Source organism: Faecalibacterium sp. OM04-11BH (assembly GCF_003482185.1).
Taxonomy (GTDB): Bacteria; Bacillota; Clostridia; order Oscillospirales; family Ruminococcaceae; genus Faecalibacterium; species Faecalibacterium tardum.
The window spans coordinates 1-57671 of record NZ_QULS01000011.1 but is presented as its reverse complement, the minus strand read 5'-3'; the positions used below and the strand labels follow the sequence as shown (position 1 = coordinate 57671).

Annotated in this window: 50 protein-coding genes and 2 tRNA genes (1 of these 52 running past the window's edge); 21 read left to right on the top strand and 31 right to left on the bottom strand. The window is 58.7% G+C overall.

The window, feature by feature from the left end:
• Nucleotides 1-764, bottom strand: partial view of an undecaprenyl-diphosphate phosphatase gene (locus DXB44_RS10285; RefSeq protein ID WP_044960419.1) — the 5' portion only. The gene continues 70 nt to the left of window position 1, outside the view; 764 of the gene's 834 nt are visible here — the first part of the coding sequence; the start codon lies at nt 762-764; its stop codon lies off the left edge, out of view.
• Nucleotides 765-979: 215 nt separating this feature from the next.
• Here DXB44_RS10285 and DXB44_RS10280 point away from each other — a divergent pair, with 215 nt between their 5' ends.
• The 5 genes from DXB44_RS10280 to DXB44_RS10260 all read left to right on the top strand — a co-directional run bounded on the left by DXB44_RS10280 (nt 980) and on the right by DXB44_RS10260 (nt 4625).
• Nucleotides 980-1393, top strand: a complete 414-nt coding sequence (locus DXB44_RS10280; RefSeq protein ID WP_005924324.1) for a TrkA family potassium uptake protein — start codon at nt 980-982, stop codon at nt 1391-1393.
• A gap of 44 nt (nt 1394-1437) precedes the next feature.
• A complete protein-coding gene (locus tag DXB44_RS10275) occupies nt 1438-2106 on the top strand; it encodes a TrkA family potassium uptake protein (protein ID WP_118658660.1) in 669 nt (222 codons plus the stop codon).
• The gene (locus DXB44_RS10270; protein WP_055186400.1) at nt 2103-2534 is read left to right on the top strand and encodes a hypothetical protein; all 432 of its coding nucleotides are present in this window, start codon (nt 2103-2105) and stop codon (nt 2532-2534) included. Before DXB44_RS10275 ends, DXB44_RS10270 begins: the two co-directional genes overlap by 4 nt.
• Nucleotides 2531-3886: a PH domain-containing protein gene (locus DXB44_RS10265; RefSeq protein WP_118658659.1), complete on the top strand. Its 1356-nt coding sequence runs from the start codon at nt 2531-2533 to the stop codon at nt 3884-3886. The genes DXB44_RS10270 and DXB44_RS10265 overlap by 4 nt, the downstream gene beginning before the upstream one ends.
• A gap of 76 nt (nt 3887-3962) precedes the next feature.
• Nucleotides 3963-4625: an HAD family hydrolase gene (locus DXB44_RS10260; RefSeq protein ID WP_097778932.1), complete on the top strand. Its 663-nt coding sequence runs from the start codon at nt 3963-3965 to the stop codon at nt 4623-4625.
• 55 nt (nt 4626-4680) lie between these two features.
• On the opposite strand, the gene DXB44_RS10255 is transcribed toward DXB44_RS10260, so the two are convergent.
• The 11 genes from DXB44_RS10255 to mnmE all read right to left on the bottom strand — a co-directional run bounded on the left by DXB44_RS10255 (nt 4681) and on the right by mnmE (nt 15308).
• Nucleotides 4681-4980, bottom strand: coding sequence for a DUF2442 domain-containing protein (locus DXB44_RS10255; RefSeq protein ID WP_118658658.1), 300 nt, complete (start codon nt 4978-4980; stop codon nt 4681-4683).
• A 16-nt stretch (nt 4981-4996) separates the two neighbouring features.
• A complete protein-coding gene (locus DXB44_RS10250) occupies nt 4997-5257 on the bottom strand; it encodes a DUF4160 domain-containing protein (protein WP_055186396.1) in 261 nt (86 codons plus the stop codon).
• 129 nt (nt 5258-5386) lie between these two features.
• A tRNA-Glu gene (locus DXB44_RS10245) sits at nt 5387-5458 on the bottom strand.
• A 91-nt stretch (nt 5459-5549) separates the two neighbouring features.
• Nucleotides 5550-5626: transfer RNA gene (locus DXB44_RS10240), tRNA-Met, on the bottom strand.
• Between the two features lie 435 nt (nt 5627-6061).
• Nucleotides 6062-7393 (bottom strand): serine--tRNA ligase, encoded by a 1332-nt coding sequence (gene serS, locus DXB44_RS10235; RefSeq protein WP_118658657.1) that lies wholly within the window; start codon nt 7391-7393, stop codon nt 6062-6064.
• Between the two features lie 95 nt (nt 7394-7488).
• Nucleotides 7489-8364, bottom strand: coding sequence for a ParB/RepB/Spo0J family partition protein (locus DXB44_RS10230; RefSeq protein ID WP_118658656.1), 876 nt, complete (start codon nt 8362-8364; stop codon nt 7489-7491).
• 22 nt (nt 8365-8386) lie between these two features.
• Nucleotides 8387-9220: an AAA family ATPase gene (locus DXB44_RS10225; protein ID WP_170126605.1), complete on the bottom strand. Its 834-nt coding sequence runs from the start codon at nt 9218-9220 to the stop codon at nt 8387-8389.
• A 623-nt stretch (nt 9221-9843) separates the two neighbouring features.
• Entirely contained in the window at nt 9844-10638 is a 795-nt protein-coding gene (locus DXB44_RS10220; protein WP_118658655.1) for a ParB/RepB/Spo0J family partition protein, read from the bottom strand.
• Nucleotides 10639-10792: 154 nt separating this feature from the next.
• Nucleotides 10793-11500 (bottom strand): 16S rRNA (guanine(527)-N(7))-methyltransferase RsmG, encoded by a 708-nt coding sequence (gene rsmG / locus DXB44_RS10215; protein WP_005924286.1) that lies wholly within the window; start codon nt 11498-11500, stop codon nt 10793-10795.
• A 63-nt stretch (nt 11501-11563) separates the two neighbouring features.
• Nucleotides 11564-13438, bottom strand: a complete 1875-nt coding sequence (gene mnmG, locus DXB44_RS10210; protein ID WP_118658654.1) for a tRNA uridine-5-carboxymethylaminomethyl(34) synthesis enzyme MnmG — start codon at nt 13436-13438, stop codon at nt 11564-11566.
• A gap of 499 nt (nt 13439-13937) precedes the next feature.
• Nucleotides 13938-15308, bottom strand: coding sequence for a tRNA uridine-5-carboxymethylaminomethyl(34) synthesis GTPase MnmE (gene mnmE, locus DXB44_RS10200; protein ID WP_118658653.1), 1371 nt, complete (start codon nt 15306-15308; stop codon nt 13938-13940).
• Between the two features lie 738 nt (nt 15309-16046).
• On the opposite strand from mnmE, the gene DXB44_RS10195 reads away from it, so the two are divergent.
• Nucleotides 16047-16997, top strand: a complete 951-nt coding sequence (locus DXB44_RS10195; RefSeq protein WP_097778938.1) for a hypothetical protein — start codon at nt 16047-16049, stop codon at nt 16995-16997.
• A 345-nt stretch (nt 16998-17342) separates the two neighbouring features.
• Here DXB44_RS10195 and jag read toward each other — a convergent pair whose 3' ends face one another.
• From jag to rpmH, 5 genes are all read right to left on the bottom strand, one after another.
• Entirely contained in the window at nt 17343-18479 is a 1137-nt protein-coding gene (gene jag, locus DXB44_RS10190) for an RNA-binding cell elongation regulator Jag/EloR (RefSeq protein ID WP_118658652.1), read from the bottom strand.
• Nucleotides 18480-18497: 18 nt separating this feature from the next.
• A complete protein-coding gene (locus tag DXB44_RS10185) occupies nt 18498-19559 on the bottom strand; it encodes a YidC/Oxa1 family membrane protein insertase (RefSeq protein ID WP_242852991.1) in 1062 nt (353 codons plus the stop codon).
• Nucleotides 19560-19659: 100 nt separating this feature from the next.
• Nucleotides 19660-19962, bottom strand: coding sequence for a membrane protein insertion efficiency factor YidD (yidD, locus tag DXB44_RS10180; protein ID WP_242651874.1), 303 nt, complete (start codon nt 19960-19962; stop codon nt 19660-19662).
• On the bottom strand, nt 19959-20366 hold the full coding sequence (gene rnpA / locus DXB44_RS10175; protein WP_118658651.1) for a ribonuclease P protein component: 408 nt from the start codon (nt 20364-20366) through the stop codon (nt 19959-19961). Before rnpA ends, yidD begins: the two co-directional genes overlap by 4 nt.
• Nucleotides 20367-20569: 203 nt before the next feature.
• Nucleotides 20570-20704, bottom strand: a complete 135-nt coding sequence (gene rpmH, locus DXB44_RS10170; protein ID WP_005924258.1) for a 50S ribosomal protein L34 — start codon at nt 20702-20704, stop codon at nt 20570-20572.
• 375 nt (nt 20705-21079) lie between these two features.
• Here rpmH and dnaA point away from each other — a divergent pair, with 375 nt between their 5' ends.
• From dnaA to DXB44_RS10120, 9 genes are all read left to right on the top strand, one after another.
• The gene (dnaA, locus tag DXB44_RS10165) at nt 21080-22402 is read left to right on the top strand and encodes a chromosomal replication initiator protein DnaA (protein ID WP_005924255.1); all 1323 of its coding nucleotides are present in this window, start codon (nt 21080-21082) and stop codon (nt 22400-22402) included.
• Between the two features lie 397 nt (nt 22403-22799).
• Nucleotides 22800-23906, top strand: coding sequence for a DNA polymerase III subunit beta (dnaN, locus tag DXB44_RS10160; protein WP_055186810.1), 1107 nt, complete (start codon nt 22800-22802; stop codon nt 23904-23906).
• A gap of 12 nt (nt 23907-23918) precedes the next feature.
• On the top strand, nt 23919-24134 hold the full coding sequence (locus DXB44_RS10155; RefSeq protein WP_005924246.1) for an RNA-binding S4 domain-containing protein: 216 nt from the start codon (nt 23919-23921) through the stop codon (nt 24132-24134).
• Complete coding sequence (locus tag DXB44_RS10150; protein ID WP_118658650.1) at nt 24135-25256, top strand: DNA replication/repair protein RecF; 1122 nt, start codon at nt 24135-24137, stop codon at nt 25254-25256.
• An 89-nt stretch (nt 25257-25345) separates the two neighbouring features.
• On the top strand, nt 25346-25603 hold the full coding sequence (locus DXB44_RS10145) for a DUF370 domain-containing protein (RefSeq protein WP_118658649.1): 258 nt from the start codon (nt 25346-25348) through the stop codon (nt 25601-25603).
• 219 nt (nt 25604-25822) lie between these two features.
• Nucleotides 25823-27817 (top strand): DNA topoisomerase (ATP-hydrolyzing) subunit B, encoded by a 1995-nt coding sequence (gene gyrB, locus DXB44_RS10140; protein ID WP_055186813.1) that lies wholly within the window; start codon nt 25823-25825, stop codon nt 27815-27817.
• Nucleotides 27818-27832: 15 nt separating this feature from the next.
• A complete protein-coding gene (gene gyrA / locus DXB44_RS10135) occupies nt 27833-30415 on the top strand; it encodes a DNA gyrase subunit A (protein WP_118658648.1) in 2583 nt (860 codons plus the stop codon).
• A gap of 700 nt (nt 30416-31115) precedes the next feature.
• A complete protein-coding gene (locus DXB44_RS10130; RefSeq protein ID WP_118658647.1) occupies nt 31116-31697 on the top strand; it encodes a manganese efflux pump MntP family protein in 582 nt (193 codons plus the stop codon).
• Between the two features lie 217 nt (nt 31698-31914).
• Nucleotides 31915-32775 carry a hypothetical protein gene (locus tag DXB44_RS10120; protein WP_199680597.1) on the top strand — a complete coding sequence of 287 codons (861 nt, stop codon included), beginning with the start codon at nt 31915-31917 and terminating at the stop codon, nt 32773-32775.
• Between the two features lie 94 nt (nt 32776-32869).
• Here the strand turns inward: DXB44_RS10120 and DXB44_RS10115 are convergent, their stop codons facing one another.
• The 3 genes from DXB44_RS10115 to DXB44_RS10105 all read right to left on the bottom strand — a co-directional run bounded on the left by DXB44_RS10115 (nt 32870) and on the right by DXB44_RS10105 (nt 35093).
• Nucleotides 32870-33556, bottom strand: a complete 687-nt coding sequence (locus tag DXB44_RS10115; RefSeq protein WP_118658645.1) for a GntR family transcriptional regulator — start codon at nt 33554-33556, stop codon at nt 32870-32872.
• Nucleotides 33557-33855: 299 nt separating this feature from the next.
• Nucleotides 33856-34542 (bottom strand): RluA family pseudouridine synthase, encoded by a 687-nt coding sequence (locus DXB44_RS10110; protein WP_118658644.1) that lies wholly within the window; start codon nt 34540-34542, stop codon nt 33856-33858.
• Nucleotides 34539-35093, bottom strand: coding sequence for an NUDIX hydrolase (locus tag DXB44_RS10105; protein ID WP_118658643.1), 555 nt, complete (start codon nt 35091-35093; stop codon nt 34539-34541). The genes DXB44_RS10110 and DXB44_RS10105 overlap by 4 nt, the downstream gene beginning before the upstream one ends.
• An 860-nt stretch (nt 35094-35953) precedes the next feature.
• Here DXB44_RS10105 and nifJ point away from each other — a divergent pair.
• Nucleotides 35954-39499, top strand: coding sequence for a pyruvate:ferredoxin (flavodoxin) oxidoreductase (gene nifJ, locus DXB44_RS10090; protein WP_118658641.1), 3546 nt, complete (start codon nt 35954-35956; stop codon nt 39497-39499).
• A 478-nt stretch (nt 39500-39977) separates the two neighbouring features.
• Here nifJ and DXB44_RS10085 read toward each other — a convergent pair whose 3' ends face one another.
• Complete coding sequence (locus tag DXB44_RS10085; protein ID WP_055186819.1) at nt 39978-40259, bottom strand: helix-turn-helix transcriptional regulator; 282 nt, start codon at nt 40257-40259, stop codon at nt 39978-39980.
• Nucleotides 40256-40615, bottom strand: coding sequence for a type II toxin-antitoxin system RelE/ParE family toxin (locus DXB44_RS10080; protein ID WP_199680596.1), 360 nt, complete (start codon nt 40613-40615; stop codon nt 40256-40258). Before DXB44_RS10080 ends, DXB44_RS10085 begins: the two co-directional genes overlap by 4 nt.
• Before the next feature lie 688 nt (nt 40616-41303).
• On the opposite strand from DXB44_RS10080, the gene mgtE reads away from it, so the two are divergent.
• Nucleotides 41304-42878: a magnesium transporter gene (mgtE, locus tag DXB44_RS10070; RefSeq protein ID WP_097778949.1), complete on the top strand. Its 1575-nt coding sequence runs from the start codon at nt 41304-41306 to the stop codon at nt 42876-42878.
• A gap of 144 nt (nt 42879-43022) precedes the next feature.
• On the opposite strand, the gene DXB44_RS10065 is transcribed toward mgtE, so the two are convergent.
• On the bottom strand, nt 43023-43610 hold the full coding sequence (locus DXB44_RS10065) for a hypothetical protein (protein WP_147366441.1): 588 nt from the start codon (nt 43608-43610) through the stop codon (nt 43023-43025).
• Nucleotides 43611-43845: 235 nt separating this feature from the next.
• On the opposite strand from DXB44_RS10065, the gene DXB44_RS10060 reads away from it, so the two are divergent.
• Nucleotides 43846-44490 carry a rhomboid family intramembrane serine protease gene (locus DXB44_RS10060; protein ID WP_243111117.1) on the top strand — a complete coding sequence of 215 codons (645 nt, stop codon included), beginning with the start codon at nt 43846-43848 and terminating at the stop codon, nt 44488-44490.
• A gap of 99 nt (nt 44491-44589) precedes the next feature.
• Complete coding sequence (locus DXB44_RS10055; RefSeq protein WP_097778951.1) at nt 44590-45555, top strand: hypothetical protein; 966 nt, start codon at nt 44590-44592, stop codon at nt 45553-45555.
• Between the two features lie 247 nt (nt 45556-45802).
• On the opposite strand, the gene DXB44_RS10050 is transcribed toward DXB44_RS10055, so the two are convergent.
• Nucleotides 45803-46321 (bottom strand): gamma carbonic anhydrase family protein, encoded by a 519-nt coding sequence (locus DXB44_RS10050; protein ID WP_015537101.1) that lies wholly within the window; start codon nt 46319-46321, stop codon nt 45803-45805.
• 107 nt (nt 46322-46428) lie between these two features.
• Between DXB44_RS10050 and DXB44_RS10045 the strand changes: the two genes are divergently transcribed.
• Entirely contained in the window at nt 46429-47721 is a 1293-nt protein-coding gene (locus DXB44_RS10045; protein ID WP_118658636.1) for a D-alanyl-D-alanine carboxypeptidase family protein, read from the top strand.
• Nucleotides 47722-48058: 337 nt separating this feature from the next.
• Here DXB44_RS10045 and DXB44_RS10040 read toward each other — a convergent pair whose 3' ends face one another.
• The 7 genes from DXB44_RS10040 to DXB44_RS14550 all read right to left on the bottom strand — a co-directional run bounded on the left by DXB44_RS10040 (nt 48059) and on the right by DXB44_RS14550 (nt 53241).
• Nucleotides 48059-48826: a biotin--[acetyl-CoA-carboxylase] ligase gene (locus tag DXB44_RS10040; protein ID WP_097782775.1), complete on the bottom strand. Its 768-nt coding sequence runs from the start codon at nt 48824-48826 to the stop codon at nt 48059-48061.
• The gene (locus tag DXB44_RS10035) at nt 48823-49314 is read right to left on the bottom strand and encodes a YfcE family phosphodiesterase (RefSeq protein ID WP_118658635.1); all 492 of its coding nucleotides are present in this window, start codon (nt 49312-49314) and stop codon (nt 48823-48825) included. Before DXB44_RS10035 ends, DXB44_RS10040 begins: the two co-directional genes overlap by 4 nt.
• Before the next feature lie 22 nt (nt 49315-49336).
• The gene (rsmI, locus tag DXB44_RS10030) at nt 49337-50185 is read right to left on the bottom strand and encodes a 16S rRNA (cytidine(1402)-2'-O)-methyltransferase (protein WP_118658634.1); all 849 of its coding nucleotides are present in this window, start codon (nt 50183-50185) and stop codon (nt 49337-49339) included.
• Nucleotides 50186-50200: 15 nt separating this feature from the next.
• Entirely contained in the window at nt 50201-50875 is a 675-nt protein-coding gene (locus DXB44_RS10025; protein WP_242958510.1) for a methyltransferase, read from the bottom strand.
• 309 nt (nt 50876-51184) lie between these two features.
• The gene (locus DXB44_RS10020) at nt 51185-51355 is read right to left on the bottom strand and encodes a 4Fe-4S binding protein (RefSeq protein ID WP_006735241.1); all 171 of its coding nucleotides are present in this window, start codon (nt 51353-51355) and stop codon (nt 51185-51187) included.
• A 271-nt stretch (nt 51356-51626) separates the two neighbouring features.
• Nucleotides 51627-52568: a stage 0 sporulation family protein gene (locus DXB44_RS10015; protein ID WP_118658633.1), complete on the bottom strand. Its 942-nt coding sequence runs from the start codon at nt 52566-52568 to the stop codon at nt 51627-51629.
• Between the two features lie 484 nt (nt 52569-53052).
• Complete coding sequence (locus tag DXB44_RS14550) at nt 53053-53241, bottom strand: hypothetical protein (RefSeq protein ID WP_158581890.1); 189 nt, start codon at nt 53239-53241, stop codon at nt 53053-53055.
• Between the two features lie 367 nt (nt 53242-53608).
• Between DXB44_RS14550 and DXB44_RS10010 the strand changes: the two genes are divergently transcribed.
• Entirely contained in the window at nt 53609-57553 is a 3945-nt protein-coding gene (locus DXB44_RS10010) for an efflux RND transporter permease subunit (RefSeq protein ID WP_118658632.1), read from the top strand.
• Nucleotides 57554-57671 lie beyond the last annotated feature (118 nt).

The window sequence follows — 57671 nt, the reverse complement described above, 5'->3', positions numbered from 1 at the left end:
AACTTGAAGTCGTGGCGCTTGACATAGTCCATCAGGAAGCGGATAGCTGCAAGGCTGACCACAAAGGCCACAACACAGCCCACCAGCAGCACGGCGATCTCGGTGCCGGTGATGGATACGCCGGAAACCGCAAACTTGACCACCTTGAGCAGGGATGCACCCGCCATGACCGGGATGGCCAGATAGAAGGTGAACTCTGCCACGCAGGCGCGGGAGAGACCCAGCAGCAGACCGCCCACGATGGTAGCACCGGAACGGGAGGTACCGGGGATGATGGCAAGGCACTGCCACACGCCGATGAGCAAAGCGTCCCGGTAGCTGATCTGTTCCAGCTTTGTGACCCGGGGCGTGGTGCGGCGGTTTTCCACCACAAGGAAGAGCACGCCGTACAGGATCAGCATGGCGGCTACGGTGATGTAGTTATAGAAGTGCTCCTCCATCCAGTCGTCCAGCGGGCTGATGACCAGCACCGGCAGGGTGGCGGCTACCACCTTGAACCACAGGTTCCACACACTGGGCTTGGAGATGACCTTGCCCTGCCGCAGCCCGAAGGGCCACAGCTTATTCCAGAACAGCACCACCACGGCCAGAATGGCACCCAGCTGGATGACCACCCGGAACATGGACATGAACTCTTCACTGGCATTGAACTTGACGACCTGCTCCACCAAAATCATGTGCCCGGTGGAGGAGATGGGCAGCCACTCGGTAATGCCCTCCACAATACCCATCAGGATCGCTTTGATGATCTCGAAAAACGTAATAAATCCCTCCTGCAGCACCCCGCTGGGTGCGTTGTTTTTTCAAAAGCAGTTCCAGTATACCATACTATGAGCCGCTGTGCATACAGATTATAGAAATTTTCCCCCGGGCGCTGTATTTATCTGCCCCGGGAAATGTGCTATACTATAAAAATAAGAAGTCTGTCCGCTTTCTGCGCCGGGCGCAGAAAGCCTTGAGAACAACGAGGTGAACCTTCATGAACATTCTGGTGATCGGCTGCGATCAGGTAGGTGCGGCGCTGATCCGCGATCTGGAGCGCATCGGCCATGATATCTCGGTGGTGGAAAAGGACCCTGAGCAGCTCAAGCGTCTGGATGCCTTTGACGATTATACCTTTCACGGCACTGCCCTTGTGGGCGACCCTACCGACCCGGACACCCTGCGCCGGGGCGGCGTGGAGAACTGCGACGCCGTGGCGGCGGTGACCGAGGAGGACTCGGTGAACCTGATGGCGGCGCAGCTGGCAAAGAACATCTTCCGCCGGGATAAGGTCATCTGCCGGGTGTCCGACCCGCATCTGCAAATTCTGTACCACAAGGCCTACGAGCTGGAGACCATCTGCCCCACCGTGCTGACCGAGCAGGCGGTGTTCCGGGCACTTTCCAAGTAAAACAGCCTGTTTTCGATTTACAGGCCGTAGAATGAGGTAACGATATGAAAGTTTGTATTGCCGGCGGCGGTCGGGTGGGAATGTATCTTGCCCAAAGCCTGCTGTCCCACCGCCATAAGGTGACCATCATCGAGCCGCAGGAGGCGCTGTGCCGTACCCTTGCGGATACGCTGGATATCCCGGTCATCTGCGGCGACTCCTTGAGCTTTGACACCCTGCGCACCGCCGATGTGGCCAGCTGCGACGCCTTTGTGGCGGTGACCAACACCGACGAGACCAATCTGGTGGCGTGCCAGATCGCCAAGCGGGAGTTCGGTGTGAACCGTACCGTGGCACGCGCCTCCAACCCCAAAAACCGGGACATCCTGCACACGCTGGGTGTAGACACCGTGGTGTGCGGCACCGACAACCTGAGCCATATTCTGGAGCGGGAGATCGAGACCGACACCATCCGGCAGCTGCTTTCGCTGGGCGGCGGCACTGCCAGCCTGAACGAGATCCTGCTGCCGGAGGACTTTCAGTTTGCGGGCAAGGAGATCAAGGAGATCCCCATTCCCGGCGATGCCATTCTGGTCAGCATCACCCGGGATACCGAGTTCATCATCCCTCACGGCAACACGGTGCTGCTGCCGTGGGACCGGCTGCTCTGCCTGACACAGGACGACACCCTGCATCTGCTGATGGATGCGTGGGGTCTTTCCTCCCACAAATGAGCGAGCAGGAGCTGCTGCGCACCGCGCTGGTGCTGCCGCCCCGCGCCCGCCGGGTGCTCTGCGTCTGGGCAGCTGTGCCCGGGCTGGTCTGCGCGCCCTTTGCCTTCTGGCAGAGCGTGTGGGCGGGCGCAGTCTTTTGCGCTGTATGGGCGGCGCTGGTGGCGCTTGTCCGGGCGCGCTGCTGCAGCTTTGTCGCCGCCCTGACGGCAGACAGCGTCACGGTGCAGGCCGGGGTGGCTGTCCCTGTGCTGCACCGCATCCCGCGCCGGGCGGTCACCGGGGTGCAGCTGCTGCGCACCCCGCTGCTGTGGGCAGCAGGGTGCACCGTGCTCCTTGTGCGCAGCCCGGGGCTGCAATTGGTGCTGCCCGGCATCCCCGCCGCACAGGCCACCGCGCTGGCGGCGGTACTGATGGAGGGCAACGTATGAACCGGGAAAAGCACTTCCACCCGCTGGCGGCGCTGCATCTGCTGCGCAAAACCCTGCTGGTGTACCTTCTGCCGCTGGTACAGGTGCTTTTTGACCGCAACTGGGACGCCCTGCGTGCGGCGCTGCGGCAGGAACTTGTGCTGCTGGTCTTTATCAGCGCCGTGTGCTGGGCGGTGTACTATGCAAGCCGCTGGCAGGCGGATGCCGAGGGCACGGTGCACGTCAGCTGGCGGCTGGGGGTACGGCTGGACCGCGCCCTGCGCGCCGAGGGTCTGGCGGCGCTGGTGCTGGAGCAGCCCCTGCTCTACCGCCTGACCGGTGCCTGCCGGGTGGTGCTATACCCTGTGGGGCAGACCAAGACCATCACTTTGTATCTTACCCGGCAGCAGGCCGAGGAGCTTGCCGATGTGCTGCTGCCGGTGACAGACCCGCTGTGGCACGCGCCCAAGGGCGGCGAAAAGCTGGCCTTTACGGTGCTGGGTGCCAACGGCCTGTCCACTTTGATTTTATGGTGGCTGGCCATCCACCAGACCCAGAGCTACGCCCCGGACGCCCAGACCGCTGCCCTTGCGCAGCTGGGACAGCTGGCGGCGCTTGCCGCCCGCTGGCTGCCGCTGGGCGCGGCGTGGCTGCTGGTACTGGCGGGTACGCTGTTCTGCATCAGTCTGGTGCGCAGCGCTTTGCAGGCGGTACATTATACCGTCTGGCGCACCGATACCCAGCTGGGCAGCCGGGGCGGGCTTGTACGCCGGTACGAGATGCGGCTGCGGCTCTGCCAGCTGAACTACGCCGACCTGCGCCGCTCCCCCGCCACATGGGCGCTGCATTACTGCCCGGTATTCGTTTCGGCAGGGGCGTGCCGCCCGGAGCTGCCTTTGTTCGTCTGGCGGGAGGGCACTCCGCTGTTGCGGGAGCTGCTGCCGGAGATGACGCAGCTGCCCCCGGACACCCGCGCCGACACCACTGACCGCAGCTTGGTATTTTTTCTGCCGGCAGGCATCCCGCTGGCGCTCTGCCTGCTGCTGACGGCGGTATCCCGCACTACCCTGCCCGCGCTCACCCTGCCGCTGCTCATCCCCACCGGGGTGTTTGCCGCCCTGCTGGGCGCTGCCGCCGTGGGCTGGCACCGGGAGGGCGTATGGCAGCAGCAGGGACAGCTGCTGCTCTGCCGACAGCACCGGTTCCATCTGCACCAGCTGTGCGTGTTCCACCCGGACACCTGCTTTACCGCGTTGCAGTCTCCTTGGGCGGTGACGGTGCAGCGCGCTAACCTGACCCTTGTATTTCCCGGCAAAGAAAAGGTCACGGTGCGCAGCGTGCCGCTGGCGGCTCTTGATTTTCTGGAGATATAGAAGTATACTTGCGATGCCCCGCTGAACCTACGGTCGGCGGGGCATTTTTGTAACACAGAGCAACGGAGACTATTTTATGATAAAGACTGTATTATTTGATCTGGACGGCACCCTGCTGAACACCATCGACGACCTTGCCGATGCCGGCAACTGGGTGTGTGCCCAAAATGGTTGGCCCACCTTTACGGTGGCGCAGTTCAAGATGATGGTTGGCAACGGCATCCCCAAGCTGGTGGAACGGTTCTCCCCCGCTGACGCCCGCACCCCGGCGCAGCTGGCGGCGACGCTGGCGCAGTTCACCGCCCGGTACGATGCCCACAAGGAGGACAAGACCGCACCCTACCCCGGCATTCCGGCACTGCTGGACGCACTGAAGGCCGAGGGCATCCAGTGCGCGGTGTTCTCCAACAAGGCTGATGCCCTGTGCGGCGGCATCATTGCCCACTACTTTGGCACCGGCCGCTTTGACGCCGTGCGGGGCAACCGCCCGGGCGTACCCACCAAGCCCGACCCCACCGGGCTGTACGCCCTGATGGCTGAGCTGGGCGCAGACCCCGCCGCCACCCTTTTTGTGGGCGACAGCGACGTGGATATCCTCACCGGACACAACGCGCAGCTGCCCGCCATGGGCGCGCTGTGGGGCTTCCGCGGTCGTGCTGAGCTGACCGCCGCCGGTGCCGATGCGCTGGCAGAGGTGCCGGAGGATATCCTGCGGTATGTGCAGGAGCAGAATAAATAAATAAAAACACGGGAAGGTCTGCGGATCTTCCCGTGTTTTTGCGTATTTTTGCGGTTCAGGATGCCGATTCCAGCGGGTCTACCACCACAGGACAGGTCTCGTACAGCTCGATGGGGTCCAAGTCCACACAGCTGCCCGGGTCCCGGTCACCGTTCACATCCCATGCTGCGGTGTCGTTCAGGACAGTCAGGCGGTTTTTGAAAAAAGCTTCATCCTGCAAGGGCGCAAAGACCCCGCCCAGTTTAAGCAGCGGCTTTGCGTCATACAGACGCACAGAGCCATCGTTGAAATAGAGGTACACCGTAAAGTCCTCGCCCGCAACAGCCTGCAAGACCTTGGGGAACAACGTATCCATAGAGATACCTCCTTTTTTAGATCAGCGGTGCAATGTGATTAAGCGGCGCAGCAGTTCTGGCCAGTTCCCAGTTCTGCATCAGCTCATCCTTATGCAGCTCGCACCATGCAAGGATCAGCTTCAGCTGCCGCCCCGGCAATGCACCACGGATCACACAGGAATTTTGAATATCGATCAATGCCTTGAATCCGCCGTATTCGGCGTGAAAATGCGGCGGATTATGGTCACTGTAAAACATTGTGACCCGTATCCCGCAAAATAAACTGATCTCCGGCATAACACATCCCACCTTTTCAACGTAAGTATATCTTATTTTTTGAAAAAAGTCTATCCTGTATTATATAGCTAAGATTCCCGTACGGGACAAAGCAAAAACGCCCTTGCGCATTGCGCAAAGGCGTTTTTATGACCCGTACGGGAATCGAACCCATGTTACAGCCGTGAAAGGGCCGTGTCTTAACCGCTTGACCAACGGGCCTTACAAATACAGAGCTTCGCTAAAACCTCCGACTTTCATCGTCCACTACTGCGGACGACCGTCCCCCTTATCTTAGCGAAACTCTGTAACGTGGTAGCGGTAACTGGATTTGAACCGGTGACACTTCGGGTATGAACCGAATGCTCTAGCCAACTGAGCTATACCGCCACATATTTAACTTGCACTCGAACGGTGCTTTATTATTATATCCATAGATGCCCCTTTTGTCAACACATATTTTCAAAAAAATTTGCAGTTTTTTGAGATTCTCGATTTATTTACATAGGTGCGTTATAATATTGCATTTCTTGTCATTTTTGTAAGGGTTTTGCTGCAAAAAGAGACGAACCCTCTCAGTCATCGCTGCGCGATGCCAGCTCCCCCGAAGGGGGAGCTTATAGCGCTACCGCAAGCTTTGCGTTTGAGCCGGAAACTTTACCACTATGCAAAAGGCTCCCTCCCAGAGGGAGCTGGCAAAGCCGTAAGGCTTTGACTGAGGGAGTTAAGCACCCGCTTCCCACACAAAAAGCACCGCTTCCCTGTGCGGAAAGCGGTGCTTTTTTCAACCTTTTTCTGGCCGGTTGTGGAAAACCCGGTGCAGTTTTAGTTCTTCTTATTGGTGGGGACCATGACCTTCAGCCCGCCCATGTACGGCTGCAGCACTTCGGGGATGGTCACGCTGCCATCGGCCTGCAGATGGTTCTCCAGGAAGGCGATCAGCATACGCGGGGGTGCCACGCAGGTGTTGTTCAGGGTGTGTGCCAGATAGGTCTTGCCGTCCTTGCCCTTGATGCGGATGTGCAGGCGGCGTGCCTGTGCGTCACCCAGATTGGAGCAGGAGCAGACCTCGAAGTACTTCTGCTGGCGGGGACTCCAAGCCTCGATATCGCAGCTCTTGACCTTCAGGTCAGCCAGATCGCCGGAGCAGCAGTTCAGCTGGCGCACGGGGATCTCCATGCTGCGGAACAGCTCCACGGACATCTTCCACAGCTTCTCGTACCAGTCGGCGCTCTCCTCGGGGCGGCAGACCACGATCATCTCCTGCTTCTCGAACTGGTGGATGCGGTAGATGCCGCGCTCCTCGATGCCGTGTGCGCCCTTCTCCTTGCGGAAGCAGGGGCTGTAAGAGGTCAGGGTCAGGGGCATCTTGCTCTCGTCCAGCGTCTGGTCGATGAAGCGGCCGATCATGGTGTGCTCGCTGGTGCCGATCAGGTACAGGTCCTCACCCTCGATCTTGTACATCATGGCGTCCATCTCGGGGAAGGACATGACGCCCTGCACCACGTTGCCGTGCATCATGAAGGGCGGGATGACGTAGGTGAAGCCCTTGTTGATCATAAAGTCGCGGGCATAGGCCAGCACAGCCTCGTGCAGGCGTGCAATGTTGCCCAGCAGATAGTAGAAGCCGTTACCAGCCACGCGGCCTGCGGCGTCCATATCAATGCCGTCAAAGCTCTCCATGATCTCGGTGTGATACGGGATGGGGAAATCCGGCACGACAGGCTCGCCGAAGCGCTGAGCCTCCACGTTATAGGTATCGTCCGGGCCGATGGGCACGCTGGGGTCGATCATCTGGGGAATGGAGTACATGATCTCCTGAATGCGGGCGGACAGTTCCTCCTCTTCCTTCTCCAGCTCTGCCATCTTGTCGGCGTCCGCCTTGACGGCGGCGTTGTTGGCGTCGATCTGTGCCTGCAGCTCAGCCTTCTGTGCCTCGTCGGTGCACTTCTTCAGCTGACCGAACAGCGGGCCGTTGGCCTTGCTCAGCTTGTTGCGGGCGGCCTTCAGGGCCTCCACTTCCTTCAGGGCTGCACGGTACTTGGCATCCTTTTCGATGACCTCGTCCACCAGCGGCAGCTTTGCATCCTGAAACTTCTTTTTGATGTTTTCCTTAACGGCGTCCGGGTTCTCGCGGACAAATTTGATATCCAGCATGATTGACTCTCCTTAACTCTATTGGGCTTGCAGCGGTGCACTTGCGGCTTTCCGCTGCCGTTCAAAGGCGGCAGTTCCCGCCTTGGATCGCATGATTATTCGGTTTCCATCTGGTACTGTCCCAGCAGGTTTGCAAAGGCGCGCAGCTGCTCGTCGGAGTAAAAATGCACCGTCAGCTTGCCCTTGCCGCCGTGGTAGGCCACGTTCACCTCGCTGCCCAGCACCTGTTTCAGGCTCTCTTCCACCTCCACCGGCAAAGTGCCGCGGGGTGCGGGTTCGCGGGGCTCCTTGGCGGGCTTTGCCATCTTTTTGCAAAGCGCCTCGGCCTGCCGGACGTTCAGCTGGTTGTCCGCGATGATCTGCGCGGCTTCGGCCTGCAATTCCGGTGTGGGCAGGCCCAGCACCACCTTGGCGTGACCGGTATTGATAAAACCACTCTTCAGCAGTTCCAGCACTGTTTCCGGTAAGTTGAGCAGACGCAGGCTGTTTGCCAGCGCGCTGCGGCTCTTGCCCAGCTTGCGGGCGGCCTGCTCCTGTGTCAGGTCGCAGCGGGTCATCAGCTCCCGGATGCCGGCAGCTTCTTCCACCGGGTCCAGATCCTCGCGCTGTAAATTTTCCACCAGCGCCAGCTCCATGGCCTGCTCGTCGGACACATCCTTGATGACCACCGGCACCTCGGTAAGACCCGCCATGCGGGAGGCACGCCAGCGGCGCTCGCCTGCCACGATGCTGTAGCCACCCATGGGTCTCGGACGCACCGCGATGGGCTGCAACAAGCCGTGCTCGGCGATGCTGGCAGCCAGTTCGCTGAGGGTCTCCTGTTCAAAGGTCTTGCGGGGCTGGTCGGGGTCCGGCTCGATCTCGCGCAGCGGCAGCGTTTCCACCGCTGCGTGCTCTGACCCAAAGACCGGTGCTGCGTCCTCAAACAGACTGTCCAGCCCGCGTCCGAGCCCTCCTTTTCCTCTTGCCATTGTTTACCTTGTTCCCCCTGTTTTAATCTTCCAGAGCATTTTTCGCCGGCTCTGCGGCGGGTGCAGCCTTTGCGCGGGACTTCTTAGGTTCCTGCGGGCGGTTGTGCTTGACAAATTCGATGGCCAAGTCCATGTAGGCCTCGCTGCCCTTGCCCTTCGGCTCGTAGAAATTGATGGGTTGGCCGTAGCTGGGCGCTTCCGAAATGCGGATGGAGCGCGGGATGGTGGTCTTGTACACCTTGGAGCCGAAGTACTTCTGCACCTGTTCCACCACCTGCACGGTCAGGTTGTACCGCAGCGAGAACATGGTGAACACCACGCCCTCGATATCCAGATACGGGTTATACTTTTTGCGGATGGTCTTGAGGGTGCTGATGAGCTCCGACAGGCCTTCCAGCGCATAGTACTCGCACTGCACCGGGATGAGCACACTGTCGCAGGCGCTCAGGCCGTTGAGGGTGAGCAGATCCAGACTGGGCGGGCAGTCGATAAAGATGAAGTCGTAGTCCTTCTGCACCTCAGCCAGCGCCTTGCGCAGACGCCCCTCACGGCCGGGCAGGTCGATCATTTCCAGACTGGCACCGGCCAGACGGGTGTTGGAGCCGATGACGTCGGTGCGGTACTCGGTGTGCCGGATGGCCTGCGCCGCTGTTGCCCTGCCGATAAGCACCTCATAAGTGCCCGCTTCTACGCTGCGCTTTGGGATGCCATAGCCGGTAGTGGTGTTGCCCTGCGGGTCAAGATCTACGATAAGCACCTTTTTGCCCAGCGCCGCTACGCAGGACGAAAGATTGACAGCGGTGGTGGTTTTGCCCACTCCGCCCTTCTGGTTTGCGATCGCTACAATTTTTGCCACGCGCTTTTCTTCCTCCCGGGGAAAGATTTGTTCCACGTGGAACACGCAGTCGTGCCCGCCGGTTTCCCCGTCCGACAGACACCTTGGCTTCTAGTATAACACATCCAAATTGTTTTTTGAACCATCTGGAGCGTTTTTCGGCTGGATTTTTAACTTTTGGGGGTGGGAAAGTGGAAATCTGCATAGGTCTAGGCTATAAATAAACGATTTGGAATGGCTTCCGCTTCGCTCTAGCCATGTTCAGCGGAAAAATTATTTTTAATTTCGCGTTTGTCGCGCTCTGCGGAGCGCTCCAAACGCTATTTTCACGGGAGGGGTCGTAACGGGAAACGGCAGCTGCTGCGCTTGCTCCCCCGGGGGGAGCTGTCGCGCAGCGACTGAGGGGTTTCAAATCGGCGGAGCCGGAAAAAACGGTTAAAAGATCTTCACGCCGAACAGGCGTGAATCTTCAGTTTTTTCCGGTGTAGCCCACCCCTTTGGGGTTACAAGGGGCGAGCAGCCCCTTTTTCGTGGCTCCAGCGCGTCGAAATCGCTGGGGGTTTTCTGGTTCTCTTTTGCCACCAAAAGAGAACATCCCTCGGCTACCACCTCCTACCCCGCAGCGCTGTTCCACATGGAACAATTCACTTCTCCACAGCGGCGGTGGGGATGCGCACGGTGTACTCGATGTAGCCGTCCTTCTCTTCCCGGTGGGCAGTGGCGGGCACGCCGTTGTCGGTCATCAGCCGGATGGCGTGGTCGATGGTGTTGACAAAGATGCGCACGTCCCGCACCATGGAGATGCGGTGCCCAGCCTTGGGCGGGCTGTTCAGCAGCTGCTCGATGTAGCTGTCAGTCTGGCGGGCGTTCAGGCGGCGCTTGGCGATGGTGATGAGCGCCTCGCTGCGGCGGTTCTCCGGCAGACGCAGCACCGCGCGGGCGTGGCGTTCGGTGAGGTTGTTGTCCAGCACAAACTGCCGCTGGTCTGCGGTCAGCTGCAAAAGCCGCAGCTTGTTGGCAAAGGTGGGCTGCGCCATGCCTAAACGCTTGGCGGCTTCGGCTTGGGTGCAGTCCCACAGCACCATCACATCCCGCAGCCCCTGCGCCTGTTCAAAGGGGTTCAGGTCGGCACGCTGGATGTTTTCCAGCAAACCCAGTGCGGCGGTGCGGTCGTCGGCGTAGCTGCACAGGATGGCGGGGATGGTGGTCATCTTTGCCAGCTGACAGGCGCGCAGCCGCCGCTCCCCTGCCACCAGCTCGTAGCCCTCTGCCGCCTTGCGCACCGTGACCGGCTGGAGCAGACCGTTCTCCCGGATGCTCTGCGCCAGCGCCGTCAGCTCCTGCTCGTCAAAGCTTTTGCGCGCCTGAAAGGGCGACGGGTGGATCTGGTCGATGGGCAGAGAGAGTAATTTCCCGGACGGTTTCTTGCGTTCAAACATGATGCTGCCCCTTTCCTGTGAAATAAACCTTCGGTTTTTCCACATTTCTCCGGGAAATCGTGGAAAACCTGTTCAGCTTCAGTGTAGCACACAAAGAAAGACCCCGCCAGAAATTTCGTTCGGCAGGGTCTTACAGGTTGCGTCAAATCATGCGTTATTTCAGCGGGCTTTTTGCAATTTTACCGCCGTTTCTGGGGTATGCTGTCGGAGTTTGCGAAATCTTTTTGCACAAAATCAGCGTGCGGGTGTCGCCGCCGGGCAGGTGCAGGGTGCGGGTCTCGCGGTACTCGCCGCCCAGCTTTTTGATGGCACCCCGGGCGGCGGTCAGCTCCTCTTCCCCGGATGCACCCTTCATGGCAAGGAAGTTGCCGCCCACCTTCACCAGCGGCAGGCAGTATTCTGCCAGCATGGGCAGGGCTGCCACGGCGCGGGCAGAGGCAAGGTCGAACTGCTCCCGCCACACCTTGCGGGCAGCTTCCTCGGCGCGCTCCTTGGCAAACTCCACCCCGGTCAGACCCAGCTGGGCACAGGCGTACTTCAAAAACTCCACCCGCTTGCCGGTGGGCTCCATGAGGGTCAGTTCCAATTCCGGCTTGAAGATCTTGGTCACAATGCCCGGAAAGCCTGCCCCGGCACCTACGTCCACCATGCGCCCGGCAACCTCCGGCTGGCTGGCAAACAGCAGGCTGTCGAGGAAATGCTTATCCTCGATGCCCTCCGGGTCGGTGATGGCGGTCAGGTTGACCTTCTGGTTGTAGTCTACAAGGATCTGGGCAAAGGCATCCAACTGATCCAGCTGGGTGCCGGTGAGGGCAATGTTCCATGTGGAACACTTTTCCTCCAACCGCTGTTTGTCGATCATAGTGTTTTCCTTTCTGTCGGGTGGTTGGGGTAGCACAATCGTTTATTCTATCGCAACTTCGTATTATTTTTGTTGTTTCCCTGCCAGTGCGATGCTCAGCTGCGCCACATCGGAGGGCGAAACGCCGGGGATGCGCCCTGCCTGCCCCAGATTGCGGGGACGGATGCGAGCAAGCTTTTCCCGGGCTTCCAGCGTCAGGCCGGTCAGGGCGGCATACTCGAAATTCTCCGGGATGAGGGTCTTTTCGTGGCGTGCCACCTCCCGGATCATCCGGTCCTGTCGGGCGATGTAGCCGGCGTACTTGATCTCCGTTTCCAGCCGCTCCGCCAGCATGGGGGTGATCTCCTCGCCCCAGCCGATGATGCCCGCCACCAGCGGGTAGCTGATCTCGGGACGGCGCAGCAGCTCCTCGGCAATGCCGCCCTCGGCGGCGGGGGCAAGACCGGCGGCTTCCATGGCGGCGCGCAGGTCTGCGGTGCGCAGATGCGTCTCGTGCAGGCGGCGGCGCTCGGCTTCCAAAATGTTCTGGGTGTGCTGGTACTTTGCCCAGCGGTCATCCTGCACAAGGCCGTATTCCCTGCCGATGGGGGTCAGGCGCTGGTCGGCGTTGTCCTGCCGCAGGGTCAGCCGGTACTCGCTGCGGCTGGTCATCATGCGGTAAGGATCCATGACGCCCTTGGTCACAAGGTCGTCCACCAGCGTACCCAGATAGCTGGTGTGCCGGGGCAGCACCAGCTGCTCCTTGCCCAGCGCGTTGCGGGCGGCGTTCAGACCCGCCAGCAGACCCTGCGCGGCGGCTTCCTCGTAGCCGGAGGTGCCGTTGAACTGCCCTGCTCCGTACAGACCCCGCACCACCTTGCTTTCCAGCGTGGCTTCCAGACTGGTGGGGTCTACGCAGTCGTACTCGATGGCGTAGGCGGGGCGCATGATCTCCAGATGCTCAAAGCCTTTGATGCTGTGGTAAAAGGCGTTCTGCACGTCCTCCGGCAGGCTGCTGGACGCGCCCTGCAAATACATCTCCTCGGTGTTCTCACCGCAGGGCTCCACGAAGAGCGGGTGACGATCCTTGCCGGAGAAGCGCACCACCTTATCCTCAATGGAGGGGCAGTAGCGCGGGCCGACACCCTCGATCATGCCGCCGTACAGCGGGCTGCGCTGGATATTGTCCAGAATGATCTTGTGGGTCTCCGGGTTCGTGTAGGCGATCCAGCATTCCACCTTGTTGTGCATGGGTGCATCGGTCAGGAAGCTGAAGGGCTGCAATTCGCTGTCCGGGTCGCCGGGCTGGCATTCCAGCTTGGAAAAATCAATGCTGCGGCGGTGCACCCGGGCAGGGGTGCCGGTCTTGAACCGGCGCAGCGGCAGACCGGCAGCTTTCAGGCTGTCGGTCAGGGCGTTGGCGGCGTGCATCCCGTCCGGGCCGGAAGCATACCACGCATCGCCCACGAAAATTTTGCCGCCGAGGTTCGTGCCGGTGGCAAGCACCACGCACTTGGCGGTGTATTCGCCGTGCAGCTGGGTGACAACGCCCTTCACATGACCGTTTTCCACTTCCAGCGCCACCACCTCAGCCTGATGGATGGCAAGCCCCGGGGTCTGTTCCAGCGCGTGCTTCATGTATTCGTTGTAGCGGCGGCGGTCGGTCTGCACCCGCAGTGCGTGCACGGCGGGGCCTTTGCCCTTGTTCAGCATCCGGCTTTGCAGGTAGGTGGCGTCTGCCGCCAGACCCATCACGCCGCCCAGCGCGTCCACCTCCCGCACCAGCGTGCCCTTGGCAGTGCCGCCAATGCTGGGGTTGCAGGGCATATTGCCGATGGCGTCCAGACTCATGGTAAAGACGGCCGTTTTTGCGCCCAGCACAGCAGCTGCGTGGGCGGCTTCGATGCCCGCATGGCCTGCGCCAATGACGATGACATCATAATCTCCTAAGTGGTTCATATACTTTCGGGTTTCCTCTAATCAATGATTTGAAATGCAAATTTTACCTTGGGCTGAACTCCCTCAGTCAAAACCTGACGGTTTTGCCAGCTCCCTCGGGGAGGGAGCCTTTGGCATGGCGGGAAAGTTTGCGACTAAACCGCAAAGCTTGCGGGCGGGCGTGCCTGCTCCCCCGGGGGGAGCTGTCGCGCAGCGACTGAGGGGCTACAAATCGGCGGAGCCGGAAAAAACGGTTAAAAGATCTTCACGCCGAACAGGCGTGAATCTTCAGTTTTTTCCGGTGTAGCCCACTTCTTTGGGATCGTCAAGGGCGTGCAGCCCTTGACCCGTTGCGGGGTGGGTGGAGTCCAGAGGTAGGGAGGGGGGAGTCGGAACACCCCTCCCTGCCTCTGGCCCAGCGGAGCGTCCCTGCACGCTTGCGGCAAGCAGAAACTTTCCCCGCAGCGCGCAATACGCTTTTCCGGTTCTCTTTTGGTGTCAAAAGAGAACATTTCCGTCCTTATTTCCCCACACAAAACCGCTCGAACACCTGTTCGATGACGGCTTCCGAGGCGTTTTCGCCGGTCAGGTCGCAGAGAGCATCCAGTGCGTCGTCCACGCAGACCGAAACGGCGTCCAGTCCAAAGCCGCCGGCGGCGGCATCCAGTGCACCGGCTACGGCGTCCCGGGCGCGGAGGGCAGCGGAAAGCTGCCGCTGCCCGGACAGGCTGGCGGCGTGGGGGTCGATGCTGCCGGTACCCAGCAGCCGCGCCACCGCAGCGGCGATGACCTTGCGGCTCCCCTCTTCCCGGCAGCAGACCGGCAGCACCATGGCAAAATAGGGGGCGATGAGCTCTGCATCAAACTGGGTGGGCTTGTCCTCCTTGTTCACAAGGGCGATGGCGGGGCGGCCGGCGCAGCGCTGCGCCAGCGCCAAGTCCTCCCGGCTGGGCGGCTCGGAGCCGTCAAAGACAGCCAAAATCAACCCGGCTTCTTCCAACTTTTTCCAGCTGCGGCGGATACCCTCGGCCTCGATGGCGTCCTCGGTCTCCCGCAGACCGGCAGTGTCGAAGAGGTTCAGCCGGATATCCCCCAGCTGCACCGCCTGCTCCACCACATCGCGGGTGGTGCCCGCCACCGGGGTGACGATGGCACGGTCGAACCCAGCCAGCAGATTGAGCAAGGTAGACTTGCCCGCGTTGGGGCGTCCCACGATGGCGCAGTCCACGCCCTCGCGCAGCACCGCACCGGCATCGTAGCTGCGGATAAGGCCGTCCAGTTCCTCCCGCACCGCGCCCAGCACGGTGCGCAGGTGGGCGGGGTCCAGCTCCGGCACATCCTCCTCCGGGAAGTCCACCCAAGCGGCAAGATGCGCCTGCAGAGCGGTCAGCTGGGCTTTCTGGGCGTTGATCTTTTTCGCCAGCGCACCGCCCAGCGCGGCGTTTGCCAGCGCTGCCCCCTGCCGCCCGTCTGCCGAGATCAGGTCCATGACCGCTTCCGCCTGCGTCAGACCCAGCTTGCCGTTCAAAAAGGCACGGCGGGTGTACTCGCCGGGGGCGGCAGGCTGTGCACCCGCCGCAAGGCAGGCTTCCACCAGCCGCCGCGCCACCGCATTTCCGCCATGACAGGAAAGCTCCACCACGTCCTCGCCGGTATAGCTGTGGGGCGCACGGAAAAACAGGGCGACGCCCTCATCAAAGGCTTCTTCCCTATCCACAAAATGCCCGAACAGTGCGGTGTAGCCCTTGGCCTGTTCAACTTTTTTTGCGGCGTTGGCCGGGCGGAACACCCGGGCCGCCACCTGATAGCTCTCCGCACCGGAGAGCCGCACCACGGCAATGCCGCCTGCCCCGGGGGGCGTTGCGATAGCGGCAATGGTCGTTCCCTGCATACTGCATCCTTTCCGCGCACACGTCTTGCGGGTGCGCTTCTCGTGCGCCCGGTACGGCAGACCCGCCGCAGCGCACACTTTCTGATTTTACAGCTTATTTTACCACGTTTTTGCGCAAAAAGATACACCCGCCGCGCGGTTTTTCCACATCTTCCAAAATGTTTGTGGAAAAAGAGATCGAAAATGGCGGGTACTTTCTCTTTGTACTTAATACTTTAGTGCTAAACTTTACGGCTTGAACCCTCTCCGTCATCGCCTACGGCGATGCCACCTCCCCCGAAAGGGGGAGGTTTTGCTCTACTTACCGCCAGATGGCGAAAAGCTCCCCCTTCGGGGGAGCTGCTAAGCGCAGCGAAGCGGAGAGGGTTTACCCCGCGAGAAACTCCCCCAGTCATCTCGCTTTGCTCGATGCCAGATTCCCCTTTTTGTCGCTGCGCGACATCTTCCCCCGCTCCGGGGGAAGTCATCTTCGGAGATGGGGCCTTTGGCATGGCGGCGAAGTTTTTGGCTAAAGTGCAAAACGTCCGGGCGCGCCAGAGGCTCCCTCCCAGAGGGAGCTGGCAAAACCGTCAGGTTTTGACTGAGGGAGTCAAGGGGCTGTTGCAAAAAGCAGCGTCCATATTTTTAACGGTAACATGCGATAATCTTTAAGAAATTTCACAAAAAACAAATTGAAAATTAGTTTAAACAGCGGTATACTGATGACAAGAAAGGCTTTCCATAGAAGGAGGAATCGACATGAAAAGAAAACTTTCTGCTGCACTGCTTACAATAGTACTGCTGTGTATGTGCTTCTGTGGCAGTGCATTTGCGGCTAAAAAACCGAGTATTGAAATTATAACAATGCAGGTCAACTGGGAAGATAATTATGTATGCGACCCGACAATTTATAGCCGCAATAATACGAACAAAACAATGAAATATGTTGATTTCTATGCAACTGCATACAATCGCGTCGGAGACCCTATTCCGGGCGTGGCGACAAAAAAATTAACAGTAGTTGGGCCAATAGAACCTTTTCGAGTGGCGAGAAATAATGGGGCACAGTTGTATATGGATCAGAATTTCTCAGATGATAGTCCGTTTAAATACTATACAGAGTCGGACTATGCCGTATCAATTGGAGAAGATGACGTTTTGACGAGGGTTTATTGTGATTCGTATGGGAATTTCTTTGTTATGCCAGATACAAACAACATTGACAGTTGTACATATCTGTCCGAAGATGAGGTTCAAAATGCAACATGTGACGGCGGATGCAGATTTGATAACGTAATGTGGACAAGCAATATTATCGACCACATTAATGTGGATTATGCGGTAGTTACTTATATGGATGGAAGTAGAGAAACTGTAAGAAATGCCGATAATGGCGCTCATCGGGGAATACGGTTGCAGAACCCGCCGTTTGTACAGCAGTTGGCACAGTACCAAGCAGTTTACAATTACAAGGATTATCTGAAACTGAACCCTGACCTTGCAGAGGTATTTGGGACAAATCAGAAAGCACTTTTTGAGCATTTTGTTACAAATGGCATGAAAGAGGGGCGGCAGGGAAATTATCAGTTCAACCTGGCTGCCTATAAGACAAATAACCCGGATCTTGTAGCAGCGTTTGGCAATAGTAATGTGAAATACTACGAACATTATATTTCTAACGGAAAGGCAGAAGGCAGAATTGCAAGCTAAGGCAATACCGCACAATGGCAATATAACCACAGAAGTGATATAATACAGATATGAACAAATAAATGAGTCTGTCGGCGCTGAGCGATGAGTTGTCGCAGGTGCTGACAAAGAAACGCGAATTTCTAGCAGAGATAGACCGCATCGTACCGTGCTGAGCGCAGCGAAGCTGAGAGGGTTCAGCCCGCTGAAAACCTGTGCAGACTTTTCCCGCAGCGCTGCGCTTTCGCAGAAAGCGGCGCTGCAAATGCCGTTTTACTCCACGACCCCCTCCTGTGAAACCAAAAAAGCGCCCCGCATTTCCACCGGAAATGCGGGGCGCTTCATGGTTCTGTTTCGGGTTACAGCTTACAGCTCGATCTTGCCGAAGCTGAAATCTGCAAAGTCGTCCACGCGCTCGGTGCGCTTGGGTGCTACGGGTGCTGCGCTCTCGGCGTCGCGGGGGGCGTAGGTGCGCTCCGGTACGCTGGACGGACGCGGACCGCGGGGTGCACCGCTGCGGCTGCCGCGGTAGCCGCCATTGCTGCGGCGCTCGCCGCGATAACCGCCGTTGCGATTGCCGCCGGGACGACGGCCATTCCGGCTGCCGCCACGGCCACGGCGCTCGCCGTAGGTGTTCTCGGTCTGGGCATCGGGTGCGGTGGAGTAGATGACCACGCGGCGGTCACGGCCCTCGCCCTTGCTCTCGCTGCGCACACCCTCCATCTTGCTGATGGCAGAGTGGATGATGCGGCGCTCGTAGGGATTCATGGGCTCCATGGCAAAGCTGCGGCCGGTCTTGCGCACCTTGGCACCAATGCGCTGTGCCAGTGCGGTCAAATCGCTCTCGCGCTTGTCGCGGTAGCCGGCAACGTCCAGACCCAGCTTGATGTAATCGCCCTCCAGACGGTTTGCCACAAGGCTTGCCAGATAGGACAGGCTCTCCATGGTCTCGCCACGGCGGCCGATGAGGGCACCCAGCTTTTCACCGTCCAGACGGATGATGGTGGCTTCGCCCTTCTGCACGGCGCTGAAGGTCACGTTCTCCACGCCCATCAGGGTGATGACCTCCCGCAGATAGTCCACAGCGGCCTTCACCTTGGCGTTCTCCTCGATGACGATGGGCACTTCCACCTCTTCTGCCTCCTCGGCAGCTTCGGCGGGCTGCTGGGCAGCGGGGGTCTGCTCTGCGGCGGGAGCGGCAGGCTCCTCCGCAACAGCGGGAACTTTCTCTGCCACAGGAGCAGTCTCCTGCACGGGGGCGGCAGTCTCAACAGGCTGCTCTGCCACCGGCTTTGCGGGTGCAGCGGCGGGGGCATCCGGCAGTTCCACGCGCACGCGCACCTTGGCGGGGGTGGTCTTTAAGCCCAGAAAACCGGTCTTTTGGGGCATTTCCAGCACTTCATAGCTGACATTCAGATCGTCGGCCTGCACGCCCAGCAGGGCGCAGGCTTTGGCGCGGGCTTCGTCCACCGTCTTGCCGGCGGATTCCTGTGTACGGATCATAACCGTTTACCTCCCTTGTTACTGTTTATCCTGCTTGTCAAGCTCGCTCAGCGGCACGGTGCGCTCGTCCTTGTAGCGCTCGGCGTCCAGCTGACGGGCATACTCCAGCCGGCGCTTGTTCATCTCGCTGGCGGAAAGGTTCTTTTCCACGCTCTTGCCGGTCTTGGGGTCGGTCACCGTGATGGTGGTGTTCTTCACACCGCGCTTTTCCTGCTTGCGCTTGGCGGCGATCTCCGCTTCCACTTCCTTGCGCATCTTCTCGGGGTCGTAGAACTTGCGCATGACCTGGGTCTGTGCGGTCATGACGATGTTGGAAATGACGTAGTACAGAGAGAATGCCAGCGGGTAGGTAAAGCAGAAGAACAGGTACATCAGCGGCATCATATACATGGTCAGCTTCATGCTGCCCTGCATCTGCTGGCCGGAGGCCTTCATACTGATGTGGGTGGACAGGAACATGGTGATGACCGACAGCAGCGGCAGCACGAGATCCAGAGAAAGCCCCAGCTTCGGGATGCGGGTCAGGTCGATGCCAAAGAAGTTCATGTGCTGGCTGAACTCGGTGATGGTAGCGATCTGCTGTGCGGTAAAGCAGCCCAGCACGCCGCTGTTGCCGGCAACCACCTCGGCGATGATGTTGGTATCGCGGGTGATGGCGGTAAAGGAGATACCGGCGGCGGTCATCGCCTCGCCTGCGCTGGCAAGTGCAGCGGCGCTGATGTGGAAAATGCGCTCCAGCGGGTTATACACCACGCCGATAACGCCGAACATGACAAGGAAATTCAGCAGCATGGGCATGCAGCCGGCCGTGGGCTTATAGCCAAAGTCCTGCTGCAGCTTCATCAGCTCTTCCTGCTGCTTTTCAGGCTTATTCTTGTACTTGGTCTGGATCTCTGCGATCATGGGCTGGAAAGCAGACATTTTCGCCATGCTCTTCTGCTGGCTGGTCTGCAGGGGGATCTTGACGATGTTGATGAGCAGGGTGAAGAGGATGATGTCCCAGCCGTAGTTCGGCAGCAGCTTGTAGATCCACTCCATGACATAGCCGAGAGGACCGCTCAGGATGTAAAAGAAGTTCATACCTTTGTCCATTCTGCCCCGGCTGTGGCCCGGGACGCATTATTTTTTTTATCGTAGGACACGCCGCCCACAGTGCAACGCGTCACAAGAAGCAAAAACTTTATCCCCTATGCCGCTTTTCAAACAGCTTTGCTGGCTGTAAATTGCGGGCAGGGCTTTGCCAGCGGCCGGGCGGCGGCACGGGGTCGTAGCCCCACTTGCCCAGCGGATTGCACCGGGCAATGCGCCATGCGCCCAGCAGGATGCCTTTTATACAGCCGTGGGTCAGGATGGCCTGCATGGTGTAGTTGCTGCAGCTGGGCGAAAACCGGCAGCTGCGGCCGATCCATGGGCTGAGGGTGTACTGGTAGATGCGGATGGGCACGCACAGCGCCCTGCGGCAGAGCATTTGCAGCCGGTTCACGCGCGGGACTCCGGCTTTTGTTTGCGGGCAGGGGGTACGGTGGCGGGCGGCTTTGCGTCCGGGCGCTTTGCCTTATCCGGCAGACCGGCCTGTGCAAACAGCTTTGCCACAATGCTGCTCAGCTGCCAGCTTTTCAGTTTGGGGGTCATGCCCCGGGCCACGAAGATCAGATCGTAGCCGCCGATATTGTGATCCAGATGCTCGTCAATCGCAGCTTTCATCACGCGGCGGGCGCGGTTGCGCTGCACGGCGTGACCGATCTTTTTAGTGGCGGTCAGGCCCACCCGGGTGTTGCGGCCCCGGGTCTTGAGCACATACAGCACCAGTGCCGGGTTCACATAGGACTTGCCGCGGGCGTACACACGGCCAAACTCGCTGTTGCGGCGGATCGGACGATAACGCATAACATCGGCACCTCCTTTCGTCCGGGTGCACATAGGTGCACTCTTTAGCCAGTATATCAAAAATTTTTGCAGTTTAAAAGCCCATCCGGGCATTTTTACGAAAAAACTTTTGACGGGTAAAAAAATAAGACCGCCAATGGGATATCAGCGGTCTTTTGTGCGCATATTCATTTCTGCGCCGGATCTCACCTGCAAGGCAGAGATCAGACAGTCAGGCTCTTGCGGCCCTTTGCACGGCGAGCATTGATGACCTTACGGCCGTTCTTGGTGCTCATGCGGGTCAGAAAGCCATGAACTTCCTTGCGCTGACGCTTCTTGGGCTGAAAAGTTCTCTTCATGGTTGTATCCTCCGTAAAAACTTATCCCCGGTATGGGGTCTTGATCGGTCCCAGATTGGGGACAGGCTTGCAATTCAACAGTATATCGCATAGTATGACGTTCTGTCAAGCATTTTTTGCAGTTTTCTGCAAACTTTTTTCTGATTTTTCTGTTAAAAGCTTTTCAACTTTTTCACCATTTTGCTGTGGAAAACTTTTTTCTACCAGATATTGTGGTCTTTTTGGCGTGTTTCCACAAGGGCGCTGCGGGGGCTTATCTTATGTATTATAAATTACATTATAGTAATATAGACGCAGGGAGATTTTTGTGGTATACTAACATGGTATCAGCAGCATTGTTGAAAACTTCGACCGATTCAATGGAGTGGATGTTTTATGGATTCTTTCAAGGACGTTTTAGAAGCGGCCCAGATGTACTGCAAGGCGCAGATGGCCGAGCCAACGTACAATCTCTATATCGACGGGTTGGAGCCCATCAGCTTTGAGGACTCCAGCCATATCACCCTGTCGGTGCGCAACGATTTTATCTGCAAGATCGTCACCGACCGGTACCTTGGCCTGCTCAAGGAGGCCTTCAAGTCCGTTTTGGGCTTTGATGTGGACATCACCCTTGTGGTGCCCAGCACCCCGCCCCACGAAGTAGTGCTGGCCCAGCAGTACGAGGCAAACCCCGCCTCCCCGCAGGGCAACTACGAGTTCACCTTTGAAAACTTCATCAAGGGGCCGTCCAACCAGTTTGCGTTTGCTGCTGCGCAGGCTGTGGCGGCAAACCCCTCCGGGGCGTATAACCCCCTGTTCATCTACGGCGGCTCCGGTCTGGGCAAGACCCATCTGCTGACCGCCATTCAGACCGAGATCAAGCGCACCCACCCCGATTTCGTCATCATGTATGTCACCTGCGAGCAGTTCACCAACGAGCTGATCGCCGCCATCCGCGCCGGCAGCACCGAGGACTTCCGCATGAAGTACCGCGTGGCAGACCTTTTGCTGGTGGACGATATCCAGTTCATCGCGGGCAAGGAGTCCACGCAGGAAGAGTTCTTCCACACCTTCAACTCCCTGCATGATGCCCACAAGCAGATCGTCATCGCTTCCGATCGCCCCGCCAAGGAGATCAAGAGCCTGGAAGAGCGTCTGCGCACCCGCTTTGAGTGGGGTCTGACCGCCGATGTGCAGCCGCCGGATTTTGAGACCCGCGTTGCCATCGTGAAGCGCAAGGCAGAGCTGCTGCATCTGGACCTGCCCGAGGACGTGGCAGAGTTCATTGCCAACCACCTGAAAAACAACATCCGCCAGCTGGAGGGCGCGGTGAAAAAGCTGAACGCCTATTATATGCTGGAGGGCATCCAGCCGGTGATCAGCGTGGCGCAGAACGCCATCAAGGATATCCTCAACGAGACCCAGCCGGTGCCGGTGACCATCGAAAAGATCATCGGCGAGGTGTCCCGCACCTTCAACGTGTCCCCTGCCGACATCCGGGGCACCAAGCGCAACGCCAATGTGGCTTCTGCCCGGCGCGTTGCCATCTATATCCTGCGGGAGGTCACCGGCATGAGCATGGAGGAGATCGGGCGGGAATTCTCCGGCCGCGACCACTCTACCATCGTCTACTCCCTCAAGACCATGGAGCGGGACATGAAGAACGACCAGCACCTGCGGGAGACCGTGAGCGATATCATCAAGAACGTGAAGGCCTAAACCGGGGAAAACCGGGCAAAAGTCATACTCATTTCAGGGTGTGACCCCAAAATATGGGGAGAAAACGGAACAAAATGGGGAAAATACGCCTATATCTTGTGGCAAAAAGGCGAAGCTTTCCACACTTTCCACTTAGTTTTCAACATTTAACATCAGTTCTTCACATCGGCTGTGGAAAGAACCACCGTTCCCCACCTTTCAACATTTCCTTCACGAGTCTTCCACAACCCGGTGGAAATCCAAAGCCCCGCTTCCCGGCAAGACATTTCCGGGTTTTCAACATCTTCCCCACCCCCTACTACGGTTACTACAACAAGTTCAATATATTACTGCCTTCCGGCAGCAGCCCAAAGGGCAGGGATCAAGCCGGAAGTGTGAAAAAAGGAGAGATACTGTTTTGAACATCGTCTGCGATAAAACACTGCTCAGTGCAGCCATCGACGGCGTTTCCAAAGCTGTCACCATGCGCTCGTCCATCCCGGTGCTGGAGGGCATTCTGCTGAAGGCCGAAGGTTTTCAGCTCACCCTGACTGGCTACGATCTGGAAATGGGCATCGTGACCACCATCGAAGCCAACATCAAGGAACCCGGCGAGATCGTGCTGAATGCAAAACTGCTCAGCAGCATGATCAGCCGGATGCCGGCAGGTCAGATCAGCATCGTGGCTGCGGATAACGGCAAGACCACCATCCAGAGCGGCGTGGCACAGTTCGAGATCCAGTCCATGCCGGCTACCGATTTCCCGGATCTGCCCAACACCGGCGCGGAGCAGACCCTGATCATCAAGACCGGCGTGCTGCGGGACATGATCGACCGCACCCTGTACGCCGTCAGTCAGGACGAGAAAAAACCCGCCCACACCGGCGAACTGTTCGAGATCGAGCTGGACAAGCTGACCATCGTAGCGCTGGACGGCTACCGCCTTGCCATCGTGGAGCGCCCCATCACTGCCGTGAAGGATATCCGCATCATCGTGCCCAGCAAGACCATGACCGAGGTGTCCCACCTGCTGGCCAACGATGACGAAGAGGATGTGCACATCAGTGCAAACCGCCGCTATGTGGTGTTCACCACCGCCGGTTACACCATCATGAGCCGCCTGATCGAGGGCGAATTCCTGAATTACCGCAACGTCATCCCCGCCGGAAGCCGCACCCGGGTGACCATCGATACCAAGGACTTCATCTCCACCATCGAGCGCGCCTCTCTGATTATTACAGAGCGTTTAAAAAATCCCCTCCGCATCTCCTTTACAGAGGGTAAAGTCGTGGTGCGCTGCCAGACAAACCTCGGCCGCGTGGTGGACGAGTTCAGCGCCGCCTGCGAGGGCGACGAGGTAGAGATCGGCTTCAACAACCGCTATCTGCTGGATGCTTTGCGCAACGCCCGCACCGAGCAGGTGCGCATGGAGATCAGCGGCCCCTTGAGCCCGGTGAAGGTGCTGCCGGTAGAGGGCAACGATTTCTTGTATCTGGTACTGCCGGTACGGTTTAAAAACGACTAAGGAGCGCGTTTTATGCAGAAGATTTTGATTCATACCGAGTTTATCAAGCTGGATGCCCTGCTCAAATTTGCCGGCCTGTGCGAGACCGGCGGCGAAGCCAAGGAGCTGGTGCAGGGCGGTGCTGTGAAGGTGAACGGCGAGGTGTGCACCATGCGGGGCAAAAAGTGCCGCGCCGGGGACGTCATCGAGCTGGACGGGCAGAGCGTAGAGATCGGGCAGGGTCAGTAAATGCGTCTGCTTTCGCTGGAAGTACAGAACTATCGCAATATTTGTGCGGCACGGCTGGAACCCGGCCGGGAGCTTACCGTCATCTGCGGCAACAACGGCCAAGGCAAGACGAACCTTTTAGAGGCCATCTGGCTGCTGACCGGCGGCAAAAGCTTCCGGGGCGGCAAAGACGCCGAGCTTGTGCGCCGGGGAGAAGCATTCGCGGTGCTGGAAGCCGACACCCAGCGGGACCGGCCGGAAGGCTGCGAGCCCGCCGAGCCTGCCCATATCCGCATGACCGTGGGCACCCCGGAAGCCGCAAAGCCCGGCCGCTATGCGGCAGTAAACGGCGCAGCGCCCAAGCGGGCGGCGGCGCTGGCGGGCAGCTTTCCGGCGGTGGTGTTCGACCCCGGGCACCTGAGCCTTGTCAAGGGGGCTCCGGAAGGGCGGCGCAAATTTCTGGACGCTGCGCTGTGCCAGCTGTACCCCGGGTATCTGGCAAGCTACCGCCGCTATGTGCGGGTTTTGCAGCAAAAAAATGCGCTGCTGCGCCACTCTGCAACCGGGCAGGAGCGCCCCTATGCGGAAAAGCGCACCCTGCTGGAGGTGCTCAACACCGAGCTTGCCGCGCAGGGCGAGGCCTTGCAGCAGCGGCGGCGGGAGTATCTGACACTGCTGGCTCCCCGCGCCTGTGCCAACTACGCCGAGCTTTCCCACGGGGCAGAGCGGATGAGCATCCGCTACGCCGCCCAGTTTGCGCCGGGCGGGCTTGCCGACCTGCTGCGTCAGCGGCAGGAGGAGGAGTTGCGCGCCGGGCAGAGCCTGTGCGGCATCCACCGCGAGGACTTGGAGCTGCTGCTGGACGACCAGCCCGCCCGGGTGTATGCCAGTCAGGGACAGCAGCGCAGCGTGGTGCTGAGCCTGAAAATGGCGGAAGCCGCCGCGGCGGCGCAGATCACCGGGGAGCACCCGGTACTGCTGCTGGATGATGTGCTGAGCGAGCTGGACGAAGGGCGCAAGCAGTATCTGCTCACCTGCATGAAGGAAAAGCAGACCTTTGTGACCAGCTGCGATGACACGGATTTTTTAAAGACCGACGGCGAGGTGTACCGCATGGACGGCGGGGTGCTGAACCGGGTTTGACGGCATGGAGAAATGTTGCAAGTGGCGTTGCATAAAAGCTGAATTTTCGTGGGTTTTATGCAAACAAAAGACACGGGAGAAAATACAATATGTATATTCATCTGGGGCGGGACTATGTCCTGAACGACCGTGATATCATCGGCATCTTTGATCTGGAGACCACCACCACCTCCCCCCGGGGGCGGGAGTTTTTGAACTACGCCCAGAAGAACGGGGCGGTGGTCAGCCTTTCGGACGAGCTGCCCCAGTGCTATGTGCTGGCAGACGGAGGGCTGGTGGATACGGTGTATCTTTCGGAGCTGTCCAGCGCCGCCATGCGCCGCAGAGCGCAAAAGATGGTGGAGTGAAATTTGCGGAAAACGGGCGGAAGATCCACAGAAAAAAGAGGGATGGAAAAGCCCCGGAACTGCCCGGAAAGCCGCACCGTGCCAGCCGGAACGCCCGCTGCGGGCAGCGCGTAAAAACACAACAAAACGGCGAGAAAAAAGTACACCATGGTGTACCGGTTCCCGCTTTGCTATAATTTGAAAAAACAAACGCAAAAATGAACAAAAGGGAGAAAGGATATGGCAGAAGAAATCATTACCAGTACAAATGCCGATACCGCGACCGACCACGAGTATAACGCCAGCGAGATCCAGGTGTTGAAAGGTCTGGAAGCGGTGCGCAAGCGCCCGGGTATGTATATCGGCTCCACCGGTGAGCGCGGTCTGCATCATCTGGTGTACGAGATCGTGGACAACGCCATTGACGAGGCGCTGGCCGGTTACTGCAACCACATCGAGGTCAAGATCCTGAAGGACAATATCATTCAGGTCACCGATAACGGCCGCGGCATCCCCGTGGACATTCAGGCCGATACCGGTCTGCCCGCCGTCACCGTGGTGTACACCATCCTGCACGCCGGCGGCAAGTTCGGCGGCGAGAACTCCGGCTACAAGGTGGCCGGCGGTCTGCACGGCGTGGGCGCTTCGGTGGTCAACGCCTGCTCCGAGTGGCTCACCGTCAATGTGCGCCGCGACGGCAAGGAGTACGAGCAGACCTTCCGGCGGGGCGACCCGGACGGCGCACTGAAGTGCATCGGCACGGTAGCCGAGGGCGTCACCGGCACCCGGGTCACCTTTAAACCCGACCCGGAGATGTTCAAGGACACCACCGTCTACGACTTCGACACGCTGGAAAAGCGCCTGCGGGAGGAAAGCTTCCTGAACGCCGGTGTCAAGATCACCCTGACCGATGAGCGCCAGCTGTACACCCCCGTGCTGGAGGATGGGCAGGAGGGCGAGCCCTGCTACCGCTCCGAGGTCATGTGCTACGAGGGCGGCATCAAGAGCTTTGTCACCTATCTGGGCGAAAAGCGCAAGCTGGAAGTGCTGCACCCCAACGTCATCTACCTCAAGGGACAGACCGACCGCGGCGTGGCAGAGATCGCTTTGCAGTACAATTCCAGCTACAACGAGCTGCTTCTGAGCTTTGCCAACAACGTCAACACCCCGGACGGCGGCACCCATGAAGAGGGCTTTAAAGCCAGCCTGACCCGCGTGTTCAACGACTACGGCCGCAGCCACGGCCTGCTGAAGGACAAGGACGAGAACCTGTCCGGCGCAGACGTGCGCGAGGGTCTGATCTGCGTCATCTCGGTCAAGCTGCAGGAGGCCGAATTTGAAGGCCAGACCAAGGCAAAGCTGGGCAATACCGAGATCCGCACCCTCGTTTCCAATATGGTATACTCCAAGCTGATGGAGTTCTTTGAGGAGAACCCCGGCGTGGCAAAGGCCATTTTTGAAAAAGCCACACAGGCCGCCCGCGCCCGCGCCGCCGCCAAAAAGGCCCGCGAACTGGTGCGCCGCAAGAGCGCGCTGGAGACCAGCCGGATGCCCGGCAAGCTGGCAGACTGCCGCGAAAAAGACCCCAGCCGCACCGAAATCTTCATCGTCGAGGGCGACTCTGCAGGCGGCTCTGCCAAGATGGGACGCGACTCTGCCATTCAGGCCATTCTGCCGCTGTGGGGCAAGATGCTGAACGTGGAAAAGGCCCGCGCCGATAAAATTTACGGCAACGACAAGCTGATGCCGGTGGTGCTGGCTTTGGGCTGCGGCATCGGTGACGAGTTCGATATCTCCAAGCTGCGGTACGACAAGGTGTTCATCATGGCCGATGCGGATGTGGACGGCTCCCACATCTGCACCCTGATGCTGACCTTCTTCTTCCGCTATATGCGCCCGCTGATCGAGCAGGGGCATGTGTATGTGGCACAGCCGCCCCTGTTCAAGGTGCAGAAGGGCAACACCATCAAGTACGCCTACAACGACGCGGAAATGGCCATCCTTTCGCAGGAGATGCCCGGCGCAAAGGTGAACCGCTATAAGGGCCTTGGTGAGATGAACCCCGAGCAGCTGTGGGAGACCACCATGAACCCGGACAACCGGGTCATCGTGCAGATCACCATCGAGGATGCCGAAAAGGCCGACGAAGCTTTTACCATCCTGATGGGCGATCAGGTGGAGCCCCGCCGCCGCTTTATCGAGACCAACGCCCAGTACGCAAAGCTGGACGTGTAAGACACGGAGGAACAAATGGAAGAAGATTATGTGATGATACCGGGCAGCGGAACCAAAAAGATCATCCGCGACGTCAAAAAGGAGATCGAAACGGCCTTCCTGGATTATTCCATGTCGGTCATCGTGTCCCGTGCCCTGCCCGATGTGCGGGACGGCTTGAAGCCCGTCCACCGCCGCATTCTGTACACCATGCACGAGCGCGGCAACGACCCCAGCCATGCATACCGCAAGTCTGCCGATACCGTTGGTGCAGTGCTGGGCTCTTACCACCCCCACGGCGACGCATCGGTCTACGACGCCATGGTACGTCTGGCACAGGACTTCTCGCTGCGCTATCCGCTGGTGGATGGTCAGGGTAACTTTGGTTCTGTGGACGGCGACCCCCCGGCTGCTTACCGTTACACCGAGGCCCGCATGAGCCGCATGGCGGTGGAGATGCTGACCGATATCGAGAAGGACACCATCGACTGGGACCCCAACTTTGACGAGACCAAAAAGGAGCCCAGCGTGCTGCCCTGCCGCTTCCCGAACCTGCTGGTCAACGGCAGTCAGGGCATTGCGGTCGGTATGGCCACCAACATCCCGCCCCACAACCTGAGCGAGGTCATTGACGGCTGCATTGCCTATATCGACGACCCGGACATCGACCTGCCCGGCCTGATGGAGCACATCAAGGGCCCGGACTTCCCCACCGCCGGCATCATCATGGGACGCAGCGGCATCCGCGCCGCCTACGCTACCGGACGCGGCAAGATCACCCTGCGCGGCCGCGCCACCATTGAGGAGACCAAGAACGGCCGCACCCAGATCGTCATTACGGAAATTCCCTATATGGTCAACAAGGCGCGCCTCATCGAGCACATGGCAGACCTTGTCAAGGAAAAGCGCATCGAGGGCATCACCGGCCTGAATGATGAGACCAACCGCAAGGGTATGCGCATCGTGGTGGATATCCGCAAGGACGCCAACGCACAGGTCATCCTGAACCAGCTGTACCAGTACACTCAGCTGCAGGATACCGTGGGCGTCATTATGCTGGCCATCGACCATAAGGTGCCCAAGGTGCTCACCCTGAAGCAGATGCTGCAGAAGTATGTGGAGTTTCAGGACGAGGTGGTGCGCCGCCGCACCCAGTACGACCTGAAAAAGGCCAAGGAGCGCGCCCACATTCTGGAAGGTCTGAAGAAGGCCACCGACATCGTGGACGAGCTGATCGCCACCATCCGCGCCTGCAAGGGCGGCATGGCAGAAGCCAAAGCTGCCATCATGGAGCAGTTCGGCTTTGACGACCCGCAGGCAGACGCCATCGTCAAGCTGCAGCTGGGTCGTCTGGCTGGTCTGGAAATTTTGAAGATCGAGGAAGAGCTGGCCAGCCTGCAGGCCAAGATCGAGGACTGGGAAGCCATTCTGGCCGATGACGCCCGGGTGCTTGCCATCGTCAAGGACGAGCTGCTGGACATGAAGAAGCGCTTCGGCGACGAGCGCCGCACCGAGATCCAGTCCGTGACCGGTGAGGTGGATATCGAGGATCTGATCGCCGAGGAGCAGTGTGTCTACACCCTGACCGAGGCCGGTTATATCAAGCGTCAGCTCAAGGCCACTTATCAGGCACAGCGCCGCGGCGGACGCGGCATCTCCGGCATGACCCGCAAGGAAGAGGATATCGTGCAGGAGATGTTCGTAGGCTCCACCCACGACTATGTGCTCTTTGTCACCGACCGGGGCCGTCTGTTCCGCATCAAGGGCTACACCATCGCCGAGGGCAGCCGCACCAGCAAGGGCATGAACATCGTCAACCTGCTGCAGCTGGCGGAGGGCGAAAAGGTCACCAACATGATCTGCCAGAGCAAGGATGCTGAGCAGTCGGGCGGCTATGTGACCATGGTCACCAAGCAGGGTCTGATCAAGCGCACCCCGCTGGAACAGTACGCCAACATCCGCAAGAGCGGCCTGATCGGCATTGCCCTGAACGAGGGCGACGCGCTGGCATGGACCCGCCTGACCTCCGGCCACGATATGCTCATCGTTGCTACCCGCAACGGTCAGGCCATCCGCTTCAACGAGGAAAACGCCCGCCCGATGGGTCGTAACGGCCACGGCGTGCGCGCCATCCGTCTGGCAGAGGGCGATGAAGTTGTCGGCGTGTGCATCTGCCGCGAGGGCGGCACGGTGCTGACCGTGACCGAGAACGGCAAGGGACGCCGCTCGGATATCGACACCTACCGCATCACCGCCCGCGGCGGCAAGGGCATCCGCAACTACGATGTGAGCCGCGACAAGGTTGCCGCCGTGAAAATCGTGGACGATGTGGATGACGTGCTGCTGAGCAGTCAGGAGGGCATCATCATTCGCCTGCACGCCAACGAGATCCCGCTGCAGAGCCGCTACGGCTCCGGCGTGCGGGTGATGCGTCTGGGCGAAAACGACAAGGTGATGGTGCTGGCACGCACCGACCACGACGACGAAGCACAGACCGAGAAGATCGACGCTTCTGAGGCCGAGGCCGAGCCCACCGCCGAGCAGCTGGCCGAGATGGAAGCCGCCGATGCTGCCGCCGCCACCGAAGCCCCGGAGGCAGACCCCGAGGAGAAGGAATAAGGCGCTGAGGGAAAACCCCTTCAGTCTTTGCTACGCAAAGCTAGCTCCCCCAAGGGGGCGCAAACCCTCTCAGGCGCTCCCGCGCCAGCTCTCCCGAAGGGAGAGCCAAGCCGTAAAGTTCATCGCTAAAGGATTAGGTGTAATGAGAAAGTTTCTGGCAGTGCTCTTGGCTCTCCCTTTGGGAGAGCTGGCAAAACCGTTAGGTTTTGACTGAGAGGGCGCAGACCAGCAGCACTTTCCCGCAGCGCCGCGCTTTCGTAGAAAGCGGCGCTGCAAATGCCGCTTGCCGTTACGACCCCTTCGGTGAAAATGCGTTTGGAGCGCTCCGCAGAGCGCGACAAACGTGAAATTATAAATAATTCTTCCGCTATTGATGTGCAGAGCGCAGCGGAGCACATTAAAAATCGTTTCACCGTCAGGTTTGTCTGGACTTCCCCTTGAATCTGTGCTAGAATAAACGAAATCACAATACCCGTGGGGGAGTAGCAGGCGCTTTGCAGAGCGCAGCAAGTCAACATAATGACCGCTTTCCGGTCTGGCTTGCTTTCATTTGCGAGACTCATGTGTTTTGGTGCGTGTTTGCCGCGCCCGTGCACATGGAGTGGATCTCAAAAAATCACCCGGTTCCGGACGTACAATGCGCCCGGGGCCGGGTTTTGTTTTGGTTTGGATTACGGTCAACAAACAGGAGGCAGACAGAATGGAATGGAGTTTTGTGTTTTTTCTCAACAGCGTTTTGCTGGGCGTGGGGCTGGCGATGGATGCGTTTTCGGTGTCCATGGCAAACGGTCTGCACGACCCGAAGATGACGAAAAGCGTCATGGTGAAGATCGCGGGCACCTTCGGCATTTTTCAGGCGACAATGCCCATGATCGGCTGGGTGTGCGTGCATACCATCGTGGAGCTGTTTGCGTCCTTTGAGCGTTTTATCCCGTGGATCGCGCTGGCACTGCTGGGCTACATCGGCGGCAAGATGCTGCTGGACGGCATCCGCGGCGAGGAAGCCGAAGAAGCGGCGCAGCTCAGCGCCGGGGCACTGTTCATGCAGGGCGTGGCTACCAGCATCGACGCCCTCTCGGTGGGCTTCACCATCTCGGAATACGGCTGGTTGATGGCGCTTACCGCCGCTATCATCATTGCGGTGGTCACCTTCTTCATCTGCATGGCGGGTCTGTGCATCGGCAAAAAGTTCGGCACACAGCTTTCCGGCAAGGCCAATATTCTGGGCGGTGTCATCCTCATTGGCATCGGGCTGGAGATCTTCATCACCGGGGTGTTCTGAAAAACAACGAATTTGCATAGAATTACTTTTCCTGCAAGCAAAGCAAAATACAGGATCAGAATGCTGAAATTTCAAGCTGATTTTTAAACAAAATTACAAAAAATAGAAAGGTGCTTGACAAGTCCGTTTGCGGGAACTAAGCTAGGGGCACAAATAGAAACATTCAGGGGTTCGTTTCTGCTTGGATCTTCAAACCAAAAACAGGAGGAACATCAAGATGAGATTGTCCAAGAAAATTGCGGCTGTCGCATTGGCAGCAGTCATGGCTGTTTCCATGCTGACGGCCTGCGGCAGCACCGATGCACCCAGTTCCAGCAATCCTGGCAGCAGCTCCAGCTCCAGTTCCAGCAGCAACTCCAGCTCCAGCAGTTCCAGCTCCAGCAGCTCCAGCTCCAGCAGCTCCGGAACTGGCAGCGAAGACAAAAATGAGACCATTGCCTATGAAAAGAGCCGGACGGCAAAATTCTACCAGAAGCTTGGAACCGGCAACTATACGATGAACGAAACACTGAAGTTCGAGCAAGTCAGCGAGAGTATGACTGGCGATATGCTGGTCTCGACCGATGGAAGCCGCGTTTATGTAGATCTCACGGTGCGGGCGCAGGGCACGAAAGCGAGCCAGATCGTTTTGCTCGATCTGAAAACGCAGAAGGGATGGTATATTACTCCGTATAAAAAGCCGAGCGCAGATGGTAAGCTTGGTGAATATACGGTTAGGAGCATAAAGGGCAAGCTACAGGATCAAATCAGCCCGGTCAATCCGATTGTGGGACTGGCGTTCAAACAGGAAACGAAGGGCGATTCTTATATTGAGACCCAGACCACAGAGATGGAGGCCATCTCCTTTGTCTACAAAGGCAACAGCAGTGTGCCGGAGTATGCAGAAATCAAACAGTATAATGAGGACGGCGTGGAAACAGCAACGGTGCGCGTAGAGTACAGCAACTTTAAATCTCAGGTAGATGCAAAGTATCTGGACTTTGAGACGATCCTGAAGCTGTATATCGATGTCACTGATAAGAAGCCGAGCACGGTTCAGGCTCAGGAGCCCAGCATTGCAAGCCTGATCATCGGCTAAAGCGCGTTTTTCTGAACAAAATACAACAATAACGAGAGCCTCCCGGCGCGCCGGGAGGCTCTCGTTTCTTTGTTCCCCGTGGAACAATTTTGCATTATTTCACGGTCTCCGGCTCAAAAAAGTCGGCGTATTCCTCGGTCAGCTTGCTGCCAAGGCGGCGGATGCCGCCGTACAGATGCCGCTCCACCAGCGGCTCAAAGGCGGCAAGGTCGCATCGCTCAATGGCGTTCAGCAGGTTGCGGTGGTCGGCGATCACCTCGTCCAGCCCGCCGGTGGTCATGGTGTCCAGCATACGGAACCGGCTGTAATCGGCGTGGGCGTTCTGTAAGGTGCTCCACAGGTACATCTTGTCCATGGCGGCAAACCATGTTTCGTGCAGGCGGCAGTCCATCTCGTACAGCTTGTTGAAGTCCGGGTTCTCGGCGCGCGCCAGCGCTTCGTAGGCGTCCACCCGTGCGCGGATCTGCGCACGCTGCGCCGGGGTGGCGATGGGGGCAAAGTCCCGCAGAATGCGCCCCTCCACGGCGGTGCGCTCGTAAATCAGCTCGTCCACGATGCGCCGGTTCAGCCGGGTGACGGTGGTGCCCTTGTAGGGCACGATGCGCACCAGCCCGTTTTCCTGCAATTTTTGCAGCACCACCCGGATCAGGGAGCGCGGCGCACCGAACCGGGCGCACAGCGGGTTCTCGCTCAGCGAAGAGCCGGGACGGATGGTCAGGTCGATGATCTCCCGCTCCAGCACGGCGTAAATTTCGGCATCAGTCTTGTATTGCTGTTCCATATCACTCACCTAATTGAAATGATGATTCCTTTAGCGGGCTCGCCCTCTCCACCTGTTACCGGCTCCGTTGCAATCATGGAAAGGCTTCTCGTTACACTTGACGCTTTGATGCAAAGGTCAACGGCGTGCGCCCTCTCAGTCATCGCTGCGCGATGCCAGCTCCCCCAAAGGGGGAGCCAAGAGCACTGCCGGAAACTTTCTCTTTACACCTGATACTTTAGCAACGAACTTTAGACCTTGGCTCTCCCCTTGGGAGAGCTGGCGCGGGAGCGCCTGAGAGGGCGAAATGAGCAACAGCCTTATTCCAAAAACTCCTTCCACGGTGCGGCGGCGGGCAGGGGCAGAGAAAAGGCCATGGGCTTGCCGGTGTCCGGGTGCACAAAGCGCAGCCCGCAGCTTTGCAGGGCAATGCTGCCCTTTTGGCGGCTGCCGTATTTGCCGTCGCCGTACAGCGGGTGCTTGCGGCTGGCAAACTGCACCCGGATCTGATGGGTGCGCCCGGTGTGCAGGGTGATCTCGGCAAGGCTGTTCTCCCCTGCCGTGGCAAGGATGCGGTATTCCAGCACAGCTTCCCGCACCCCCTTGCGGGGACGGCTGACCGGGAACACCCTGCCCTTGCGGCTGTCCTTGAACAGGTAGTCCCGCAGCACCCCGGCGGCGGGCAGCTGCGCGTCCGGCACACCGGCGAGAACTGCGCGGTACTGCTTGACAAACTGCGGCGCGGCGGCTTTGCCCTCGGCGCGGCCATCCTGCACGGCGTAGGCGTCCTGACTTTGGGTCACCTGACGGCTCAGGGCGGCGGCAGCTGCCGGGGTGCGGGCATAGACCATCAACCCGGACACACCGGTGTCCAACCGGTGCACCACCCCCACAAAGGCGTCGGGCGCGTTCCAGTGTGCCCGCAGCGCAGCGGGCACGCCCTCCTCGCTGGAAAGCCCGGCGGGCTTGTCCAGCACCACAAGGGCGGCGTCCTCGTATAAGATCACAGCTTGCCCTCGTCCAGCAGAGCCTTCAGCTTCAGGATGCCCGCAATGGTCTTACCGTCTTTGATTTCGCCGCTCATGACCATCTGATAGGCCTTTTCCAGTGGCACACGGTCGGGGGTCAGGAACTCGTCTGCATCAAGGTGCATCTTGGTCTCGTGCAGACCGGTGGCTACCCAAGTATAGATGACCTCGGTATCGTAGCCCACAGTGGGGTAGAATTCGCCCAGCGAGATGTAGTTGTCGGCGGTCAGGCCGCACTCCTCTTCCAGCTCCCGCTTGGCAGCTTCAAAGGGGTCCTCGCCCTTTTCCAGCTTACCGGCGGGCAGCTCCCACAGCTGCTGCTGCATGGCATAGCGGAACTGCCGCACCATGCAGATGGTGCCGTCTGCAAAATAAGGCAGGATGCAGGCACCGCCGTGGTGATGCACCACCTCGCGGGTAGCGGTCTTGCCGTTTTCCAGCAGCGCGGTGTCCTTGGTTAGGGTGATGACCCGCCCCTCGAACAGGGTCTCGCTGGAGAGAGTTTTTTCAAAGTGTACGGTATCGTTCATTTGTTTTACGCCCCTTTTCCGGCGCAGTGCCGGTTTTATGCTCTCAGTTTACGGCAAAGTACGGTTTGTTGTCAATAAAGATATGATAAATACAAGAGGGGGGACGATTTGGAATGGCCTCCGCTTGCGCTCTGGCCATGTTCAGCGGAAAGAATATTTATAATTTCGCAATTCTGGAAAATCTGCGGATTTTCCAGAATTGCCTTTTCACGGGAGGGGTCGTGGAGGAAAACGGCATTTGCAGCGCCGCTTTCTGCGAAAGCGCGGCGCTGCGGGTTAGCGTCCTCGCCCTCTCAGTCAAACCCTAACGGTTTTGCCAGCTCTCCCAAAGGGAGAGCCAAGAGCACGCCCGGAAACTTTGCGCTTGAACCGGAAACTGTATCGCTACCGCTGAAGCCTTCACCCACCGGGGGAAGGTGGCGCGTAGCGCCGGATGAGGGGCAGGGCGCAGTTGAAGGAAAATTACCCCTCATCCGTCACCTGCGGTGACACCTTCCCCCCAAGGGGTGAAGGCTTATGCACTGCCGGAAGCTTCCTCGTTGTACCTAATACTTTAGTATCGAGGCTAACGGCTTGGCTCCCCCTTCGGGGGAGCTGGCGCGGGAGCGCCTGAGAGGGCTTACCCACCCCAAAATCAAAAATCTGCATCACTGCTTGCTTTAGCGCACTAAAGAAAGTACAAAACCGCTAAAAAATTTCTTAATTTTTGGTGCGTTTGTCGGGCGGTTTGCGTTTACTTTATTGCCGGAATCTGCTATTATAGTATACAAGCAATAGTGCCTTTTATGGGGTTCTCCGGTCCCAGCGGGCATATTGCCCCGCGCAAAAGGTACCAAATTCTGAATAATGGAGGAAGAAAAATGCCTAGAGCAAAGCAAACTATGGATGGCAATACCGCTGCCGCCCATGTAGCGTATGCCTACACGGACGTGGCTGCCATCTACCCCATTACCCCGTCTTCTCCGATGGCTGACTCTGTGGACCAGTGGTCTGCAGCCGGCCAGAAGAACATCTTCGGCAATCAGGTCAAGGTCGTTGAGATGGAGTCCGAGGCCGGCGCCGCTGGTGCTGTCCACGGCTCTCTGGGTGCAGGTGCTGTTACCACCACCTTCACCGCTTCTCAGGGCCTGCTGCTGATGATCCCCAACATGTACAAGATCGCTGCTGAGCAGCTGCCCTGCGTGTTCGATGTTTCTGCACGTACCGTTGCTACCCAGTCCCTGAACATCTTTGGTGATCACAGCGACGTTATGGCTTGCCGCCAGACCGGCTTTGCAATGCTGGTCGAGAGCAGCGTGCAGGAAGTTATGGATCTGTCCCCTGTCGCACATCTGTGCGCCATCGAGGGCAAGGTTCCCTTCCTGAACTTCTTCGATGGCTTCCGTACCTCTCACGAGTACCAGAAGATCGAGAAGTGGGACTACGCTGATCTGAAGGAAATGTGCAACATGGAGGCTGTTGAGGAGTTCCGCAAGAAGGCTCTGAACCCCGAAAGCCCCAAGATGCGCGGTTCCCACGAGAACGGCGACGTGTTCTTCCAGCACCGCGAGGCCTGCAACAGCGTTTACAACGCTCTGCCGGCTGTTGTTGAGAAGTACATGGCTAAGATCAACGCAAAGCTGGGCACCAACTACGATCTGTTCAACTACTACGGCGCAGCCGATGCTGACCGCGTGATCGTTGCTATGGGTTCCATCTGCGACGTTGCTGACGAGGTCATCGACTACCTGAACGCCAAGGGCGAGAAGGTCGGTATCATCAAGGTTCGCCTGTACCGTCCCTGGGTGTCCTCCGCTCTGCTGAAGGTCCTGCCCAAGACCGCCAAGAAGGTGGCTGTGCTGGACCGCACCAAGGAGCCCGGCTCTCTGGGCGAGCCCCTGTATCTGGATGTTGCCGCTACCCTGCGTGAGGCTGGCCTGAACGATGTCGTTCTGACCGGCGGCCGCTACGGTCTGGGCAGCAAGGACACTCCCCCGTCCTCCATCTTCGCTCTGTACAAGGAGCTGGAGAAGGATCAGCCGAAGGAGCGTTTCACTCTGGGTATCACCGATGACGTCACCTTCCTGTCCCTGCCCGAGGTCAAGCCCGCTCCCATCACCGCAGCTGCTGGCACCAAGGAGTGCAAGTTCTGGGGTCTGGGCGGCGACGGCACCGTCGGCGCAAACAAGAACTCCGTCAAGATCATTGGCGACCATACCGACAAGTATGTTCAGGCATACTTCCAGTATGACTCCAAGAAGACCGGCGGCGTGACCATCAGCCACCTGCGTTTTGGCGACAAGCCCATCCGCAGCCCCTACTACATCAACCAGGCTGACTTCGTGGCCTGCCACAACCCCGCTTACATCCACATGGGCATGAAGATGGTTCAGGATGTCAAGCCCGGCGGCGTGTTCATGATCAACTGCCAGTGGTCCGATGAGGAGCTGGGCCAGCACCTGAACGCCGAGGCAAAGAAGTATATCGCTGACAACAACATCCAGCTGTATACCATCAATGCTATCGATAAGGCTATCGAGATCGGCATGGGCAAGCGCACCAACACCATCCTGCAGGCTGCATTCTTCAAGCTGGCTGACGTCATGCCTATCGATGACGCCGTCAACTTCATGAAGCAGGCCGCTCAGAAGAGCTACGGCAAGAAGGGCCAGGACGTCGTTGAGATGAACTGGAAGGCCATTGACGCAGGCGTTGACGCTATCCACAAGGTAGACGTGCCCGCATCCTGGTCCAACCCCGAGGCTGATCCCGCACCCAAGGCTCTGGCTGGCCGTCCGGAACTGGTCAAGCAGATCCGCGACGTCATGGAGCCCATTGCCCGTATGGACGGCGACAGCCTGCCTGTCTCCTCCTTCGTGGCAAATGCAAACGGCGAGTGGGAGCAGGGCGCTTCTGCATACGAGAAGCGCGGCACCGCTGTCAACGTCCCCGAGTGGGATGCTGCAAAGTGCGTTGGCTGCAACCAGTGCGCATTCGTGTGCTCTCATGCAACCATCCGTCCCTTCCTGCTGACCGCTGACGAGCTGGCAGCTGCTCCTGCCCAGACCAAGAGCCGCGATAACAAGCTGACCCCCGAGTACAAGTTTGTTATGGCTGTTTCTCCGCTGGACTGCATGGGCTGCGGCGAGTGCGTCACCGTCTGCCCCACCAAGGCTATCACCATGGTTCCTCAGGACAGCCAGGCCGATCAGCAGGCAGTCTTTGACTACTGCGTGGCCAACATCTCCAAGAAGGCTACCAAGATGGCTGATGACACCGTCATGGGCTCTCAGTTCAACCAGCCCCTGCTGGAGTTCTCTGGCTCCTGCGCAGGCTGTGCCGAGACCTCTTACGCTCGCCTGATCACTCAGCTGTTCGGCGAGAAGATGTACATCTCCAACGCTACCGGCTGCTCCTCCATCTGGGGCGGCACCGCTTCCATCTCTCCGTACACCGTCAACAAGGACAGCGGCCATGGTCCTGCATGGTGCAACTCCCTGTTCGAGGATAACGCAGAGCATGGTCTGGGCCTGTACATCGGCCAGAAGACCATCCGCGAGAACCTGATCAAGGAGATCGCAGAGGTTGCTGGTTCCGACAAGGCTTCTGCTGAGCTGAAGGCTGCTTACGAGAAGTTCATCGCAACCAAGAACAACACCAAGGCCAACGACGAGCCCGCAAAGGCCCTGATCGCTGAGCTGGAGAAGGCTGCTGCTGCCGGCTGCGAGAAGTCTGCAGAGATCCTGAAGAGCAAGCAGTACATCGCCAAGAAGTCCGTCTGGATCTTCGGCGGCGACGGCTGGGCATACGACATCGGCTTCGGCGGTCTGGATCATGTTCTGGCTTCCGGCGAGGACGTCAACGTGATGGTCTTCGATACTGAGATGTACTCCAACACCGGTGGACAGGCTTCCAAGGCCTCCAACATCGGCGAGGTCTGCCAGTTCGCTGCTGCAGGTAAGGAGATCAGCAAGAAGAGCCTGTCCGAGATCGCAATGACCTACGGTTACATCTATGTTGCTCAGATCGCTCTGGGCGCTAACATGAACCAGGCTGTCAAGGCTATTGCCGAGGCTGAGGCTTACCCCGGCCCCTCTCTGATCATCGGCTACGCTCCCTGCGAGCTGCACGGTGTCAAGGGCGGCATGACCAACTGCCAGAACGAGATGAAGAAGGCAGTCGAGGCTGGCTACTGGAACCTGTTCACCTTCAACCCCGCCAACAAGGCACAGGGCAAGAACCCCTTCACCCTGACCTCCAAGGCTGTGGACAACGAGAAGTATCAGGCTCTGCTGGCAAACGAGACCCGTTACAGCCGTCTGACTCGTGCCTTCCCCGAGCGTGCTAAGGAGCTGTTCGCTCGCAACCAGGAGGTTGCAAACGACCGCTACGAGCACCTGACCCGTCTGGTCGAGCTGTACAAGTAAGCTGTTTTTAAGCAGCGGCACAGACATCAAATGAACCAGCGGCCCCTGCTCTTTCCCGTGTGAAGAGTGGCAGCCCCGCATCGGCGGTTACTGCGCAATGCAGCGGTGCGGAACTGTGGAATTTGCCTTTGCCGTGCACAGAACAGGCTGAACGTTTTGCCCTGTACCTGACAGAACGGTCGAAAAACCTGATTTCATTCCCCTCCTTTTGCGCAGGGGCTTGAGATACCAAAGCGCCCGCGAGGGCCCTTGAGAGCACACCCCGCGTGTGTCAGGAGCATAAGGTCTGCGTGCAGATACCTTGCTCCGCCTGCGGCATAAGACCTGCCTTGCAGGGATCTTGCCCCAGTGAAAAAACTGCATCAGTTTTTAGCGCCCCGTTCACCGCAAGGTGACCGGGGCGTATTTTTGTGCAAATGAAACTATAAGCCCGGAGCGTCCGCAGACGCTCCGGGCTTATAGTTTGACGAAATAAAAGTTATTTGTTCGTCACAAATTCAATTTTGACATTCATCCCCATACCAGCCGCAAGGCGCTGCAAGGTGCGCAGAGAAGGATTTGCATTCCCTCGTTCCAGTTTGCTGATATCGGCCTGTGCAATGCCGGTGCGCTCCGAAAGCTGTTTCTGGGTCAGACCGCTTTCCTTCCGGGCATCGAGCATAGCCTGTGCAATGGTAAGCTCCGGCTGAAGAGCATCCCATTCGGCCTTAAAGGAAGGCCGCTGTAATTGTTCATTCAAATAATTCCGAAAATCACTCATGAGGAACTCTCCTTTCGATAAAAATAGTCCGCACGATACTTTTGCGCCAGTGCAATTTCCTCCGGCGGTGTTTTTTGCGTCTTTTTGACAAAGCCATTTGTCAGGATGATCTGATGCCCGACCACGAAGAAATACAAGATGCGCGTTATGTTGCTGCTTTGCTTGGCACGCAATTCAAAAATACCATCTCCCAATGATTTGGAATAAGGCTCCCGCAGTTGTGTGCCATTGGTTTCCAATAGAGAGATCGTGCCTAAAAGCTTTGCCAGCATTTTGTCGTCCAGTGTATTCAGAAAATCACGAACCGGGCAGCTGCCGTCTGCTTTATAATAAAAATTTACTTCAAAAGCAGACATTTTCAGCATCCTTTCCGTTTGGTGGTACCCTACTATTATAATATAGGATAAAACAAATATTGTCAAGAAAAGTTTTTATCACAAAATCTTCCAGAATTTTCCGCTTCCTTTTTACAGTTTCTTCATAGCTTCTTAACGAAATGAATGGTGAAAGCTGTTATACTTTTGCCATGGGAAGCGGGGCCGCAACCACTTCCCAAGTAACATGATTCCTCCTCACACCAAGGCAATATCCAAGCAAAACACCCTTCTCTGTGCGCCGCAACACGGAGAAGGGTGTTTTGTTTCTGTAAGACGCCGTAAAAATCTTTGCAAAACCTCGCTTTAGGGTTGACCCCATTTTTTTGCGGCGCTATAATAAAAAAGGATATAGCCAGTGCAGCGCCTGGCGCGGGTGCTGCGGAATTTACGAAAACTGGGAGGTGAACGCAGGACAATGGACCCTGATCATAGTCGAAGTAGCTCCACCGATGCGGTAGATCGGACAACAAAAAGTACTGCGTTCGCCTTTTTGCCCCCGGCGGCTTAAAAAGCCCCGGCATAGGAAAGGCGCGGCTTTGCGTGCGCGGAAACGGCTGCTTTTGCGGCATTCCGGCACCGGGCGGCGCGTTTTTTGTTTCCCGACCTGCTGCATCCTCCGGCGCGGAGAAAGCGCTCCGTGCCGTATAGTGTCCAGAGGAGGTAGCCCATGGAAATGGAAGAAAAGAAGCTGGAAACCAACACGGAACAGAACCTGCCGGTGCAGGAGCTGCCCGCCGATATCCCCGCCGAGGTGCGTCAGAAGCTGGCCGAGGACCTGAACGAGGAAGCCACCGAGGACCTGAAGCAGGATATGCGGGAGGCAGAGCGGGAGGAAGCCAATGACGAAGAGGTCAAGGCAAACCCCGAGATGCTGACCAAGAGCCGTCTGCTGAAGCTGCTGATCAAAAAGCAGTACGTCAAGCTGCGCGAGGTGACCGAGGAAGAGCAGCCCGCCGACTTAGCCGAGCTGCTGGAGGAGCTGGACGAGAACAACCGTCTGGTGGTATTCCGTCTGCTGAAAAAGGAAGTTGCCACCGAAGCTTTTGCCTATATGTCCGACGAAGCCCGGGACGATCTGGTAAACGCCTTCTCGGACGTGGAGCTGGTGAGCGCCATCGAGGAGATGAGCTTGGACGATGCCGCCGACCTGCTGGAAGATATGCCCGCAGGCGTGGTCAAGCGGGTGCTGGAAAAATCCTCCCGGGAGACCCGCGAGAGCCTGAACAAGCTGCTGAACTACCCGGAAAGCTCTGCCGGCAGCCTGATGACCCCGGAATATGTGCGTCTGCGCATGGATATGACGGTGGAACAGGCTTTTGCCGCCATCCGCAAGCAGGGCGAGAACGCCGAGACCGTCTACACCTGCTATGTGGTGGAGAGCAACCGGCTGCAGGGCGTTGTCTCTGCCCGCAATCTGCTGCTGGCAGACCCCAAGACCCCCATCACGGAGATCATGGAGGACAATCTGGTCACCGTGAAGGTCACTGACGATCAGGAGTTTGTGGCCCGTGAGATGCAGCGCTACGACTTTACCGCCATGCCTGTTCTGGACAACGAGGGCATGTTCGTGGGTATCATCACCATCGACGATGCCATCGACGTTCTGACCGACGAGAGCACCGAGGATATGCAGAAGATGGCTGCTATTCTCCCGGATGACGACGCCACCACCTACTTCGGCACCAGCGTGTGGACCCACGCAAAGCAGCGCATCCCGTGGCTGCTGATTTTGATGCTGTCCGCTACCTTTACCGGCATGGTCACCACCCACTACGAGGAAGCCTTTGTCAGCCTGCCGCTGCTGGTCTCCTTCATGCCCATGCTGATGGATACCGCCGGTAACTGCGGCAACCAGATCAGCACCCTGATGGTGCGCGGTCTGGCACTGGGCGAGGTAGAGCCCGCCGACTTTATGCGGGTGCTGGCCAAGGAGCTGCGGGTGTCTGCCATCGTGGGCGCAGTGCTGGGCATCGTGAATGGCCTGCGCATCTACCTGATGTACACCTTCCTCTTCCCCGGCCAGTACGCCAACGTGATGGGCTACGCCATCGTGGTCAGCGTATCGCTGTTCTTCAGCGTCATTCTGGCAAAGCTGGTGGGCGGTATGCTGCCGCTTGCCGCCAAAAAGCTGGGTGCCGACCCCGCCATTATGGCTACTCCCTTCATCACTACCATCGTGGACGCTTGCAGCCTGATCCTCTATTTCCAGATCGCACAGCTGGTGTTCCGCAATATGATGTAAAGAAAAAAGCAATGCCGGACGGTCTGCGGACCGCCCGGCATTTTTTGTGGGGAGCTCCCTCAGTCAAAACCTATCGGTTTTGCCAGCTCCCTCTGGGAGGGAGCCTCTGGCGCGACGGCAAAGTTTCTCATTGCTCTTGAAACTTTAGCGATAAGGCTGGCGGCGTGCGCCCTCTCCGTCTTTGCTTCGCAAATCCACCTCTCCCAAAGGGAGAGGCAAGAGCGCTGCCGGAAGCTTTCTCATTGCACCTAATACTTTAGTATCGAGGTTAACGGCTTGGCTCTCCCTTCGGGAGAGCTGGCGCGGGAGCGCCTGAGAGGGCGAGGGGGGGAACTCCTCCGCCGCGCCTGCGGGGTAAAAACAGTGTGGAAAACCACAGTTTGTGTCCGTTTTCCACACCGGGTTTTTCTCCCCGGCGGTTTGTGGAAAACTGCCCCGGGGGAGATTCCAGATTGGAGAAAAGCAAACCCGTAAGCCGGAGTAAACTGTAAAAAGAAAAGAAAAACCTTCGACTTTCTTTTTTATAAAAGGCAGATTGCCCACATTTTTGCCCACAAATTTCCAGAATGCGGCGGCATCCATTACGGCTTGTATAGGGCTTTCCCCCACCGGATGTGGAAAACTATGTGGAAAAGGTGGAAAACATCGTTGGAAACTGCGCCTCTTTTTCACAAAAACGGTGGAAAACCCGGTGGAAAAAGTGAAAAGTTCATTCCAGACCGGATAGTCCATACAATTTTCGGTTGTCCTTTTGGGACTTGAAACCCGCATGAATGCTGTGCTTTTCCCGCCTTTTCCACACTCCGGCGGCTGCGGTGTGAAAAAACTGCGCGTGCAGCCTGTCTGCCGGGAAAGAAAGTGCAGTTTCAACGCCTTCCGCGTGGATTTTCTTGAATGCGGGGGCCTGTCATGGTAAAATAGGGGTAACATGAAACTGGCGGGGCATCCCGCAACGGAGGCGAAACACATGAACAACTGGCTGAACAGGCTGGAGCGCAAGTATGGCCGCTATGGCATCCCGAACCTGACCAATATTCTGGTGGCGGGGCAGATCTTAGTGCTGGCCATCGAGCTGTTTGTTGACCGTACCATTTCCTTCTGGCTGGGGCTCAGCCGCAGCCTGCTGCTGCAAGGGCAGGTCTGGCGGGTGATCAGCTTTATATTCATTCCCTTTTCCGGCGGCAGCATCCTCAGCGTGGTGCTGGGCATCTACTTCACATGGTTTATCGGCACGGCGCTGGAACGGGAGTGGGGCGATTTCCGCTACACGGTGTATCTGCTGTCCGGCGTGCTGGGCACGGTGCTGGGCTGTCTGCTCACCGGCGTGACCGCCAGCACCTACTGTCTGTCTCTCTCCCTGCTGCTGGCTTTTGCCATGCTCTACCCGGAGGTGCAGCTGCTGCTCTTCTTCGTCATCCCCATCCGGGTGAAATATTTCGGCGTTTTCGCGGCAGTGCTGTGGGTGTTCGGCTTTCTGGGCGCATCCCTGCCCGGCAAGCTGGACTACCTGTTGTCCATGCTCAACGTCTGGCTCTTCTTTGCCCCCATGGCCTACCGCTCCCTCCGCGCATGGGTGCGCCGGGAGCAGTGGAAGAGGAAGAATAGAAGGTAAATCCTCCCGTGAAAATGGAATCCCGGAGCGTCCGCAGACGCTCCGGTATTCCGAAATATAAAATAAATCTTACCGTCTCACAAAAGGAGTACCCTCATCATGATGCTGGACCGCATGGAAGGCAACGCAGAACTGAAAACCAGCGTGCAGCAGATGCTGGCCACCCGCCGGCTGACCCATAGCGTGCTGCTGGTGGGCGAAGCAGGTCTTGGCACCGGCTTTGCCGCCCGCTGCATCGCCGCCGACTACCTCTACCCCGCCGGCGGTGCCGCCGCCGAAGCGCTGCTGCGGGGCGAGTGCTGCCGCGCCGTGGCAAAAGCCGGTAAGCGCGACAGCGGCACGGTGGAGACCGGCATCGTGCGGGAAGCCATCTCGGTGTCCGGTATGGGCAGCGGCGGGAAGTATCTGGTGGGTCAGGTCACTGCCATGCGCAGCGAAATTTTCAACACCAGCCTTTCCGCCGAGGGGCGCGCCGTGCTTTTGTATCATGTGGAGCGGATGAACGAGGAATCTGCCAACGCCCTGCTCAAGGTCATGGAAGAGCCCCCGGAAGGGGTGCTGTTTCTGCTCACGGCGGATTCTCTGGCCAGCGTGCTGCCCACCATCCGCAGCCGCTGCGTCAGCTTTGCGGTGGCACCGGTGTCCCCCGCCGACTGCACCCGCTACTGCGCGGCGCAGGGGGTGGACAAAAAAACAGCCGCACTGTACAGTGAGCTGTTCGATGGTCATATCGGCACGGTGCTGGCGGTCGCCCGGGACGAAGCCCGCGCCGCACAGGTGGAAAAGGCACTGGAGCTTGCCCGCGCCGCCGCCGCCCGGGATAGCTACACCGCCGCTGTGCTGCTTGCCGCCTACGAAAAGGATAAAGCTGCCGCCGCCGCCCTGCTGACCGATTTCCGCGCCGTGGCAGCGGCAGGTCTGCGCAGCAGCCCCCGCGCCCCGGTGCAGGGCACACAGGCGCGGCAGGCGGTGCGTCTGGCAGATGCCGCCTTGCAGCGGCTGGGCGCACAGGTAAACCCAAAAGTGGTGCTGACGGTGTTTGCGGCAAAGCTGCGCACCGTTTAAATAACGAAACAACAAGAAATCCCTCCGGCGCTTGCGGTACACCGGAGGGATTTCTTGTTTGGGGTATTGCTTTGGTGTGAGGAGGAATCATGTGCGGGGAAGTGGTTGCGGCCCCACTGTCCCTGCAAGATACAGTATACCCGATTTTACGAAAAAAGTCATTACATTTCTGTGAAAAATCAAAAAAGTTCTTGAAACTTTGTACCGCAGTGCGAAAAAATACAAAATGAAACGTTTAAGGAAACCCTCACCCGTTTTTCATCTGCTCTGCGTGCAGTTTTCCGTGCTCTACATAGTGCGCGGCGTTGTGCAGGTTGGCTTCCACCTGCGCGGCGCTCACCTGCTTGATGACCCGGGCGGGCACGCCCACCGCCACCGAGTTGTCCGGGATGACCATGCCCTCCGGCACCAGCGCCCCTGCTCCGATGATGCAGTTTTTGCCCACAACACAGTGGTTCAGCAATGTGGCGTGCATCCCGATTAAACTGCCGTCCCCTACGGTGCAGCCGTGCACCAGTGCGCAGTGCCCTACCGTGACGTTTTCGCCAAGGGTCACGCAGCCGCCAATGTCGCAGTGCAGCACCGCGTTGTCCTGCACGTTGCTGTTTTTGCCGATGGTCAGGGTGCCGTCATCCCCGCGCAGCACCGCACCGTACCAGACGGTGGAGCCGGGCTTTAAAACCACATCTCCCTGCACGGTAGCGCTGGGGGCTACAAAAGCTGCGCCTTCATCGCGGGGCGTTTTTCCACAAAAGGATAAGAACATTGTTAAAAACCACCTTTCTCTTTTGGTTCTTTTATGGTATTCTTATAAGTAAGGAACAAAAATGTGCGCGCCGGTTTTGCCGGAGCGGGATTCAAGGGGGTACCTTCATGCTTCACAACACGTTCTGCCGCCGGTTGGCGGCACTGGTGCTCACGCTGGCGGTCGCCGTCAGTGCAGTGCTGCCGGTATTTGCAGTATACCCCATGCCCGTCCAGACTGCAACAGAGACTGAGGCGGTGTATCTGTTCAACGCGGACACCGGCAAAACCATCCTGAGCCAGAACGCCGACCAGCAGAAATATGTGGCAAGCCTGACCAAGCTGATGACCGCCCTGCTGCTGGTGGAAAGCGGCAAGGACCTGAACGGTGAAGTGACCGTGCCCACCGATTTAACGCAGGAGTTCAAGGATATCCAGAACGCCAACGGCACCACCATAGGGCTGCGCATCGGCGAGACTGTGCGCCGCATCGACCTGCTGAACGCCATGCTCATCGTCAGCGCCAACGACGCCGCCAGCGTCATTGCGTGGGACGTGGGGGGCAGCGTGGTGGGTTTTGTGCAGCAGATGAACGCCCGGGCGGCGGAGCTGGGCTGCACCGGCACGAACTTTACCTGTGCCCACGGCCTGTTTGACTACGGCAACGTGTCCACCGCGCAGGATCTGGCAAAGATCGCCGCCGCCTGCGCGGAGAACCAGACCTTTGCACAGGTGGCAGGTACCGCCAGCTACGTGCTGCCTGCCACCAACCTGCGCAAGGCCGAGTACACTATCAGCAGCTCCAACAGCCTGATGAACAGCGAAAGCGACAACTACCGGGAGTATGTCCAGTGGGTCAAGGGCGGCTTTACCACGCTGGCAGGCCGCTGTATCGTGGCCTTTGCCCAGCAGGACGGCCACAGCTACGGGCTGGTGATCCTTGGCTGCGACACGCTGGATCACCTGTTTGCCGCGTGTGACGACCTTTTTGACTGGGCCTTTGCCAGCTTTGCCGACCGGCCGCTGGTGGATACCAAGACCGTGCTGACCACCGTAGACCTGAACAAGTGCCGCACCGAGCCGGCTGTGGAGCTGTACGCCGCCGCACCGGTCAGCGGCTACGGCCACAGCGACGATAAGGTAAGCTATTCCTTCGACCTGCCCGAGAGCGTCTCTGCTACCGTCAAGGAGGGCCAGAAGCTGGGCACCGCCACCGTCTATCTGGACGGCTACGAGGTGGGAAAGGTAGACCTTGTGACCCACCGGGAGTATGTGTCGGACTTCCGCACCGATATCAAGGCCACCCTGCTGCTGCTCTGCGCCCTGATCCTGATTCTGTGCGCACTGGGCTTTGTCACCCTGCGCTGCGGCGGCGGGATGACCCTTAACCAGCGCCGCCGCCAGATGAAACGGAGAAGATAAAAAATAACTCCCTCAGTCAAAACCTGACGGTTTTGCCAGCTCCCTCGGAGAGGGAGCCTCTGGCGCGGCGGGAAGATTTCTCATTGCGCTTGAAACTTTAGTGACAGGGCTAACGGCGTGCGCCCTCTCCGTCATCGCTGCGCGATGCCACCTCTCCCAAAGGGAGAGGCAAGAGCACTACCGGAAGCTTCCTCATTATTCCTAATACTTTAGTGCTGAACTTTACGGCTTGGCTCCCCCTTCGGGGGAGCTGGCGCGGGAGCGCCTGAGAGGGTTAGCTCACTAGAAATAAGCAAAAGGGGCTGGTGCACGGTTGTGCATCGGCCCCTTTTTATAATTATACTGCTCCGTAGATGCCGTGCACCGACACTTCCCCGGTGAAAACGTGCTGCTCGCCGGCATCGGTGCGCACCACTAAACGCCCCTCGGCGTCCACGTCCACGGCTTCGCCTGCGCCCTGACTGCCGTCCGGCAGGTCAAAGGTGACCCGGCGGCCCAGATTGATGCAGGCGGCCTTGTACTCCTCCCGGAAGGGCGCAAAGCCGTCCCGGGCAAAGGTGTACAGGTTGCGGTCAAAGCCGAAATCGGTCAGCCCCTCCGCCAGCCATGCGGGGTCGGTGGCAAGATCCACCGCAGCGCCCTGCAAGGCCAGCGAGGTGCCGTGGGGCAGGTCGGCGGCGTCAAAATAGCTCTGGGGCTGGGCAAGGTTGATGCCGATGCCGCACAGGATGCCGCGCCCCTGCTGCTGGTAGCCGTAGCTTACGCTCTCGCACAGGATGCCCACGATTTTTTTGCCGTTCAGCAAAAGGTCGTTGGGCCACTTGATCTGGCAGTCCACGCCGTAGCGCAGCTGTAACTGGCGGCGCACCGCAAGGCTTGCCAGCAGCGGCAGGGTGGCAGGCTGTGCCAGCGGCTCCTTGATGGCCACCGTGTAGTACAGCGCCTTGCCCTCGGCGTTTACCCAGCTGCGGCCAAGCCGCCCGCGCCCGGCGGTCTGGTTTTCGGTATACACCGCCGCAACGGGGCCGAACTCCTCGAAATGTTCCTTTACATAGGCGTTGGTGCTGCCGCATTCCGGCAGATAGCGCACCTCGTTGATGCTCATTGCTTGGGTACCTCTTTGTGCTCATAGGCGGTCACTGCGCCGTTTTCCAGCGTCAGCAGACCGTAGGTGTCCGGGCCGGTGTAGCACCGCCCGCAGGAGCCGGGGTTGAACAAAAACACATTGCCCCGCTGCTCTGCGTGGGGAATATGGGAATGGCCGAACAGCGCCACCTCTGCCCCGCGGGCTGCGGCAGCATCTGCCAGCGTATCCAGATCGTATTTTACGCCGTACATGTGACCGTGCGTATAGAAAACCACCGTCTGATCAAAGGCCGCAAGGCCATCCAGAGGCTCCAGCGCACCGTAATCGCAGTTGCCGGCCACGGAGTACACCCGTAGATGGGGGAAAAAGGCCAGCGTCTGTTCCAGATCCCGCAGGCCGTCCCCCAAAAAGATCACGGCATCCACGTTGTTCTGCTCTTTGTTCAAAATGCGCTTAATGGCGTCACGCGCGCCGTGGCTGTCGCTCAGGACCAGTAGTTTTGTCACGGAAAGATATCCTCCTCTATACTCATTCGGCAGTCTGCTGCAACAACAGCAGCTGCTTGTAAACTTCGCTCTTGGAATAGGCTGTGCCCTGTGCAGCAGTCTTGGCGGCGGCAGAAGCGCTGAAACCCTCGCTGGTCAGCGCAAAAGCGCGCTGTGCCGCCTGTTCCAGGGTCAGCTCCTCTTCCTCGGCGGCACCGGCGGGCGCACCCGCCATCACCAGCACATACTCGCCCCGGGGCTCGGCGGCGCGGTAGTGTTCCACGGCTTCGCCCAGGGTGGTTTTCCAGATCTCCTCGTGGAGCTTGGTCAGCTCCCGGCACAGGGTAATGCTGCGCTCTGCGCCAAAGGCGGCGGTCAGATCGTCCAGCGTGGTGCGCAGCTTGTGGGGCGCTTCGTAAAAGATGACGGTGCGCTTTTCCTGCAAAAGCTCAGCCAGACGCTCCTTTTTCTGCTTGCGGTTCACCGGCAGAAAGCCCTCGAACACCCAGCGGGAGGTGTCCTGCCCGGAGACTGCCAGTGCGGTAACGCAGGCAGAAGCGGCCGGGATGGGAACTACCTTGATGCCCCGCGCCAGTGCGTCCCGCACGATGACCTCGCCCGGGTCGGACACGCAGGGCATGCCGGCGTCGCTGCACAAGGCGCAGCTCTCCCCTGCCTCGATGCGCTGCAAAATGGCTTCGCCCTTCTGTAAGGCGTGCTCGTAGTAGCTGACCATGGGCTTTTTCAGCCCCAGATAATTCAGCAGCTTCATGGTCACGCGGGTGTCCTCGGCGGCAATAAAGTCTGCCGCGCCAAAGGTGGCAGCCACCCGGGGCGGCATATCCTCCAGATTGCCGATGGGGGTCGCCACGATGTAGAGAGTTCCTGCCATAATTACCTCCTGAATTTATCGTCCGTACAGCGCCGCTCCGGCGCGGATGAGCACGTCCGGCTCCACCCGCAGGCCGGTCTTGCGGTTCTTCTGGGCTTCCACAAGGAACAGCCACGGAGCGTTTTCCGGGGCGTTCTTCACAAAGGCCAGCCGCTTGGGTTCCAGCCGGTGCGCGCGCAGCACAGCCAGCACCTCGGCTAAGCGCTCCGGGCGGTGGCACAGCGCCAGCCGCCCGCCGTCCTTCAAAAGGCGGAAGCCGCAGGCACAGACATCCTCCAAAGCGCAGGTGTTTTCGTGCCGGGCAAGGGCGTGGGCGGCGTTCTGGCTCTGCGGCCCCTCGGTAAAATAAGGGGGATTGCACGCGCACACGTCAAATTGCCCCTCGTCCTGCCGCCATGTGCGCAGGTCGGCACAGGCGGGGGTGATGTGGGTGAGCTGCTGCTCTTCCACCGCTGCCGCCAGCAGGGCACTGCCCTCGGGCTGCAACTCCAGCGCGGTGCAGGGGCCGCGGTGCCCCCGGTCGTGCCATTCCAGCGCCACGATACCGCAGCCGGAGCACAGGTCTGCGGCTTTCTGGCTGCGTTTCGGCTCACAGAAGCGTGCCAGCAGCAGCGCGTCCGAGCCGAACCGGTGCTCCGGGGTGCAGTAGACCATAGTTCTATTATACAAAACTTCCGTAGAATGTTCCATAGACAGTGTGCCGTTTCCCTTCCAAAAAATGCAGGGTATTTTCCTGCGGAATTTGTGCATGAAACAAAAAGCGGGGCGGCTGCACAGCATTTTGTGCAGTGCCTCTTTTGCGGTGGACGATCAGGAATGGCCGCCGCGTGTGCTTTGGCCATGTTCAGCGGGAAAATATTTTTTGATTCAGCAGTTCGGCGCGTCTGCAGACGCGCCGAACTGCGTTTTTCATGAATTTACTTTATGATACCACAAAAAAGGACTGCTGCACAGATGTGCAGCAGTCCTTTTTGATGCGTTTTCAGCAAAAACTACTGATTATTCAGCAGCGATTGCACCAGTGGGGCAAGCACCCTCGCAAGCACCGCAATCGATGCAGGAATCAGCGTTCACAACTGCAGCGCCGTTCTCGATGGTGATAGCGCCAACCGGGCAAGCGCCCTCGCAAGCGCCGCAGCCAACACATGCGTCAGAAACCTTGTGTGCCATAATAAACTCTCCTTTTTTATCCCGTGCCGATGTAATTATGAAGAAACGTACCTTGGCACGGCCACGCACGCCCCCCGGAATTTGTATCCTTGTCTGCATTCTAACAAAGCAGGCCGGAAAAGGCAAGACTAACCGTGTTGCCACAACCACAAAATAAAATATTTTGTGGGGTTGCACAAAAGCACGGCCTAACTTATAGCCAAAATTGCCGGAGATTTTTAGCGAAAATCACGAAGCCTAGTTAGTTTTATAATACTAACCGCCCGGATGCTTATTCCTTCTCGCTATTGCGGCGGCGGGGGCAGGCGGGGCGCTTTTCGTCGTCGGAGCTTGCCACCACCGGGGCGGGGTTGCGCACGCCGGAGTAATCATCGTCCGGGTCGGGACGGCGGGGCGGGCGCTTGCCGCCGCTCACATACTCGCACACGCCCACCTTGTAGTACCGGGGGGCAAGGCTCTCGGTGCCGCAGCGCACCCGCAGGTAGCCGGATACCGGATTCACCTCCAGCACAGTGCCCAGACCGTCCGGGGTGCGCACCGTGCTGCCCACCATGGGCATGATGCTGTTCAGGTACTCGTAGGCGCTCTCCTCGTAGGCAAGGCAGCACATCAGACGGCCGCAGGCACCGCTGATCTTGGTGGGGTTCAGCGAAAGCCCCTGCTCCTTTGCCATCTTGATGGAAACGGGCTGGAAATCCTTCAAAAAGCGGCTGCAGCAGAAAGGCTGGCCGCAGATGCCCAGACCGCCGATCATCTTGCTTTCATCGCGCACGCCGATCTGGCGCAGCTCGATGCGGGTGTGGAAGATGCCGGCCAGATCCTTGACCAGCTCCCGGAAGTCCACCCGTCCGTCGGCGGTGAAGTAGAACATGATCTTGGAGCGGTCCAGCGTGTACTCGGCTTCCACCAGCTTCATCTCCAGCCCGTGGCGGGCGATGCACTCCTGACAGGTGTGGTAGGCGCGCTTTTCGTCCTCACGATTCTGGCGCATCCGGCGGATATCCACGCTGTCCGCCATGCGGGTGATGGGCTTCAGCGCCTTGGGCACGGCGGCATCCGCCAGCTCCCGCACGCCCTGCACCACCTCGCCGCACTCCACGCCGCGGGCAGTCTCCACAATAACGTATTCCCCGGTGTGGATGACAGCATCGCCGGGATCAAAATAATAGCTTTTGCCGTTTTCCTTGAAACGGACCGAAATGACTTTTTTCATAGTGTTCCTCGTTTTTGTATCGGATAAGCCCCTTGCAAGGGGCAGCTTTTTCAGTCTGCTGTTAGTATACCATAATCAAAAGCACATTTCTATGCAAAAAGAAAAGTCTTTATACACCTATGACGGGACGATTTAGAATGTGCTCCGCTGCGCTCTGCACATATTCAGCGGAAAGAATATTTTAAATTTCGCGTTTGTCGCGCTCTGCGGAGCGCTCCAAACGCTATTTTCACGGGAAGGGTCGTAGAGGGAAACGGCATTTGCAGCGCCGCTTTCTACGAAAGCGCGGCGCTGCGGGAAAGCACTGCCAGTCTGCGCCCTCATCCGGCGCTGCGCGCCACCTTCCCCCGACCGGGTGAAGGCTTCAGCGGCAGCGGCAAAGCTTCTGGCTAAAACGCAAAGCTTGCGGGCGCGTTTGCTCCCCCGGGGGGAGCTGTCGCGCAGCGACTGAGGGGCTTTAAATCGGCGGAGCCGGAAAAAACGGTTAAAAGATCTTCACGCCGAACAGGCGTGAATCTTCAGTTTTTTCCGGTGTAGCCCTCTTCTTGGGGGTTAAAAGGGGCGAGTAGCCCCTTTTTCGTGGCTCCAGCGCGTCGAAATCGCTGGCACTTTTCTGGTTCTCTTTTGGTGTCAAAAGAGAACATCCCTCGACAAACAAAAGCTTTCCGGTCAAACCGCAAAGTTTCCGGTCACGCCAGAGGCTCCCTCCCCGAGGGAGCTGGCAAAACCGTCAGGTTTTGGCTGAGGGAGTAAAATTTCCCCTCCCCTGCAATGATCCACCCCGCTCAACCGTATGCAGTATGGAAAAGGTGTCGAAATTTTGTCCGGCGGCAGAGGGGAGGAAGGCAGGCAGACTGCCGGTTTTGGGGCGGCAAAGTTGTGCGTTTTGCAGATTTTGACAGAACTTTCGCAAAAGATTCGCTGCCCCGCTATTGAAAGCACACGCCTTGCGTGTATAATAGGAATGTTAGGAACCCATTGCCCCCAAAGAGGGAGGAACTGTTGCGCCGGGCGGTGCGGCAGAGAAACGGTAGGATAAGATGGAAAAATTCAGTGTCAAAAAACCATTTACGGTGCTGGTTGCAGTCATCATGGTGCTGATGCTCGGCTTTGTGTCGGTCACCAAGATGAAAACGAACCTGCTGCCGGATGTCAGCACCCCGTACCTGATGGTGGTCACCGTGTATCCCGGCGCCAGCCCGGAGCGTGTGGAGAGCGAAGTCTCGGACGTGCTGCAAAACGCGCTTACGGTGCCCGGTGTGGAAAAGATCACCGCCACCTCGGCTGAAAACTACAGCCTGCTGCTGATGAAGTTCGTGGATGATACGGACATGAACAGCGCACTGGTGCAGGTGTCCAACAAGCTGGATCAGGCCAAAAGCGACCTGCCGGATACCGCCCTGACCCCTTCTGTGATACAGTACAGCATGAACATGAACGCCTTTATGACCGTGGCTGTCAGCCGCGAGGGCAGTTCGGTGTATGAGCTTTCTGACTTCATCAAGAACACCATGACCCCCTACGTCCAGCGCAAGGGCGGCGTGTCCAGCGTATCTTCCAGCGGCCTTGTGGAGCAGCTGGTGCAGGTGCAGCTGAATCAGGAAAAGGTGGATGACATCAACGAAAAGTTGATGGAACTCATCGACACCCAGCTGGAAGCGGCACATGCCCAGCTGGAAGAGGCCGAGGCCAAGATCAAGGCCGGCCGCGCAGAATACGATAAACAGTTCAAAAACTTCGGCAATACCGTGTCCAACACGGTCATGGGCACCCTGAGCTCTGAGGTCGGCAGCGCCGTAGAGGTGGTGCGCAAACAGGCCGAAGCACTGCTGCAAAGTGTCAACAACCTGATCGCCGTGGTCAAGGAGCCTGAGGTGCAGCAGGCCCTCATTGAGGTGCAGGCCGGTTTGCAGCGGGTGCTGGACAAGTTCAACAGCACCGGTATGCGGGATATCGACTCTCTGATCGAGATCGTGTCCGAGCTGCGCGATATCACCGATAAGCTTTCCTCTGCTTTGCAGACCCTGCAAAACCGCATCAACACCGAGACCGGTACGCAGGGCGAAGGCGCCGAGGATCTGGTAGACGAGCTGCAATTGCAGGACAGCCTGAACGTCATCTATAAGACGCTGGAGGACACCATCAAGGCCATGGATAACGTGCCCGGCATGATGACCGAGTTCTCCAAAGCGCTGGGCAACTTTACCCAGCAGCAGATGGTCGCCTATATGCAGTTTACCGAAGCCCGCGAGCAGCTGAATGAGTACGAAAAGCAGCTCAGCGAGGCCAAGACCCAGTACGAGGCCGCCAAGGAAAAGGCGCTTGCCAGCGCCGATGTGACCAAGCAGCTGGATATCAAGACCCTTGCCAGCCTCATCTACGCCCAGAACTTCTCCATGCCCGCCGGTTATGTCAAGGACGAAAGCGGCGAGTCGTGGCTGCTGAAGGTGGGCGAGGAATACGACAGCGTGGAGGATATCCGCGGTGCACTGCTGCTCCATGTGGAGGGCTACGGCGACGTGCGCCTTTCCGATGTGGCAGATGTGGAGATCATTGACAACGCCGCCGACAGCTACACCCGCCTGAACGGCGAGCAGGCTTCGGTGCTGAAAATTTACAAGGACGACAGTTCCAGCGCAGGTGACGTATCTGCCAACTGTCTGGATGCTTTCAAGGAGCTGGAAGCCCAGTACGATGGCCTGCACGTTGTGGTGCTGTCCAATCAGGGCAACTACATCAGCATCCTGATCAAGAGCATCCTTACCAGTATGCTGGTGGGTGCCGTACTGGCCATCGTCGTGCTGGCCATCTTCCTGAAGGACGTCAAGCCCACGCTGGTGGTCGGCGTCAGTATCCCTCTTTCGGTGCTGTGCGCCGTGGTGCTGATGTACTTCACCGGGCTGGACCTGAACGTCATGACGCTGGCAGGCCTTTCGCTGGGCATCGGTATGCTGGTGGATAACTCGGTGGTCGTCATTGAGAACATCTACCGTCTGCGCGGCCGCGGCGTGCCCGCTGCCCGCGCTGCGGTGCAGGGCGCACGTCAGGTGGGTATGTCGGTCGTGGCCTCTACCCTTACCTCGGTGTGCGTGTTCCTGCCGGCGGTGTTCTCTGCCAGCCTCATCCGCAGCCTGATGGGCCCCATGTCCCTGTGCATCGGCTACTGCCTGATGGCTTCCCTCATCGTGGCACTGACCGTGGTGCCTGCTGCCTCGGCTACCGTGCTGAAGAATGCCCAGCCCAAAAAGCTGGCATGGTTCGATAAGATCCAGGACGCCTACGGCCGCAGTCTGGAAAAGGCGCTGAAAAATCGCTTTATACCGCTGGCAGCCGCCGTGCTGCTGCTGGTGTTCTGCTGCTGGCGGGTGGTCTCCATGGGCATCGTGCTGCTGCCCACCAGCACCAGCAACGAGGCTATGATCAACCTTTCCACCACCGACACCCTCTCGAAGGACGAGTCCTACGATGTGGCCGGTAAGGTGGTACAGGCTGTGATGGCTGTGGACGGCGTGGAGGAGGTAGGCATTACCCCCGACAACACTGTGGCGGGCATGGATGTTTCCAACCTTGGCCTGCCCTCCACCATCACCGACCTGCTGAACGCTGCCAACGGCTACGGCAAGTATAAGATCAACGTCAAGCTCAACGAGGAGCTTTCTTCTTCCAAGATCGACGCCGCCTGCAAGGCCATGGAGGACGCTGTGGCCGGGGTGGCGGACTGCACCGCCACCGTCCAGCAGTACGGCATGACTGACGACCTGACCAGTCAGCTGTCCACCGGCCTGACTATCAAGGTCTACGGCACTGACGCCGAGACCCTGACCGCCCTGTCCGAGAAGGTCATGGATATCGTAAACAGCACCGATGGCTTCCAGAACGCCACCAACGGTCTGGGCGTGGGTGATTCCACCATCATCCTGCAGGTGGACCGCGATAAGGTACGCGCCAACGGCCTGACCGTTGCGCAGGTGTACCAGCAGATCGCGGCAAAGCTGACCACCACCACCACGGCACAGACCCCTGTTACCGTGGACGGCACCACCATGGATGTGCAGATCAGCAACAATCTGGACCCGCTGACCAAGGAAAACATGATGGATATGACCTTTGAGACCACCGTCATGTCCGCCGACGGCACCACCGCCACCGGCACCTGCAAGCTGTCGGATATCGCCAGCTGGACCACCGGCACCGCACCGGACTCCATCACCAGCGAGAATCAGAACCAGTTCGTCACCGTCACCGCCGAGACTGCCCCGGGCTACAACACCACGGTGCAGGCGCGTGCCGTGAAAAAGGCGCTGGATGCCTTTGCCCTCACCAACGAGATGCCGGAAGGCTGCTCCTTCTCCATGGGCGGCGAGAGCGACAGCGTCAACTATATGACCGACGAGATGATCCAGTGGATGGCACTGGCACTGCCCTTTGTCTACCTTGTCATGGTGGCACAGTTCCAGAGCCTGCTGTCCCCCTTCATCGTGCTGTTCACCGTGCCGCTGGCCTTTACCGGCGGTCTGCTGGGCCTGCTGCTCACCGGCCAGCAGCTGACTATGATCTCCATGATGGGCTTCATCGTGCTGATGGGCACGGTCGTCAACAACGGCATCGTGTTCGTGGACTACGCCAACCAGCTGCGCATGGGCGGCATGGAGCGCCGCGCCGCACTGGTGGCTACCGGCAAGACCCGTATGCGCCCCATCCTGATGACCACCCTGACCACCGTGCTGGCCATGCTGCAAATGGTGTTCAGCAACGATATGGCAAGCCAGCTGATGAGCGGCATGGCCATCGTCATCATCTGCGGCCTGAGCTACGCCACCCTGATGACCCTGTATATCGTGCCGATCCTGTACGATATCCTGTTCAAGAAGCCGCCGCTCAACGTGGATATCGGCAGCGACGAGGACTTGGACGACATCCCGGACGATGCCGCCGAGTTCATTGCCGCCCAGTCCTCTGCGGCACAGCCCCAGCCGGAGGCATAAGGCATACAGCCCGTGTAACCAAAGCGCCCCGCATTTCCACCGGAAGTGCGGGGCGCTTTTTGGTATTGTGGGCGCACGCCGAGGGATGTTCTCTTTTGACACCAAAAGAGAACCAGAA

Excerpts from the sequence above, each read along its gene's own strand:
- DXB44_RS10195 (WP_097778938.1), top strand. The coding sequence starts at position 16,047 with ATGAAAAGAAAACTTTCTGCTGCACTGCTTACAATAGTACTGCTGTGT.
- DXB44_RS10265 (WP_118658659.1), top strand. The coding sequence starts at position 2,531 with ATGAACCGGGAAAAGCACTTCCACCCGCTGGCGGCGCTGCATCTGCTG.
- jag (WP_118658652.1), bottom strand. The coding sequence starts at position 18,479 with ATGATCCGTACACAGGAATCCGCCGGCAAGACGGTGGACGAAGCCCGC.
- DXB44_RS10060 (WP_243111117.1), top strand. The coding sequence starts at position 43,846 with ATGAACAACTGGCTGAACAGGCTGGAGCGCAAGTATGGCCGCTATGGC.
- DXB44_RS10260 (WP_097778932.1), top strand. The coding sequence starts at position 3,963 with ATGATAAAGACTGTATTATTTGATCTGGACGGCACCCTGCTGAACACC.
- DXB44_RS10120 (WP_199680597.1), top strand. The coding sequence starts at position 31,915 with ATGAGATTGTCCAAGAAAATTGCGGCTGTCGCATTGGCAGCAGTCATG.
- DXB44_RS10105 (WP_118658643.1), bottom strand. The coding sequence starts at position 35,093 with ATGAACGATACCGTACACTTTGAAAAAACTCTCTCCAGCGAGACCCTG.
- DXB44_RS10155 (WP_005924246.1), top strand. The coding sequence starts at position 23,919 with ATGCAGAAGATTTTGATTCATACCGAGTTTATCAAGCTGGATGCCCTG.
- DXB44_RS10065 (WP_147366441.1), bottom strand. The coding sequence starts at position 43,610 with ATGGACTATCCGGTCTGGAATGAACTTTTCACTTTTTCCACCGGGTTT.
- rsmG (WP_005924286.1), bottom strand. The coding sequence starts at position 11,500 with ATGATCGACAAACAGCGGTTGGAGGAAAAGTGTTCCACATGGAACATT.
- DXB44_RS10255 (WP_118658658.1), bottom strand. The coding sequence starts at position 4,980 with ATGGATACGTTGTTCCCCAAGGTCTTGCAGGCTGTTGCGGGCGAGGAC.
- DXB44_RS10025 (WP_242958510.1), bottom strand. The coding sequence starts at position 50,875 with ATGGAACATTCTACGGAAGTTTTGTATAATAGAACTATGGTCTACTGC.
- DXB44_RS10145 (WP_118658649.1), top strand. The coding sequence starts at position 25,346 with ATGTATATTCATCTGGGGCGGGACTATGTCCTGAACGACCGTGATATC.
- DXB44_RS10150 (WP_118658650.1), top strand. The coding sequence starts at position 24,135 with ATGCGTCTGCTTTCGCTGGAAGTACAGAACTATCGCAATATTTGTGCG.
- DXB44_RS10050 (WP_015537101.1), bottom strand. The coding sequence starts at position 46,321 with ATGTTCTTATCCTTTTGTGGAAAAACGCCCCGCGATGAAGGCGCAGCT.
- rnpA (WP_118658651.1), bottom strand. The coding sequence starts at position 20,366 with ATGCGTTATCGTCCGATCCGCCGCAACAGCGAGTTTGGCCGTGTGTAC.
- mnmG (WP_118658654.1), bottom strand. The coding sequence starts at position 13,438 with ATGAACCACTTAGGAGATTATGATGTCATCGTCATTGGCGCAGGCCAT.
- mgtE (WP_097778949.1), top strand. The coding sequence starts at position 41,304 with ATGGAAATGGAAGAAAAGAAGCTGGAAACCAACACGGAACAGAACCTG.
- nifJ (WP_118658641.1), top strand. The coding sequence starts at position 35,954 with ATGCCTAGAGCAAAGCAAACTATGGATGGCAATACCGCTGCCGCCCAT.
- DXB44_RS10275 (WP_118658660.1), top strand. The coding sequence starts at position 1,438 with ATGAAAGTTTGTATTGCCGGCGGCGGTCGGGTGGGAATGTATCTTGCC.
- DXB44_RS10010 (WP_118658632.1), top strand. The coding sequence starts at position 53,609 with ATGGAAAAATTCAGTGTCAAAAAACCATTTACGGTGCTGGTTGCAGTC.
- DXB44_RS10085 (WP_055186819.1), bottom strand. The coding sequence starts at position 40,259 with ATGAGTGATTTTCGGAATTATTTGAATGAACAATTACAGCGGCCTTCC.
- rpmH (WP_005924258.1), bottom strand. The coding sequence starts at position 20,704 with ATGAAGAGAACTTTTCAGCCCAAGAAGCGTCAGCGCAAGGAAGTTCAT.
- gyrA (WP_118658648.1), top strand. The coding sequence starts at position 27,833 with ATGGAAGAAGATTATGTGATGATACCGGGCAGCGGAACCAAAAAGATC.
- DXB44_RS10270 (WP_055186400.1), top strand. The coding sequence starts at position 2,103 with ATGAGCGAGCAGGAGCTGCTGCGCACCGCGCTGGTGCTGCCGCCCCGC.
- DXB44_RS10020 (WP_006735241.1), bottom strand. The coding sequence starts at position 51,355 with ATGGCACACAAGGTTTCTGACGCATGTGTTGGCTGCGGCGCTTGCGAG.
- DXB44_RS10185 (WP_242852991.1), bottom strand. The coding sequence starts at position 19,559 with ATGAACTTCTTTTACATCCTGAGCGGTCCTCTCGGCTATGTCATGGAG.
- DXB44_RS10115 (WP_118658645.1), bottom strand. The coding sequence starts at position 33,556 with ATGGAACAGCAATACAAGACTGATGCCGAAATTTACGCCGTGCTGGAG.
- DXB44_RS10040 (WP_097782775.1), bottom strand. The coding sequence starts at position 48,826 with ATGAGCATCAACGAGGTGCGCTATCTGCCGGAATGCGGCAGCACCAAC.
- rsmI (WP_118658634.1), bottom strand. The coding sequence starts at position 50,185 with ATGGCAGGAACTCTCTACATCGTGGCGACCCCCATCGGCAATCTGGAG.
- mnmE (WP_118658653.1), bottom strand. The coding sequence starts at position 15,308 with ATGCAGGGAACGACCATTGCCGCTATCGCAACGCCCCCCGGGGCAGGC.
- DXB44_RS10280 (WP_005924324.1), top strand. The coding sequence starts at position 980 with ATGAACATTCTGGTGATCGGCTGCGATCAGGTAGGTGCGGCGCTGATC.
- DXB44_RS10080 (WP_199680596.1), bottom strand. The coding sequence starts at position 40,615 with ATGTCTGCTTTTGAAGTAAATTTTTATTATAAAGCAGACGGCAGCTGC.
- gyrB (WP_055186813.1), top strand. The coding sequence starts at position 25,823 with ATGGCAGAAGAAATCATTACCAGTACAAATGCCGATACCGCGACCGAC.
- DXB44_RS10130 (WP_118658647.1), top strand. The coding sequence starts at position 31,116 with ATGGAATGGAGTTTTGTGTTTTTTCTCAACAGCGTTTTGCTGGGCGTG.
- DXB44_RS10015 (WP_118658633.1), bottom strand. The coding sequence starts at position 52,568 with ATGAAAAAAGTCATTTCGGTCCGTTTCAAGGAAAACGGCAAAAGCTAT.
- DXB44_RS10045 (WP_118658636.1), top strand. The coding sequence starts at position 46,429 with ATGCTTCACAACACGTTCTGCCGCCGGTTGGCGGCACTGGTGCTCACG.
- DXB44_RS10230 (WP_118658656.1), bottom strand. The coding sequence starts at position 8,364 with ATGGCAAGAGGAAAAGGAGGGCTCGGACGCGGGCTGGACAGTCTGTTT.
- DXB44_RS10220 (WP_118658655.1), bottom strand. The coding sequence starts at position 10,638 with ATGTTTGAACGCAAGAAACCGTCCGGGAAATTACTCTCTCTGCCCATC.
- DXB44_RS10055 (WP_097778951.1), top strand. The coding sequence starts at position 44,590 with ATGATGCTGGACCGCATGGAAGGCAACGCAGAACTGAAAACCAGCGTG.
- dnaA (WP_005924255.1), top strand. The coding sequence starts at position 21,080 with ATGGATTCTTTCAAGGACGTTTTAGAAGCGGCCCAGATGTACTGCAAG.
- serS (WP_118658657.1), bottom strand. The coding sequence starts at position 7,393 with ATGCTGGATATCAAATTTGTCCGCGAGAACCCGGACGCCGTTAAGGAA.
- DXB44_RS10250 (WP_055186396.1), bottom strand. The coding sequence starts at position 5,257 with ATGCCGGAGATCAGTTTATTTTGCGGGATACGGGTCACAATGTTTTAC.